We start from the raw sequence: 48,199 nt of genomic DNA on the forward strand, positions 1-48,199 counted from the left end.
AAGGCATTTTCGCTCCAGAAAATAAAATTTTAGGCTGAAGCATCACCTCTGCAACCCAATACTTCTTATGCTCATTCGGTTTCATCATGCCGACCGCTTGATCGTGATAAGCATCTACTACAAACCCATGCTTCGCAGCGATGGATAAGAACCACAGCATATGGCAACTAGAAATGGCGGAAACAAAAGCCTCTTCAGGATCAAGGGCTTGTGGCTCTGAAAATGGCAGCGAAACCACTAACGGCGAGGATGAACCCACGATTTCAATGCCCCCATCGAATTTCAAGAGGAATTTCCTGCTATAACGATTATCGAGAAAGTTCTGATTGCCACGCTCCCAAATAATCTCGGCAGTGTATTGATGCGCCATTTAATTTATCCCTGACTTAAAAAATGTACCTGTTATAGGACTTTAAACTTCTTCCCAAACCTTATCCAAGCGCTTAGCGGATACAGGCTTGGCGGTTCCCAATTCCTGCGCAAACAGCGAAATCCGAAACTCTTCCACCATCCAGCGATATTCGTGCAAGGCAGCTGCTTGTTTCGCATCCATTTGACTGCGATTTTTATTTAAGCGCTCTTTGTAGCGATCCCAATACGGCTGAATTTGTACGCGCAAAGCACGGTCTTTAGTGGGCGCTTCGAGCATTTTTTCTAAGCGGCGCTGAATACCTTTTAAATAGCGCGGCAAATGACGCAATTCATCTGGCTGCATTTCGTCTAAGAAATTCGGATAAATGAGATGGAAAAGTTGGTCATTCACATCATTGAGCGTTTCGAGCCAAGCCGGATTCAATTTACCTTTCAACAGCTTACGAATATCGTGATAAGCCGCTAAAGCAGGTGCGAGCATCCGCGCTAGATCTTGGGCTTGTACTAAAATTTGTTTCCGGCCCACTTGTAGCGCTGCACTAAAACTAGCTTGCGTGCGCATATCCAAAAATTCGGCAAACGCTTGGCGGAAGGCATAGCGGGTGATGCTTTCTTTTAGCTCATCGCATTTACCGCTGGCAGCATAATGCAAACAGAGCTGCTGCATTTGCGACAAATGCCTTGGCACATCGCGTGCATCAGCAGGCAATGCCAACATAAATAAGCGCAAAACGGCTAAACGATGTTGTCGCTGCGCCTCAGCCTCATTATCAAATAGCTTAATATCCACCGTACTCGCTTGTGGACTTGCCAGATATAAGGCAGGCCAAGTGTGTAGTTTCATTCCGCCCATCTCTAGCAAATGTGTCGTGGGAAGATCACCAAAACTCCACTCGGTTAAACCTTGGCGCTCAATATGCTGCGTCGGTTGGCGAATCAGCTCTGCTTTAGCTTGCTGGCCGACCTTATTGCGCAAGGCATATAAATCACGCCCTGCGTTCACCACGACACCACTATCATCTACAACTTCAAAGCGCATCAGCAAATGCTCAGGCAACTCGATCTGTTCCCAGGCCTCAGTTTCAATCCGCGAACCACTCATACGCAATAGTTGCTGACCTAAAGCCTCTTTTAAGGCAAGGGTTTCACTGGGCTCAATCGCCTCCAAGCAAGCCCGTGCATAATCAGGGGCAGGTACAAACTGCTTGCGGATTTGTTTAGGCAAAGCACGGATCATCGCCGTGAGCTTTTCCTCCAACATCCCCGGCACGAGATAGTCAAAACGAATCGGGGATAACTGATTGAGCGCTAATAAAGGCAAACGCACAGTCACGCCATCATCCTCCGCATTCGGCTCAAAATGATAGCGCAAGGGTAAAATCATACTCTGCACTGCCATGCTGTCGGGGAATTGACCACTACGCTCGTGACCTGCATCGCGCTGCATTAAATAATCGCGAGTCAAATATAAAAGCTTAGGATTTTTGGATTCAGCCTGCTTCCGCCATTTTTCAAAGGACGCGCCATTCACTATATTCGCTGGAATCAGTGGGTCGAAGAAGTCATACAGCAATTTCTCATCGGCTAAAATATCGCGCCGCCGTCCTTTGGCTTCTAACTCCTCAATTTGTGCAATCAATTCGCCATTGTGACGGAAAAAAGCCGCCTGAGTTTTATATTCCCCATAAACCAAAGCATGACGAATAAAGATCTCGCGGCTCATCACTGGGTCAATCCGCCCATAACTCACGCGCCGCTTAGGAGTCACGGTAATGCCATACAAGGAAGTACGCTCAAAAGCAGCAACATTTGCCGAATTTTGTTCCCAATGCGGTTCGGTATAATGACGCTTGAGTAAATGGCTGCCGAACTCCTCAATCCACTCCGATTCGATTTTCGCTACGGTACGTGCATAGAGTTTGCTGGTTTCAACGAGTTCAGCCGCCATCAGCCATTGCGGGGCTTTCTTGCGCAGATTCGAGCCGGGAAAGATAAAAAACTTGCGCCCATTCGCCCCTTGATATTCCAAATCCTCATCTTTGAGGCCAATATTGCCGAGCAAACCTGATAACAGACTGCGATGAATGCCACTGTATTCAGCGGGCTTTTCATTCTCTTTAATACCCACTTCTAGGAGGGTGCTACGAATCTGTTGGTGAATATCATGCCATTCTTGTAAGCGTGTCCATGATAAGAATTCTTTCAGGCACAGTTTGCGGAACTGGCTTTTTGATAAGGCTTTACGCTGCTGATGGGAGTAGTCCCAAAGCGCTAATAAGCTTAAAAAGTCGGAGTTTTCCGCTTTAAAGCGTGCATGCTTTTCATCCGCTGCTTGCTGCTTGTCCATTGGGCGCTCGCGAGGGTCTTGAATAGCTAACGCCGCAGCAATCACTAATACTTCTTTTAAAGCGCCTTCTTTTTCAGCGGTAAGCAGCATTTTACCTAAGCGCGGATCAACGGGCAGCTTGGCCAAGGTATGCCCGCTCTGTGTTAAATTGAAATCCGCATCCACTGCGCCAATTTCAAATAACAGCTTATAGCCATCGCGAATCAAGCGCAGGTCGGGCGCTTCTACAAAAGGAAATTGTTCAATCTCGCCGAGCTGCATGGTTTCCATTTGCAGAATAACCGAAGCGAGATTGGTGCGCAGAATTTCCGGCTCAGTAAACAGCGGACGACTATTGTAATCGTCTTCGCTGTATAAACGAATCGCTACCCCTGCAGCCACCCGCCCGCAACGACCCGAGCGCTGATTGGCTGAGGCTTGCGAAACTTTTTCAATCGGCAAGCGCTGCACCCCAGCGCGCCATGAATAACGGGACATTCGTGCCAAACCAGCATCCACCACATAGCGAATCCCAGGGACAGTCAACGAAGTTTCCGCGACATTCGTTGCCAGCACCACCCGTCGTCGCCCATGTGCCTCAAACACGCGATGCTGTTCCTCAGCAGACAGGCGTGCATATAAGGGCAAAATTTCTGTGGAAGGGGGATGATGCTTACGCAAGGCTTCGGCTGTTTCCCGAATCTCGCGCTCACCGGGTAAGAACACTAGAATATCCCCGCTACCGATAGCGCCTAACTCATCCACGGCATCTAAAATCGCCTCAGTTAAATCCCGCTCATCTTCGCCCTCCAGATCCACTAGAGGACGATAACGCAGCTCTACCGGATAAGTACGCCCCGATACTTCGATGATCGGTGCTCCATTGAAATGCTCCGCAAAGCGCTGCGGATCAATGGTGGCGGAGGTGATAATAATTTTTAAATCACGGCGTTTAGGTAGCAGCCATTTTAAATAGCCCAACAAAAAATCAATATTGAGGCTACGTTCGTGGGCTTCATCAATAATCAAGGTGTCATAATCATTCAGATAGCGATCTTGCTGAATTTCCGCGAGCAAGATGCCGTCCGTCATCAACTTAATATAACTATCCTGATGAGTTCTATCCGTAAAGCGTACCTTATAGCCCACTTGCTGCCCGAGCTGAGTCTTTAACTCCTCAGCGATCCGATCCGCAACACTGCGCGCAGCAATCCGCCGAGGTTGAGTATGCCCAATCAAGCCATCAATCCCGCGCCCTGCATCCAAACACATCTTTGGCAGCTGGGTCGTTTTCCCTGACCCCGTTTCCCCACAAATCACCACCACCTGATGTTCTTGAATGGCTTTAATAATCTCCTCGCGGCGCTGTGCTACGGGTAAATCGTCAGGGTAGTCTGGCTGCGGTTTATTTTGCATACGCAAACTGCGCCGTTGATGGCTGGCTTCAATTTTTTCCAGCAACCGTTGTGCACGGGCTTCATCAGGCTTACGCTCTAATTGTTGGAGTTCACGCCGCAAGCGAAAACGGTCACTGCCCATGACCGTGTTGAGCTGTTTGCGTAATTGAGAGTGATTAAGGGGAGTCGGCGTGTCCACAGTCATTTGATATCGAAGCATTAAAGGGAGGCTAGTTTAGCTTGAAGTATAGCGACTAAGGTAGTTACCAGTTACAGCCTGGTCTAGTTCGCTAGAACCAGCACTCGGTTAGTCTAGCTATAACTGAGTTTAGCTTGCTTAGTCGTCTGAACCTTCAAATAAATCTAACCCTAGGATCAGTAGCGGTAAAAACAGCGCCCAAATAAAAAACAAGCCGAGACTGGTATTAAACACCGGGTAAATAAAACTAATAGCTCCTAATTTGAAACCAGCAAGATAACTCAAAGCCCCACCAATGCCGCCTATTAAGCTTTGTATAAAAATAGGTAGCTTCGCTAACCAAGCTAGACTGTAAAATAAGCTTAAGATAAACCCCGCCCAAATCATTAATAACCAAAACGGCAAAGCAGTTTGCAAACTCCAAAATCCCCAAGCCTGCAAACTTAAGTCCAGCATCCAACCTAAAGGAGCTAATACCAACAGCGCCAGCAAATCACGCTGCAAATGCTGATTGATTAAGACTAAATGCAAGCACAACAACAAGACCAAACTTAAGAGTGCTGCTTGCCCGACTAAGACTCCCAACCACCAAATCGCCTGAAAGATCGTCAGATCAATCAGTGTAATCAACAGAGGTTGTTTGATCATGATAGCCCGGCTTATCCGCAGTTAAATGTATCGCACTAATCAAGCGCTCCTTAAACCCGCCCATGCAATAGTGCAAATAAAATTGCCATAGGCGATAAAACTGATGATCTAAACCTAAGCCTGTCAATTGATCTTGCTTAGCTTGTAAACGTAGTGACCAGTGTTCTAAGGTCAGGGCATAATCCAAACCAAAATCACTTAAGCCACTGATTTTCATATCCGTATAGCGAGTAAAATGCTCATTCAATACCGTCATCGAGGGTAAAAAGCCACCAGGGAAGATATAAGATTGAATAAAATCAGCTTGCTTGCGATAGCGTGCATAGCGTTGGTCGCTCATCGTAATCGCTTGCAAAAATAAGCGCCCCTCAGGTTTGAGTAGCTGATTGCATTGTTTAAAAAATTGCGGCAAATGCTCATATCCGACGGCTTCAATCATTTCAATCGACACCAATTTATCGTATTGCCCAGTCAATTCACGATAGTCTTGTTTTAATAGCGTGATTTGTTGCTCTAAACCTTGGTCTCGAATCAGTTGCTGCACATAGCGATATTGTGCTTCCGAAATAGTCGTGGTCGTCACTTGAACTTGATAATGCTCAGCAGCATAGACCGCCAAAGCTCCCCAACCGGTACCAATTTCTAATAGATGATCACCCGCTTTTAGCTGTAGACCCTCACAAATCAATTGCAGCTTGTGCAATTGGGCTAGATACAAAGAGCTCGTAGGACTTGGAAAGACTGCACTGGAATACAGCATAGTCTCATCTAAAAACAACTGATAAAACTCATTGCTTAGATCGTAATGGGCACGGATATTTTTTTTCGAGCCTGCTTTAGAATTAGAGCGTAAAGCATGAGCAAGCCGATAACCTATTTGACTTAACCAAGAGAAGCCATGGTCTAATTGATCCAATAACGACTGATTACGCACGAATACCTGAATCACTTTAGTTAAATCGGGGGTATCCCACAGCCCTTCGACATAACATTCACCCGCCGCAATCGTCCCCCCACCCCACAAAACACGGGCATAACCACGCTGATCATGCACAGTCAAGTGGGCTTGTAAGGTATCTTGCGGGTCGCCAAAGGCATAAAACGCATCTGAATCTTGAATTGTTAAATAACCCCGATCCAGCTTAGCCAATAACCTCAAGAATAAGGCTTTCGCGAAGGCAACTGAGCCAAATGAGCGAGTTTTAGGGAGTTTAACGGTGCTTAATGTAGTCATACCTTAGTCTCCTTCGGCGTAGCGTGTGGCACATAGGGCAGCTTTTTCCAATATAACTTCAGTGCCTGCCAATAAATGGTGGCAACAGTTTTAAGCGTCATCGCTGGAATACGTAGCCATTGGGTTCTTAATTCCGCTTTCGTTAAGGGTTTTTTATGCAAATAGATCGCTGCATCAAATAAGCGCTGTTCGGCTTGATTGGTGATTTGTAGGCTTAAAGTCTCGTGCAATGAGCTAAAGCGCCAGTGATAACTCATGTTCAAATCCATAAAAGGCGACACATGAAAGGCTTTAGGAATGGGAGCTTGACTGTGTGCATCGACTAAATAGCAATGACGCTCATTCCAAGGCGTATTGCTGACCTCGGCGAGTAAATAACGCAGAACACCATTCGCTGCATGGCAGTAATAAAAATTTACTGGGCTAAAATAAAACCCCAGACAACGCACTTGCCCAACAAAAATCACTTGCCCGTCAAGCTGTTCGCCACCCAAACTTGCCACTTTCTGCCAGACCAGCTCACGAGTCAGTTCGGGAGCATGATCTAGATAATCGCTAGGGCGAAAGCTCATCATTGCGGGGCGCTTCACTTTAAACCACCAACCTAACTCAGGTAGGCTAGGCAATTCATCCAAATCTAGGGCAAATAAGAAAATAGCGTAACGAAACTGATGCTGGATCGGTTGATAACGACTATGCCCAACGATTCCACTGTATAAACAACTACTCAGTGCTTTCAAAGGGCTACTCCTAAACGCTGGCAAACCTCCACAGCGGCTTGCACACCATCCTCATGAAAACCGTTGTGCCAATAAGCCCCACAAAAATGCGTATGCCTTTGCCCACAAATTTCAGCCCGACGGGCTTGTGCCTTGACCATCGTTTGACTAAACACCGGATGGCTGTAACGGTATTCACCGAGGATTTTGCGCGGGTCAATGGTCTGACTAGGGTTTAAACTCACACAAAATGGGGGAGCAGAAGCCGGTAAGCACTGCAAAATATTCATGCTGTAGGTCACACTAGCCGGTCGAGTTACCGAATTATTCAAATGATAATTCCAACTCGCCCGCGCTTTAGGCAAGCTCGGTAATAAGCGCTCATCATGGTGCAAGATCACTTGATTCTCACGGTAGGGAATCGCCCCCAAAATACTGATTTCTTGCCGACTCGCATCGCCTAAGAGCTTGAGAGCTTGATCGCTGTGGCAGGCTAAAATCACTTCGTCAAAATGTTGTGTAGCCTGCTCGGTGCTCAACTGTATTCCTTGCTCTGTGCGTCGAATGGCTTTGACCGGCGTATTTAGATGAATATTGGCAACAAACGGGCGCGTGAAATAGGGAATATATTGCTTAGACCCTCCGGTGATGGTGTACCACTGCGGACGATCTCGAATATTTAACAAACCATGATGATGAAAAAACTGAATAAAAAACTGCAGCGGAAAATCGGCGATCTCCCCCAAACTTGCTGACCAAATCGCAGCACCCATTGGCAAAATATAATGCCGAGCAAAAAACTCACTAAAACCTTGCTGCCTTAGAAACTGCCCCAAGGTCGATTCAACAGGAACGCCGTGTAAGGCCAAATACTTACAGCGTCGATTAAAGCGCATAATCTCAGCAAGTAAGCCATAAAAACGCGGACTCCACAGATTACTCCGTTGGGCAAACAGGCTAGGCAGTGAATGGCCATTATAGACCAACCCAGTTTGTGCATTGGTCACGCTAAAGCTCATTTCAGTCGGCTGATAAGGCACACCCAGCTCATCCAATAGGCGTTGAAAATACGGATAGGTGCGGTCATTAAACACAATAAACCCCGTATCAACCGCCCAAATCTTACCGTTTAAACTCACATCAATCGTTGCAGTATGCCCGCCAATATAATGATTGGCTTCAAAGACTTGCACTGCATGTTTACGACTTAGCAAATGGCCACATACCAAACCTGAAATACCTGAACCTACAATTGCAATCCTCATGAGCGCACCAAACTCTGTGCCAGCCACAACTGCACACGATACGGTAACCGATTTAAAAGGCGTAAAAAGAAAACAAAAGAGGCCGGTGTACTGATTAAGGCTTTGCGTTTAGCTAAACCGCGCCGAATATCGGCAGCGGCTTGGCTAACCGAAATACGCATTGGCATCGGAAAATCGTTTTGATCGGTCAGTGGTGTTGCCACAAAGCCCGGAGTAATTAAACTCACGGTTATTTGATGTGGCTTTAAATCTAAGCTAAGACTTTGTGCAAGGTAAGCAATCGCTGCCTTACTCGCTCCATAGGCTTCGGCACGTGTAAACGGAAAAAGATAAGCACTTGAACCCACCAAAGCCAATTGCCCACCGGGTGGAATATGGCGCGTGAAAGCTTCTAGGCAATAACCCATGCCGAGCAAATTGATGGTTATCAGGCGGGTAAATCTTTCACTGTCAAAATGCTTAGCATCCTCAATATACAAACTCGTTCCCGCATTCAAGATCACTAAATCAAGTCTTTGCGTCAGTTGTTGGCCGACAGCTAACACGGTTGCTCGCTCAGTCACATCAAAGCTTAAGGTTTGGCAATGATCGGGTTCCGCCGCTTGTTGTTTTAAGGCAGCAAGCTTGTCGAGATTGCGCCCACAAGCAATCACTTGCCAGCCAGCGTTGAGATAATCTAAGGCTAGTTGCTGCCCTATACCGGAGCTTGCTCCTGTGATGAGGACGGTTTTCATACTACAGCTCGCTTTTTCAGGGTACGGATCACCGCTCCTAGCACAGGAATCTGCTCATACAACATTTGCCCCAAATCGGTGTAGTCACGATGTTTTTCAATATAATCGTCATTAAATTGAAGGTGGCTCGCTCCCTCGACCCGCACAGGTTGACCGCTGTTTAGGCGTGGGTGCACAAAGGTCATGATCCAAATTACACAGGCTTGCTGATCTTGATAGAACAAGTTCTTAATTTCAAAACGACAAGACGTTAAATGCGTGTAAAGCCTTGCGAAATAGGCCTCAAACTCAGCATAGCCTTGCACCTGATGCAAAGGATCTTGGAAGCTAATATCGGGGCTATACACCGTTTGTAGGGTTGATAAATTATCTTTGGCTAAGCTTTGATAAACCTCAGTAAATCGTTGCAATACAGTGGGCAGCATGCCAATCCTCCAAACACGCGACTAGGCTTAAGAGTAGCTAAGTTAGCAGAGTCAATGTCAAACTAACGTGAAGGCCTCAAGAGATCATCACCGATGCACCAACCCAATGGGATCTATCAAAAGCTAATTCGGGTGTTTGTGTTACAAATGCTGTTTATTAGCGTCATTACCGTACTCGGCGTGTATACAGCAGCGCTAATCGTAGAAAAAGTCATGATTAAAACTGCCCTCGAAGGCGAGGCGCGGCATTATTGGACTTGGTTGGACCAAGACCCGCAACACCCCACACCCAATACAGATAACTTACGTGGCTACCGAGCCAAGCAAGGGGAGCTTAGTGCAGTGCCTATAGAATTGCGTGCAATGCAACCGGGTTATAAGCGCGTGAAAATTGCACAGGCTGAGCCGTTAGTCTATGTAGAAGATCGAGGCGATACCCGTTTATTCTTAGTGTTTGATGAGGATAGCGTTGGGAAATTATCTTTTTATTTTGGTGTTGTACCACTAAGTTTAGCGCTTATGGTGATTTACTTATCCGCTTGGGTGGCCTATCGCTTATCCCGCCGAACTTTATCGCCGTTGGTATCCTTGGCACAAACTATGCGGCGCTTTGAGGGTAACAACCATAACTTTGCAGCCCTTAATTTGGCTGAATACACCGCAGTCGGTGTCAATGATGAAGTCCGTATCCTCGCACAGTCTTTACAAGAGTTTACCACCCGTCTGCAACAACAATTGATTCGTGAGCGTGAATTTACCCGCGATGTTAGCCATGAATTACGCACCCCATTGGCAGTGATCAGTGGTTCTTTAGAGTTATTACAAAAGCAAGCGTCTTCGCCTGTGCAACAACGTGCCGTAGAACGCATGCAAGTCACCACCCGCGATATGCAAGCGTTGATTGCAACCTTGCTGTTATTAGCACGTGAAGAAAGCCAACACATTCCACTAGCAGCCGTTTCGGTCAATGAGTTAGTCGAACAATTGATGACTCAAGTTGAGCAAACCCATAATAGCGCTCAACGTCTTAAGTTATTACGGATTGAGCGCCAGCACTTAACGATTAACGCGCCCAGTCAGGCCTTAGCGATTGTACTTGGCAATCTAATGCGCAATGCCTGTAATTACACGCACCAAGGTTCAGTCACGGTATTGATTGAAGGTAATGCGGTGGAGATACGGGATACCGGCTTGGGGATGAGTGCTGAACAATTAGAACTCGCACAACAAGTTTTTCAGCGAGTGCATACCACGAGTGATGGCTATGGTTTAGGTTTAGATATTGTACGTCGTCTCTGTGAACGCTATGGCTGGCAGCTCACCATCCGTAGTTTATTGAGCCAAGGGACGACAGTACGGGTGCAATTGGTTAGCTAGTGAGTTTAATCCCCACACCTTTAATTGTGTGAATCAACTCAGGTTGATCGGGCTGATTTAAAGCTTTGCGCAGATTATATAAATGACTGCGTAGTGCATCGGTATCAGGAATATCCTTACCCCAAACCTCATTTTGTAAGGCTTCGCGTGACACGATAGCGGGTGCTTCACGCATTAAAATACGTAGAATTTTAAACGCGGTGGGTGAAACAATTACTTCTTGCCCAGCCCGCCAAACCTGCTGTGTTTTGGTATCTAGGCTTAAATCACCCAAGCTAATCCGCTTATGCACCACTTGCCCACGATTACGCTTCACCAAAGCTTGTAAGCGCGCTACCAATTCTTGATTGGCAAAGGGCTTCACCAAATAATCATCGGCACCTTGTGCAAAACCTTGCAACCGATCCGTTAACTCATCACGGGCGGTAAGCATTAAGACGGGCAAATCCAAACCATACTGTTGACGCAAGCGCTGACAAACACTAAACCCATCTAAGTCTGGTAAATTAATATCCAAAATTAAGGCATCATAGGTATTGTGTGTCGCCAAGCCTAAACCCTGTAAGCCAGTTGCGGCATAATCGACTTCAATCCCATCACTGTTTAAATAGTCGATGAGCGTTTCAGCAAGGAGGCGATGGTCTTCGATCAGCAGAACCAACATATAGCAGCACTCTCAAAAAAAATAGCTTATCAGATAAACAAACAACCGTCTTAGCTCTCATCGCAGCTTGAGCCGTAAGAAACATCCAGTGGTGACGCAGCTAGCCTTAAACTTTAGCTTAAAATTTAATTAAACTCATCCAAAGCGCTTTGAATTGGCATTCTCTCTTGATTTAGCGAGTGCTATAGTTAGTTTTCCACCACCACGAGGTTAGCTATTATGACAACTCACTATCCCAACCTAGCCCAAATGGGCGTGCAAAATCCGCAAGATATTATTGGTTATACCCTCTCGCATATCGCACCTGCCACCGATGTGCTGAAAATCAAATACCAACGCCCCAAAGGTTCTTTATTACCCGTCACACGCAGCTATAATATTGGGCGCGCCGTGCAGACTCGGATGCTCGATAGTGGCACAGCTAAAACGGGGGAAATTCATGAAATTTCCCCCGTACTGGCTAAAGCGATCATGGAACTGGATACGATTGTCGATGCAAAATCGAATCGGGATGAATTGAAAAAACATCTTCTCACCGAGCTAGAGCGGGTTGAAATCGAGTTTGTGGCAGAAATGAAAGCTTTGCGAGCCTTGGTTGCCCAATTAGACACCAGCTCACATTAACTACTCTCGTCGACAGCCTAAGCTAGCTCACTCGCTCCTAGCTTAGGCTACAAAAACTAAGCGCTAGATTCTTCAGACTTGGCTTGCTTTTGTTTAGTATATTGGTGCTAAGCTTATTTCTAAGCTTTTTTAAGTTTTAATTGACCACCAAAGGCAGCTGGACTTATGTCAATTGTTTATTTTATTGCAGGGCTAGTTTTACTCGTCATCGGTGCCGAGCTACTGGTACGAGGGGCTTCACGTTTAGCAGCGGCCTTGGGCATTTCACCCCTAGTAATTGGCTTAACGGTCGTGGCTTTTGGCACGAGCGCCCCCGAGCTTGCAGTGAGTATCAAAGCCGCCTTAGCGGGGCAGGCAGGGATTGCGGTCGGTAATGTCGTCGGTAGTAATATTTTTAATGTGTTATTTATTTTGGGCATTTCTGCTTTGATCGTGCCGTTAATAGTGTCTAAGCAATTGATTCGCTTGGATGTTCCGATCATGATGGCATTATCGCTGAGTGTCTTTTTGTTTGCTTTAGATGGTAGCTTCAGCCGTTTTGAAGGCCTGCTCTGGTTCAGTGGCTTAATTGTTTATATTGTGTTTTTGTTTTACAAAAGCCGCAAAGAGCAGCTAAATGCACCTGAAGAGGCTGATCCTGAAGTGGCAGCTTTGCTGGGTGATACTAAGGCATTGAAACAGGCATGGCCTAAAAATTTGGCACTCATCATCGGTGGTTTAATTTTATTGGTATTAGGTTCGCGTTGGTTGGTTGACAGTGCAGTGATTTTTGCCAAGCATCTCGGGGTCAGTGAAGTGGTGATTGGTTTAACTATTGTTGCTGCAGGTACGTCCTTACCAGAAGTTGTGACCTCGATTATTGCTGCTATTCGTGGCGAGCGAGATATTGCCGTCGGCAATGTAGTTGGGAGTAATATTTTCAATATTATGGCCGTATTGGGTCTGACCAGTATCATTGCCCCTACCGGCATTCCCGTTGAAGCCAGCACCCTCCACTTTGATATTCCCGTGATGATTGCAGTTGCTTTTGCCTGTTTACCGATCTTTTTTACCGGTCAAACCATTAGTCGCCCAGAAGGGGGGTTATTCTTCTTTTACTATGTGGCGTATACGACTTACTTAATCTTTACTGCCACGAGTCATCCAGCTTTAGATCTATTGAGCAAAGTCATGCTTTATGGTGTGTTACCACTGACCGCACTGGGTTTAATTGCCTTTAGTATACGTCAACTACGTCATGCTAAAGTCTGATTGTACTGACAGCCAGAGTTGATTTTGGCAATTAGGAACGCATTAACGGCCTTATTTAGGAGCAGCTCATGAGTTATGTAGATGGTTATATTTTGCCTTTACCCGCTGAGAATGTAGAAGAGTATCGAGCAATGGCTCAATGTGCTGGGCAAATTTGGATCGAGCACGGTGCACTGGCTTATAGAGAATGTATTGGTGATGATCTTAACTCGGAGTGGGCGGGCGATTCTTTCCCGAAAGCAGTCAATGCAGCAGCCAATGAAAAGGTAATCTTTGCCTTTATCACGTTTACGTCACGTGAGCACCGTGATGAAGTGAATGCCAAAGTCTATGCTGATCCGCGCTTAGAAGATTGTGGTGATATGGACGACCCACCCTTTGATTTTAAGCGGATGGCTTATGGTGGTTTTCAAGTACTCGTAGACCTATAACAAGATCTGCCCCTACCCAGCACAGGCTTAGATTAGCTCTAAGCCTGTTGTATTAGTATCCTTAAGAGCCAGCCATGATGAAAAGCCTTATCGCGATTATATTCCTGCTCTGTGTATGCACTGCCACTTATGCAGATGCTTCAGCGTTTAAATGCAACCCAGCTGGCAATCAAGCTGAACTTAACCAATGTGCTCTCGATGAGTACCAAGCAGCGGATAGAAAGCTGAATGATACTTGGAAAAAGCTCATGGCTAAATTCAAGAACGATAAGACCGCTACGGCTAAATTAAAGGCTGCACAAAAAGCTTGGTTAGCGTTTCGTGATGCCGAAATCGAAGCGACTTTTGCTTGTGATACGGGTGATCGTCGTTGTTGGGGGAGCATGGAACCCATGCTACGTCATGGTGAATTGACCTCCCTCACTCAAGCACGTACCGCCCGTTTACAAAAATATCTTCAGAACGGTTTGGGTGTTTCCATGAATTAATGGTTTAATAGACGTAGGGAACGCATGCTCCAAGGACGGAGCGCTTCCTCTCCTTAGGCCTTATCGTTTACTAAGCATGCTCACGCCCATCAGTACCAACAACATACCCGCTAAATGCGCCCAACCAAAGGGTTCACCGAGCAACACCACGGCAAGCAGAATAGTTATCATCGGTCCAGTCGTACCCATCATGCTGGTACGCGCTGCACCAATCCGGGTTAAGGCCTCCGTAAGCATAAAGCTCGGTAAGACCGTACTAAAAACGCCAAGCAATCCCGCATAAAACCACGCGGTAGAATTGACCCATAAAGCACTCAGTGGATGGGTTAATGCAAAATGGATCAATACACAGACCGTAGCCGCCAGCATGGCCAAGCTGGTGAATAATAGACTGCCCACTCGATTGAGCACCCGCTTGCTATACACCAAGTACACCGCAAACATCAGTGCCGATAGCGTGACAAGTAACACCCCTAAGCTGATATTCTTACCACCTAAATTAGCTTCATACGCATAGAGCAAGAGCACTCCGCTATAGGTCAGAACTAAAGCCAAGCTAAGGCGCCGCGTGATCGCCTCATGAAACAGTAACCATCCCAGTAAAGCTGTCATAATCGGATAGCTATACAGCATCAAACGTTCAAGCTGAGCCGAGATATAATTCAACCCCTGCATATCAAAATAAGAAGAGACGTAATAGCCCAATGCACCTAGGACAAGAATGGCTAGCAAATCCTGCTTACTAGGTGAAGTCACTTGGGTTTTATAAATCAACCATAAGAGCACGACCAGATAAAAAGGGGCAGCCACCAACATGCGCAATGTCAGTAGAGTGACGGTATCGACACCTTGAGCGTAGGCCAGCTTAATAAAAATAGACTTCAGTGCAAATAAGGCGGTGCCGCCCAAGGCATATAATAAACCCAGCCGAAAATTATGTTGCTCTGAATAATCACTGATTGATTCCCGCATTGTGTGCTCCGTGTAAGGCTGCGGGATAAAGACTGATTAACTGAGGGTGATCCCGCAGCTAATAAAAAAGATAAAAACCTAGCTGCTCTGTGTATAAACGCAGAGTAGTGGCCAACACTTGGCAAAATTTGCAAGAGAGCGTAAAGAATTCATGCACGCTACTATACAAGCAATTGCGGAGGAAAAACAACTAGACTCGGCCTAGTGCAAGAATCGGAGCAACCTAGGGAGTATTTTAAATTCAAAACAAGAGCTTATCTAGCTGTTCCAGCTTCTTGACGAAACAAACCCTAAAGGAGCATATTCAACCTAGGCGTGAGGATAAAATTTGCTTGTAACAAGCTCAATATTTAACGAGGAGTAGGCCATGAAGAAGCGTTTAATTGCTTTATCTGTATTAAGTGCTGTTTGTTTTTTCTCCCAAGTACAGGCAGCCCCCAAAACCTTTGTTTATTGCTCGGAAGGTTCTCCCTCTGGCTTCAACCCCCAATTTTACACCGATGGCTCGACCTTCGATGCCGCAGGTCAAGCCCTGTATAATCGCTTAGTTGAATTCAAACCCGGTGAAACTAATGTATCACCTGCATTGGCTGAATCTTGGGAGGTGAGTGCAGATGGCTTAACCTACACCTTCAAATTGCGCAAAGGCGTGAAATTCCATACCAGTAAAGACTTCACACCTAGCCGTGACTTTAATGCGGATGATGTGTTGTTCTCTTTCAATCGCCAATGGAAAGCCGACGACCCTTATCACAAAGTCTCGAATGGCAATTACGAATACTTCACAGGTATGTCGATGCCGGATGTGTTGAAAGCCATTGAAAAAGTCGATGATTACACCGTTAAATTTACCTTAAATCGCCCCGAAGCACCGATGCTAGCCAACTTAGCGATGGATTTTGCCTCGATTTTATCCGCTGAATATGCTGATGTTATGATGAAGGCGAAAACACCAGAAAAGGTCGATACCGATCCCGTGGGTACGGGACCTTTCCAATTAGTCGCCTATCAAAAAGACGCAATGATTCGCTATAAGGCCAATGAAAACTACTGGGAAGGCAAGCCAAAGATTGACAATTTAGTATTTGCCATCACCACCGATAATGCGGTGCGTTGGCAAAAATTGCAGGCGGGTGAATGCCATTTAATGCCCTTCCCCAATCCTGCTGACTTAAAAGCGATGCAAGAAAACAAAGATGTGACAGTACTCAGCCAAGAAGGTCTGAACGTTGGTTATTTTGCTTATAACACCACGAAAAAACCCTTCGATGATGCACGGGTGCGTAAAGCGCTAAATATGGCAATTAACAAGCAAGCTATTTTGGAAGCCGTGTATCAAGGAGCGGGCAAAGTCGCCAAAAACCCGATTCCACCGACCATGTGGAGTTACAACGACAAGGTGGAAGACGATAAATATGATGTCGAAGCCGCGAAAAAATTGCTGGAAGAAGCCGGTGTCAAAGACCTAAAAACGAATATCTGGGCGATGCCAGTCCAGCGCCCCTATAACCCGAATGCCAAGCGTATGGCAGAAATGATCCAAGCGGATTGGAAAGCAGTCGGGGTGACTGCCGAGATTGTTTCCTTTGAGTGGGCAGAATATTTAGAGCGCTCCAAAAAAGGTGAACATGACACGCTGTTAATGGGTTGGACGGGTGATAATGGTGACCCTGATAATTTCTTGGCAGTGTTATTAGGTTGTGATGCGGTCAAAGACGGCTCAAATCGGGCTTTTTGGTGTAATCAAGCATTCAATGATTTAGTGCAGAAGGCCAAAACCTTAAGTGATCAAGCGGAGCGGGCTAAATTGTATGAACAAGCTCAGGAGGTGTTTAAGAAAGAAGCACCTTGGGCAACCATTGCGCACTCTGTAGTGTATGAAGTCGCACGTAAAAATGTCTCGGGTTATAAACAATCGCCCTTTGGTTTACATCAATTCAAATCGGTCGATTTAACTGAATAATCACTTGAACGAGAGCTACCTGTGAGTAGCTCTCCTTTTGCACAGGAGTGCCGCGCTTGTTCAAGTTTATTCTCAACAAAATCGTTTTAATCATTCCGACCTTTTTCGGCATTACGCTGGCTGCTTTCTTATTTGTGCGTTTATTGCCCGGTGACCCCATCACTATTCTCACGGGTGAGCGAGGTGTCTCACCCGAGCGGCGAGCGGAGATGGTGGCACAATTGGGTTTGGATCAACCTTTACTGGTTCAATACTTCAATTATCTGCTCAATATTCTGCAGGGTGACTTTGGTCAGTCACTGTCAACACATCGCCCTGTCGTTGAAGAATTTTTTGAACGCTTACCTGCCACCTTAGAACTCTCTTTTTTTGCTATTCTGATTGCCATTATTTTGGGTGTACCGGCGGGGATTATCGCAGCGGTTAAACGTGGGCGTTGGCCGGATCATTTACTAATGGGGGTGGCCTTAACAGGCTATTCCATGCCGATTTTCTGGTGGGGGTTGTTGCTGATTATGCTGTTCTCAACTCAGCTAGGTTGGACACCTGTCTCTGGGCGGCTGGATATTATTAATTATTACTTTGATCCGATCACAGGCTTCATGGTGATTGATGCTTGGCTTTCTGGGCAAGAAGGTGCGGTGAAATCAGCCTTGCGTCATTTGATTTTGCCCAGTGTAGTTTTATCAACCATTCCGATGGCCGTGATTGCGCGTCAGACCCGCTCTGCAATGCTAGAGGTTTTAGGCGAGGATTATATTCGTACTGCTTATGCCAAAGGCTTACCGACATGGCGAGTCATCGGTATTCATGCCTTACGCAATGCGCTGATTACGGTTGTGACCGTGATTGGTTTGCAGATCGGTACTTTAGTCGCAGGTGCCGTGTTAACGGAGACGATTTTTGCATGGCCAGGGGTAGGGAAATGGATGATTGATGCCATTTCACATCGGGATTATCCCGCCGTGCAAGGTGGCTTATTGTTTATTGCTATGCTGGTCATGCTGGTGAATCTAATGGTGGATTTAATGTATGGCTGGATTAATCCGCGTGTGAGGGACGGCAAATGAAACTGTTCGCGGATGAGGCTTGGCGTACCACTTGGCTTTATTTCAAAGAAAGTAAAGGTGGTCTATGGGGCTTAAGCTTTTTAGGCATTGTACTTTTTTGCGTCGTGTTTGCTGATCTGATTGCGCCCTTTGATCCGAGTCTACAAAACCGGAGTGCGTTATTGTTGCCCCCCATTTGGACGGAGGCAGGTCATTGGCCGTATATTTTAGGCACTGATGCGGTAGGGCGCGATCTGTTATCGCGGCTAATTTATGGTGCACGTTATTCGATGTTTATTGGTTTTGTGGTGGTGTCTTTAGCTGTGATTATTGGCACTTTGCTTGGCTTATTAGCAGGCTACTATTCAGGCTGGCTAGACACCTTGATTATGCGTTTGATGGACGTGATTTTAGCCTTCCCAAGTTTATTATTGGCCTTAGGTTTGGTGGCGGTTTTAGGGCCGGGTTTATTGAATGCGATGTATGCCATTGCTTTGGTGATGTTGCCGCATTTTGTCCGCCTGACCCGTGCTAATGTCTTGAGTGAGAAAAATCGTGATTATGTGATAGCCAGTCGGATTGTCGGTGCGAGTAATAGACGTTTGATGTTCAACACCATTCTGCCAAATTGCATGGCACCCTTAATTGTGCAAGCAACTTTATCCTTTTCAAATGCAATTTTGGATGCGGCCGCGTTAGGCTTTTTAGGGATGGGCGCACAGCCACCCTTGCCAGAATGGGGAGCGATGCTCGCTGAAGCCCGTGAATTTATCAGTCGTGCTTGGTGGGTAGTGACTTTTCCGGGTTTAGCGATTTTACTCACCGTGCTTTCGATTAATTTAGTCGGTGATGCTTTACGTGATGCACTCGACCCAAGGATGCGCCGCTCATGAGTCTATTAACCGTGCGCAATTTATCCGTTGCTTTCCCCACACAGAATGGCTGGTTTCAAGCAGTAGAGGGGATTTATTTAGAGGTGAAAGCAGGCGAAGTAGTAGCGATTGTCGGTGAATCAGGTTCGGGTAAATCGGTCGCGATGCTCGCAGTCATGAACTTGCTCCCACCGACTGCCCGCATTAGCTGTGATGAATTAAAGCTTGATGGGCAAGATGTATTAACGATGCCACCCAAACAGCGCCGTCAGCTTAATGGTGGCACAGTGGCTATGATCTTCCAAGAACCCATGAGTAGCCTAAATCCCTGCTTTACCATCGGCTATCAAATTGATGAAACCCTCCGTATTCATTTGGGTGGCTCGAAAAAAGAACGTATTGAACGCAGCTTACATCTACTGGACCTAGTGGGTATTCCTGATCCAAAACGCCGTTATCAAGCCTATCCGCATCAAATGTCAGGTGGGATGAGCCAACGTGCGATGATTGCAATGGCCCTGGCCGCGAATCCTAAATTGCTGATTGCCGACGAGCCGACCACGGCACTCGATGTGACTGTACAGGCACAAATCTTGGAGTTGTTGTTAAAGTTGCAACAAACCCAAGGGATGGGCTTGATTTTGATTACCCACGACATGGGGGTGGTCGCAGAAACGGCTCAACAAGTGGTTGTGCAATACGCAGGGCAGCAAGTGGAAAAGCAGCAAGTGGCAGGATTATTTAAAACCCCACATCATCCTTATACGGCAGCCCTGTTGGATGCCTTGCCAGAGCGTGCACCCGCAGGTGACTTCCTGCCCACGATCCCGGGCATCGTGCCGGGGCAAAAAGATCGCCCAATCGGTTGCTTATTCTCGCCACGCTGCCAGCACGCTCAAGCGCTCTGTCATGAACAACAACCTTTATTGCAAGCCCTACCAAGCAGGCAGGCCGCTTGGTTGCGTTGCCATTATCCGTTAAATCTAACAACGGAGGCCGTCGATGGCTGAAGTCTTACGCGCGGTTAATTTGCAGCAAGTGTATGCAGCACGCCAAGGCCTATTTCAAAAGTCGCTGAGCGTACACGCCCTCAATGGGGTGAGTTTTAGCTTAAATGCGGGTGAAACCTTAGCCGTTGTCGGTGAATCAGGTTGTGGCAAATCAACCTTAGCCCGCGCACTGACCTTGATTGAAACACCCTCGGCGGGTGAGTTGTGGTTAGCGGGTGAACTAGTTGATACTCAGAAAAAGCCTGAGGCTGCCTTGCGCCAACGCATTCAAATGGTTTTTCAGAATCCTTATGGCTCACTCAATCCACGCAAAACCATTCAACAGATGCTGGAAGAACCCTTGCTGCTCAATACCCAACTTTCCCGTGAGCAACGGCGTCAAGCGGTCAGCACAATGATGGAACGAGTGGGTTTGCGCCCTGAATTTGCTGAGCGCTATCCACACATGTTTTCTGGCGGTCAGCGTCAACGAATTGCGATTGCACGAGCGTTAATGCTCAAACCCCAAGTCGTGGTACTGGATGAACCCGTATCGGCGCTCGATTTATCAGTACGCGCCCAAATTCTGAATTTGCTCACCGAATTGCAGCAGGATTTAGGTTTAGCTTATGTGTTTATTTCACACGATTTATCCGTCGTGCAGCGGATTGCCGATGCAGTGATGGTGATGTATTTTGGGCGAGCAGTGGAGTATGCCGATGCGAAAACCATTTTTAGCCACCCGCAACACCCTTATACTCAAGCTTTGTTTTCTGCGACCCCAGTGGCTGAGGTAGGCGAAAAACGCGAACGGATTCATCTACAAGGCGAACCCCCTTCACCCTTGCACCCACCACCGGGCTGCCCATTTGGGCCACGTTGTGCCTATGTGCAGGCGATCTGCCGCCAACAGCTACCCCATTTGCGAACTTTAAATCAAGCGTGGGTCGCTTGTGTACGCGCTGAAGCGATTAATGCCTCTAGCCTCCCAAATACTTCAGCCAAATCGCTGTTACATAGTCACGCTCCTCCATAAATGCCTCCGCACTGACTGTGGCTGCTTGTTCCTGTAAGGCTAATTGATGCGTGTGATTACGCAGGCTGCGATAAATATCCTGTAACTGACCTACCTCCGCCGCTGTCAAAATGCAAGCCTGTCGCAGCGAGTCTAATTGACGAATATTATCACTCCATTCGACTAAAGCAGGCTGCTGATGAGCATGTGCTAGAATCAAATATTGCACAATAAACTCAATATCGGTAATCCCACCCGGATCTTTTTTCAGATTAAACACTTGGGGATCTTTACTACCGAGGGACTCCCACATTTTTTGACGCATATTCACCACTTCTTGCCGCAACTGCTCAGGATCACGCGGTTGGCAGAGAATTTCATGGCGAATGGCCTCAAATTGCGCCCGCAATTCAGGGCTACCCGTAATCATGCGTGCTCGTAATAAGGCTTGATGCTCCCAAATCCATGCTTTATCTAATTGATATTGGCGAAAAGCCTCAGCACTTGAAACTAATAAGCCGGAAGCGCCACTCGGACGCAGACGAGTATCTGTTTCATATAAGCGGCCATCATGCGTGAAGGTCGACAGTGCATTGATAATCTTCTGGGCTAACCGTGCAAAAAATACTGGGTTTTCCAAGGGCTTATTGCCATCTGTCATTTGCTGCTCACCACAGCTATCATGCAAAAAAACAATATCTAAATCTGAACCATAGCCCAACTCAATCCCACCTAATTTGCCATACCCGACAATAGCAATACTGGCAGCCTTTTTCTCACCATTCAGGACATAGTGCGGCAGACCCGATTTAGTCGTTATACTCTGCCAGACATGAGCCGTGGTTTCTTCCAAGATCGCCTCTGCAATCCAAGTCAACTGATCAGAGACCACCATTAACGGCAAAATGCCGGTAATATCTGCTGCTGCCACCCGCAAAACTTGGGCTTGCTTAAACTGCCGCAAGCGCTCCATCACTAAGCCTGTATCGTCTGGATCGACACTACCTAAAGCTTGCTTGAGTGCTGCGCCTAACTCTTGGCGATTTAAGGGGCGATATAATTGGCGAGTGTCCAAGAGCGCATCGAGCAAAATAGGATGTTGCGTAAGCTGAACAGTAATCCAGACACTGGCATGGACGAGTTTGACGAATTGCTCCAAAGCCCCCGGATGATCCACGAGCATCACGATATAACCCGAGCGCCGTGCAATCGCTTGGATCACTTGCAAACTACGGGTTAAGGCTTGAGCAGGATGGGTTTGAGTCGCACACACTGCTAATAGCTCAGGCATTAACCGATCTAAACGGGTACGCCCTAACTCAGTTAAGGATTTGTACAAACGGCTTTCACGCAACGCTTTAATTTGCTGCCAGCATTCCATTTCTGGCTTTAAGCCCCAAGAAAGCAAAGTGTTCGTGGCGTGATCATCATCCATTTGACCTTGCCACACTTGAATCAGCTCTTGATTGGGATCAAGCTCAGTGGCTTCGTCCTCACCCTCAACGGCAAAAATACGTTTAAAAATCAAGCTAACTTGCTCACGATGGGCATCGAGGGTTTGCATAAAGCTAGCCCAATCCGCCAAGCCTAAGGAAGCCGCCATCAGTTGCTGCTGCTCCGAGTCAGTAGGTAAAGCATGCGCCTGCTCATCTTTCCACATTTGTACGCGGTTTTCCGCACGACGTAAAAAGTGATAGGCCACTCGTAAGTGATTAGCATCTTGCGGGCTTAATAGTTGAGTTTGCTCTAAAATAGTCAGCGTTTTTAAGAGATTGCGCTCTTGCAAACGAGGTTCACGCCCACCGCGCATTAGCTGGAAGACTTGTGCAGTAAACTCAATTTCACGAATCCCGCCTTTGCCTAACTTTACATCTTGCTGTTTACCTTTGCGCAAAGCTTCACGGTTGATCATGGCCTTCATTTCGCGTAACTGCTCAACCGCCCCATAATCTAAATAACGGCGATACACAAACGGGCGTAACCGCTCCATCAGCTCTTGTCCGTCTTGTACCTCACCTGCCATCACCCGTGCTTTGACCATCGCATAGCGCTCCCACTCGCGCCCATGCGTTTGGTAATAATGCTCCATCGCATCAAAGGACAAGGCTAAAGCGCCGACCTCACCAAAAGGGCGCAGACGCATATCGACTCGATATGCAAAGCCGTCAGCAGTGGCTTGACCTAAGGTATTAATCAGCTTTTGCCCGACACGGGTGAAGAAAGTTTGATTGTCTAAACTACGCCGACCATCCGTTTCGCCTGCCTCAGGGAAAGCAAAAATCAAATCAATATCTGAAGAAAAGTTTAACTCACGCCCACCCAGTTTGCCCATGCCTAAGACCAACATGCTTTGAGGTTTACCTGTACGGCTGAGCGGCTGACCCTGTTTAGCCACTAATTGTTTTTGCCACCACGCCAACACACTGCCGACTAAAGCATCTGCTAAATCTGAAGTGGTTTGCAAGGTTTCCACTAACTCCGCAGCCCCAGTTAAATCCCGCCACGCGATCCTCACTGTTTCTCGATGTCGAATTTGTCTTACCGCCCGCATTAAACTAGGTTCATCACTAATAGCGGCTATTTCCAGCGCTATCTTCTGCACCAACTCACCGTCTTGATAAGCCGCATTGGCTAGCAAAGCCTCAACCCATTGCGGATAGCGCATGAGTTGCTCTTGTAAATAAGGGCTGGCGTTTAAAGCTAATTCAGCGCTTGAGCTTAAATCAGCAGGGAAACTAGCTAACAGTGCAGGCGCAATCGGCATGAGCTTATTCTCCTTGTTTTGAATAGCGGTTAGGGTTAATTGTATTCTCATTAACCGCCCACAGAGAGTATCTTTGAAGTTCTAAATGGTAAACCCTATGTGCTTGCCTGTAGGTAATTCAATATCAAGACGTAGCTTCCCCCCCATTGTTTCAACATAACGCTTGATGGTGGACAATTTCAAGTCATTACCACGGTGCTCGAGAGCTGATAATGAAGGCTGTGTAATCCCCAACTGCTGAGCTAATTGTTTTTGTGAAATTTCTAGCTCTTCACGGATTTTATACAAATGCTGTTCAAGCAATAGCTCTGCTGTCAGTTCTTGAATCCGTGCTTGGCTTTCAGTAGAACGCCGATCTAGGAGTTGTTGTAGTGTTTTAGGCATGGTTTGAATCTCCTAATGATTGAATATAACGCTCATACTGCTCATCAGCGATGGGGATCATCGTTTTATAAAACTGCTTTTCTTTCCCACCTTTATTACCAATACAAAGCACAATGGCTTGACGAAGTGGGTCAAAAGCAAAGAACGCCCGAATTGGCTTACCTTTGTGCTGGATACGCAGTTCCTTCATATGGGAAAACTTAGAAGCATTAATCGTATCAACGAGTGGTCTACCTAAATTCGGTCCTATTTTTTGGAGTACAAGGAGCGCTGCTAAGACTTTTTCCTGTGTAGCATTATCCTGTTGATCTAACCACTCGTTGAATAGTTCAGTAGTGATAACTGTCCAGCTCACAAAGCCCTCCACAAATATAGATTATAGTCTATATTACAAAAGCATTGACTAGTCTACAAGTTATTCGGGGTAATCGTTTTTACAAATCCTTTACTTTTTCCGCAGACATTGGCGAGACTGCTTGCAATTGGCACAATGGCATGATGCAAATTCAAATCCTTTCAAATTTAGATCAAGTTGCCTGCAGCGCGTGGAATGCCCTCGTGCAGGATAATAACCCTTTTGTGCGCCATGAGTTTTTAGCCGCACTGGAGCATCATGGCTGTGTCGGGAAAAACTTTGGCTGGTTGCCTCGCCATATTACTGTTTATGATGGAACTGAATTGATTGGCGCGATGCCTTTTTATGAAAAATACAATTCCTACGGCGAATTTGTATTTGATCATGCTTGGGCAGAAGCTTATAAGCGCCATCACCTAGATTATTATCCTAAACTCGTCTCTGCCATTCCTTATACGCCTGCGAGTGGGCAGCGCTTGTTAGCCAAACTAGGGCGTGAAACTGAGGTTTATGCCCTTCTTTTAGCCAGTGCTTTGCAGCTTGCCGAAACCTTGCAAGCCAGTAGTGTGCATTGGCTATTTCCTTTAAGTACCGAACAGGAGTGGCTGAACCAACAGCAGTTAATCACTCGTCACGACTGTCAATTTCATTGGCGAAATTTTGGCTATAGCCAGTTTGATGATTTTCTGGAAACTTTGAGTTCAAAAAAGCGTAAAAACATCAAACAAGAGCGGCGCAAAGTTCAAGAGGCAGGCGTGAAATTACGGGTTCTGGATGGGTATAGCGCGACGGCTGCTGATTGGGAGCGCTTTGCCTTCTTCTATCAACACACCTTTGAGAGTAAATGGGGTGTCCCCACTTTAAATGCAGGCTTTTTTAAAGAGGTTGCCGCTCATTTGCCGGAACAAGTTTTGTTAATCATGGCAGACCGAGATCAAGAGTGTATGGCCGGTTCGCTGATGTTTCGAAGTGACACGCGCTTATATGGGCGTCACTGGGGTTGTACCGAGTACTTTGACAGCTTGCATTTTGAGGCCTGCTATTATCAAGGTATCGACTATTGTATTCGCCATCGGTTACAAGTGTTTGAACCCGGTGCACAAGGCGAACATAAAGTAGCACGCGGTTTTATCCCCACGCTGACTCGTTCTAGTCATTGGTTAGCGCATGCTGGCTTCCAACAAGCCGTGCGTCAGCACACGATGTATGAACAGCGTTCAGTCGCCGAATATATGCAAACGATTGCTGAACACCTACCGTATCGAGATACATTTCTGGCAGAACAACTGAAAGAATGACTGAAGGAATAAAAAAAGCCAGAACCTAGTCTGGCTAAAAATAGATCCTATGTGTTCAGATATCAGGCACTGAACCAGGATCCTCAACACACTATTCAAAGGTTTGGTTTAACCGACTTAACTAAACCGTTATGGCTAACGGCCTTAACCTAAAGGCTCATCCACTTGCGCATAATCTTCAGTGTCGGCATCAGCAGCATAACTACTCCGCCGACTGCTAGGGTGATAGGCTTTTTGATAGCTACGCACACCTTTATAAATCGCATCGGCTAATTGCTGCTGATAACTAGGATTGCGTAACCGCTGTTCCTCTGCTGCATTACTAATAAAAGCTGTTTCCACTAACATCGACGGAATATCCGGTGCTTTTAACACCACGAAGCTCGCACTTTCGACCTGTGTCCGTAAGGGATTACTCACAGAAGCAAGCTCGCGCAAGGTATTCTTTGCTAAAGATAAGCTGCGATCCATCGTTGCATTTTGGCTTAGATCTAAGAGGATAGAAGCAATTTTATTGCTATTTCCAGCTAAGCGTACATTACCTAACCGTAGCTCATAAGAATTTTCGCTATCCGCTAATAAGCGCGCTGCTTCACTTGAAGCACCATTTTCCGAAAGGATATAGACGGATGAACCATGTAAATTAGCGCGGTTATTCGCATCGGCATGGATAGAAATAAATAAATCGGCATTATTTCGGCGGGCAATTTCAATGCGCTCACGCAGGTCAACATAGCGATCATCATTTCGAGTCATGACAGCACGCATGCCCGGGGCGGCATTAATTTTAGCTTTTAGCTTTTTAGCCACCGCCAATACAACCTCTTTTTCTTGAGTACCTTGTCTGCCGATAGCACCCGGATCATGTCCTCCATGCCCTGGATCAATCGCTACGACAAAGCTCGCCCGCTTAGAGGGTGCAGGTCCTTCATCCTCGACGGCTGGCTCTTGGCTGCTAGCCTTATCAGCCTGACGCCGCCTTGAGCTAGTCCCACGCGCTTTACTAGACACCGTTAAATTTAGTACGTTATCACTGCCGGATTTTGTCATTTTCGCATCAAGCTCGACAGCGCTGGTCATGTCTAATACAACCCGCAATTTTCCATCATCACGGACCGCATAACGAATCGCTTCTAGCGGCGGACGGTCATGCCGACCTTGTTTTAAACTGCCGTCTAAATCGGTTTGATAGAGATCAATAACGACCCGATGCGGATCACTGAGGGTAAAGACTTTGTATTTAACCGGAGAGGTCAGCAGCAAGGAAACCGTCAGAGCATTAGCGTTGCCTGATAATTTTGCACCCACTAATTTACCTTGAGGCGCGGCCCATAATTGACCGGTCAAGACGCCGCTACTGAGCACACTCGAGGCGACTGCAAGCTTTAAAAGGAAATTTCGACGTGTCACATCTTGGTTTTGCATAAATTTATAGACCCAGCCAGCTTTCGAATTATCACTGAGGAATAGGCAATCCGCTGCAGAATAGGCATTACGGTAGCTTACATACTAACCTACAGCAGACATTTTTCAAGTATTTTTTTATGAATACTTTATAAGTATATGAAAATATTAAATTAATTTTATTCTAGATAAGCAATTCGCCCTGCTAAATGCAAATTAATTGTTAGCGTTAAATTAGCCTTGGGGATATAAGCCCCGCCCTTATCCGGCCATTCTAAGAGGCAGAGAGCCTCTTGATCTAAATAATCCCGAATGCCTATGTATTCTAACTCTTCTGGATCAGCTAGCCTATATAAATCAAAATGATAGATGACTCGCTCAGCCAGCTGATACGGCTCTACTAAGGTGTAAGTAGGACTTTTGACTATCCCTTGATAACCAAGTTCCCTGAGTATGCCGCGAACCACTGTAGTTTTTCCAGCGCCCAAATCGCCATATAATTTAATGATACCGCCTGCGGGGAATTGTTGAGCTATTTGTGCACCTAAAGCCAAGCTAGCTGCTTCATCGGCTAAATAGATTGTTGATCGCCTACTCATGGATTCACCCATCCCCGTAACTGCTCAATCACATCACTGGCGAGCAAACCTCGCTCGCCTTGCTCTGCTGCCTGATCCGCAGCCAACGCATGAATTAATACGCCTGTACTCGCCGCCGCCATTAAACTTAAACCTTGCCCAACTAAACTCGTCACAATCCCAGTCAAAACATCACCCATACCGGCGGTGGCCATCCCCGGATTACCTACAAGACAGACAGCAATGGCTGTTTCATCCGCTACTAAGCTACCTGCCCCTTTCAAAACAATGACACCACCGTATTGTTGTTGTAAGGCACGCACCGCTGCAAACCGATCCTGCTCCAACGTCTCAGTCGTGCACGCTAATAAACGGGCAGCTTCAGCAGGATGCGGTGTCAGTATCCAGTTAGTACGCCGCTGCGGTGATTGTGCTAACAGATTTAAAGCATCCGCATCTAAAACTAAGGGCAACGAAGTATTCAGAGTTTCAGCCCAAATAGCTTGAGCTAAAGTACTGGTCCCCAAACCAGGTCCTAGGCCGACGACAGTTTTATTGCTTAAGTGAGTCGCCACTTCACTCGCTTGAATAGCGTGTACCATGAGTTCAGGACGATTGAGATTTAACCACGCTGCATGTTGAGGATCAGTCCCTAAAGACACCAGCCCACTACCAGTACGCAAAGCGGCCTCACCCGCCAAACGAATCGCCCCCGCCATACCCGCTTGACCACCGATTAATAAGACATGCCCAAACTTACCCTTATGCGCACAACGTGCTCGCTTGGGCAGATAGCTTTTTAAGAGTCCAGTGGACAGAGTGTAGTTCTGAGTTGGTATTTGCTGCAAAACCTGCATCGGCAAATCTAGATCAGCCAAAGCTAACTCCCCAACATAAGCCCGCGCTTGCCCAGTGAGTAAACCTTGTTTTAAACCAATAAAGGTCACGGTTAAACTCGCCTTGACCGCACTCCCTAAAGCTTGACCTGTATTACCATTTAAGCCAGAGGGAAGATCAACCGCGACGACGGGCTGAGAGCTTGCATTGATCGCTTTAACGGCAGCCAACCAGCGCTCTTGCAATGGCCTCGTTAACCCTGTCCCCAATAAAGCATCGACTAATACATCCGTTAAAGGGAGTGACCCCGCAAAACTAGCGACCTCACCCCCTGTTTTTACATAATCTTGATACGCTGTTTGTGCATCATTTTCTAGGGTTGCAGGTGAACTCACCGCCACTACCTGCACTTGCCACGCAGCTTGCTGAGCCAGCCGAGCAAGCACATAACCATCACCCGCATTATTACCAGCTCCACAGACAATGCACAGCGAGCGAGCTTGAGGATAACGTTCAAGAATAACGGCAAATAACGCAGCAGCCGCTCGTTGCATTAAGTCATAGCCCGGAATACCATATTCTCGAATAGCCAGACGATCTAGCTCACGCACTTGCTCAATAGTGTAGACTGGGAGTTTATCAGATGAACTGCTAAGCAACATGCTATTGAATGATCCTAAAAAAATGGCCTTAATGGCTGATATTAGCGCCAAACTACCCGAATGGGGAGCAGAACTCGGCTTTGATGCCCTCGGTATTAGCTCAATTGATTTATCCAGTGCTGAACAATCCTTATGGGCTTGGTTAGCCCAAGGCTATCAGGGTGATATGGAATGGATGCAACGACACGGCACGAAACGCAGTCGCCCTGCCGAATTAGTTGAAGGCACGCTCTCGATTATTAGCGTGCGCATGAATTATTGGCCTGAACCGAGTACTCCAGCTGAAATGGTATTGAATCACCCTGAATTAGCCTATATTTCGCGTTATGCCTTAGGCCGTGATTATCATAAAGTTCTGCGGCAACGCTTAGAAAAACTGGCCGAACGCTTACAAACTGAAATTGGTTTCCTGCGTTATCGAGTGTTCGTGGATAGCGCTCCAGTTTTAGAAAAACCGATTGCTGTTAAAGCTGGTTTAGGTTGGCTGGGCAAACATACCAATCTTATTCATCGCAGTGCTGGCTCTTATTTCTTTCTTGGTGAACTGTATACCGATTTACCTCTGCCTGAAACAGGCGCGAGTACGGAGCATTGTGGTTCTTGCACGGCTTGCCTCGATATTTGCCCCACCCAAGCGATTATTCAACCTTATTTATTAGATGCTAACCGCTGTATTTCTTATTTAAGTATTGAATATGCAGGCTCGATTCCACTGGAGTTTAGACCCTTAATGGGCAATAGAATTTATGGCTGCGATGATTGCCAATTAATTTGCCCGTGGAATCGTTTTGCGCAAGTCAGCACTGAATACGACTTTCAGATACGTCATCAATTAGACAGAGCCAGTTTATTAGAATTATTTGCCTGGGATGAAACCACCTTTTTAGCCAAACTAGCAGGGACGGCTATCCGGCGCATTGGGCATGAGCGTTGGCTACGCAATCTGGCTATCGCTCTAGGCAACGCCCCGCCTAGCCATCACATTCGTGATGCGTTGCTAGCCAAACTGGATACAGCGCTTAGCCCATTAGTGCGTGAGCATGTTGAATGGGCTTTGCAGAGACAGACTTAAACAGAGTTGCTAATTTAAACCGCCCTTAATCTTTTAATTAAGGCCAATTATCAAAAGAGTCATCCATTCATCCAAATAATGGATGCATAAGAAAAAATTCTCTGCCACTATACGCTCATACCCAAACAAACAAACCCAAAACATCATGAAAGCAATAAGAATAAGACCGTTGAAGCGGCTCGTGTTGCTAGTGTTAGCTGCTAATGTATTAGCAGGCTGCTCCAGTATACAAACTAGCTCAGTGTATCAAACTTGGGAAAAACAAGCCTATGCTGCTTATCGTGTGCGTTTACCTGCACCAGCAGATGGAATCTTGCCCAATATATTTAGAACAGTCGCAGTTCCGGGCATGCAAGTTGCACCGCAAAGAACTGTGCTTAACTCCTATAACCTAGGATATGCAGCAGTGCCTCAGCAGCCAAGGCCAGTCGCTTTGCCTGTACAGGAACAACAATATATTGCCGATTTTTATGGTTTATAAGCTTTACTCGTTTTGTTAGCCCCTAGAGTCCAGACTGGACTCCTTATTGGCGCAAAGGTTCTAGCCCTTCCTTTGCGCTTTTTTAGCCAGATCTTATATCTGGCTTTTTTATTTGCGCTCACTAAACGCTATAATCCCAGCTTCAACTTAAGCGCAGGGAGCTAGCATGGATATCGGAGCCTTACGGCGCGAATACACTCAAGCCGGATTAAGTAAAGCCAATTTGGCTGCCACTCCTTTTTTGCAATTTGAGCAGTGGTTCACCCAAGCTACCCAAGCCAAGCTTGCCGAAGTGAATGCAATGCAACTAGCGACGACCTCTGCCCAAAACAAACCCAGTTTACGCACAGTACTACTGAAGGCCTTTGATGAGCGAGGCTTCGTATTTTATACGAATTATCACAGCCAAAAAGCTCAACAAATGGCAGAAAATCCTCAAGTCGCTGCGCTGTTTTTTTGGAAAGAACTCGAACGCCAAGTCGAAATTACGGGTCGGGTTGAAAAAGTGTCTACGCTTGAATCACTCAAATACTTCACCAGCCGTCCTCGTGGTAGCCAGTTAGGTGCTTGGGTATCAGCACAAAGCTCTATTATTAGTTCACGCCGACTCCTTGAAGCCAAACTAGAAGAAATGAAACAAAAATTTAGTAGTGGTGAAATTCCCTTACCAGATTTTTGGGGCGGTTTTCGGATCATTCCTGAAAGTGTAGAATTTTGGCAAGGCCGCCCCAATCGGCTGCATGATCGGTTTGAGTATCGCCGCCAAGCAGGGCTGGAGACTTGGCAAATCGAACGTCTATCCCCTTAGCTTAAGGTCTTAGTTCTTGATGCTTTTTAGCTTCGCAAGCCAAGGCAACTTTGATACCCTAGACTGTCTGTTGGTGTTAACGATGATGGCAACACCATTCTAAGCGAGAATATCTATGCGATTGCCTTTTTTGCCAATGATTTTATTGGCATCTGTTCTGTCTGCTTGTGATAACAGCAATAAATTTGCTGATGAAACTGTTTCATCCTTGGGTATTAGCTATCAAATGCGCGAATTTAAGCGGCAAGGAGGCAGTAAGTGTCCAAGCGAAACAGCGACTGTAAAAGCAGAAGATGCACTCTGTGCTTCTGTTAAATTTAGCTATCCAGAAATTAGCTCAGTCACCCAGCCTGAGCTAGCCACCAAAATGAATGAGCTAATTAAGCAACAGCTTTTAGATCAGATTGAGGGTACACCGAGTGAACTAGTGGCAACACAGTCTTTAGAAGCGTTTGCAGATAGTTTTATTCAAGACTACACCCAAGACTCCAATAACTTCACGAGTTGGGAACTTGAACGCAGTGTGCGGATTATTCACAACACGAACACGCTGCTGACCTTATTATTTGAAGAATTTGGCTTTACTGGTGGTGCGCATCCGTTTAATGGTAGCCGTTTTATCGTCTTAAACTTAGCTAATGCTCAACCTGTTAGCCTAGATGACCTTATGAATCCGGGTTATGAAGCGGCCTTGAATGTGGCAGGCGAGAAGGCCTTCCGCGAAGCTCGTCAACTGACTGATCACTCCAGCCTTGAAGAAGATGGTTTTAACTTTGCCAATAATGCTTTTGTCCTGAATGACAACTATGGCGTGAATAAAGACGGCCTCAGTTTTATCTTCAATAGCTACGAAGTCGCACCTTATGTGATGGGACCCACCGAGTTCACTATTCCCTATGAAGATATTCGCTCTTTAATCCGTCCAAATGGTTTATTGGGTAGTAAGGCGCAGTGACCCAAACTCAGCTACCCACAGGTTTTGTACGCTTATCGACCTATGCACCGCTGATTGTGCGGGATATGCGTTATTATGGGAGTAATAATTTTCTGGGAGAACCCGTCGATGGTTATCAGCAAAATGAGGCGATTCTGACCACTGCCGCTGCCAAAGCGCTAGTCCAAGTACAGACTGCTTTAGCCGAATTTGGTTTAGGCTTAAAAATTTTTGATGCTTATCGCCCCCAGCAAGCGGTTAACCATTTTTTACGCTGGGAACATCTGCCAGAAGATCATCAAATAGCTGAGCGCTTTCATCCAGACTTGAGTAAATCTGAATTATTTGCTCAAGGTTATATTGCCAAACGCTCTAGCCATACGCGAGGCAGCACTGTTGATCTCAGTTTAGTCAATTTACAACATCCAAGCCATCCTGAGTTGGACATGGGTACGGAATTCGATTTTTTTGGCCCAGCTTCTGCGCCCAACTATCCGAAACTCACCCCCAACCAACGTGCTAACCGTTTACTTTTAAAGCTCGTCATGGAAGGCTATGGTTTTCAGGGCTTTAACTTAGAGTGGTGGCATTTTACGCTAGGCCATGAACCTTATCCGCATCAATATTTCGACTTTGTCGTCCAATAAAGCGAACTAGGTAATCAGTAAACATGCAATATGTACGCGACCCCGACAAGATCGAGGGACAAATTTGGGATTGTATTCGTGAACTCAGCGAGCTAGAAAGCTTTACAGCCGATCAGCAACAAATTTTACTGTATCTGATTCGTGCTTGTGGCGAGCCTTCATTAGCCCAGCGCGTCAAATTCAGCCCCCATGCCATCGAAGCGGGCAAACGATCTATCAAAAAATATGCCTACATGCTGTACGACCACGATACCCTCAGTGGCAATATCGACAGTAAATTACTTAACCAAGAACCGTTGTGTTTTATCAATAAATCCTCCGTCATTTCTATGGCTAAAAGTACTAAGCAAACACGAGCGATGACTGCCGTGGATTTATGGAAACCTTATTTGAAAAATAGCATTGTCGTGTTTGGCTATTCCAGTACTGCGCTATGTCGCTTATTGGAGCTACTGAAAGCGGAAGAGGCTGAAAAACCGGCGCTGATTATTGCTATGCCCTCTGGCTTTGTGAACACTGAATATGGCAAAGAAGTCTTACAAGAAAGTTATGATGAATTAGGGGTTGAATATATTCTAATTGAAGGCCGCTGGGGTGGGATTATGTTTGCAGCAGCAACCGTCAATGCCTTATTGAGTATTCAGCAAGGCATTTACCGTTAAGCTCTAGACTAAAATAACGCTCGACTCAACAAAACTAAGCGCTCAAACCGATGTTAAAGCTTTTCTAAATTGGCATACCCCAAAACCAACCATTTACGTCCGACAGCGCTGAAATTAACTTCAACCCGTGCATGCTGACCTGCACCTTCGGCATTAGTAATAATACCTTCGCCAAACTTGGCGTGGCTGACACGTTGCCCAATGCTATAACCAGCCTCAGTTTTACTACCACGTGGCAAACTATGGGCAGCCGGTGCAGCCACCTGATAACTGGTTTGATAAGATCTTACCTTAGGGCGCACTGGATTTAAGAGCGCCTCAGGTAATTCGCGCAAGAACCGAGACGGTGGATTAGCGCGAGTTTGCCCATGCAATTGACGCTGTTCGGCATAACTCAAAACTAACTGTTGCTCAGCCCGTGTAATCCCCACATAGCAAAGCCTACGCTCTTCCTCTAAGCGTGCCGGATCATCAGCGGACATTTGATGAGGAAATAAGCCCTCTTCTAAACCCGCTAAAAATACTAACGGAAACTCTAAGCCTTTAGCTGAATGCAAAGTCATCATCTGCACACAGTCTTCACCTGCCTCACCTTGCCCTTCACCCGCCTCCAACGCAGCATGCGCAAGGAAAGAGGACAGATCATCCATTGCTGGCAATTCATCAGTTTGCACTTGAATAAAACCAGCGGCAGCCGTGATTAATTCATTTAAGTTATCGACCCGTGCCTGACCTGCTTCACCTTTTTCTTTACTCAGGAAATGCTCTTTTAATTGAGCTAAAGCAATCACGGCATCGACTTGTTCCGCCAGTGGTAGGCGCTGAATCTCCTCACCCATTTGCTTAATCAACTGAATGAATTGCAATAAAGCATGACTAGCACGAGTAGTAAACTCGCCAGAGCGTGCAGCCTCTTCGGTCACTTCCCACAGAGAACGGCTTTCTGCCCGTGCGATTTGCCGCAAACTATCTACCGTGCGCTCACCAATTCCACGTGGAGGATGATTCACAATACGCTCAAAAGAAGGGTCATCGGCATGGTTTAAGGTCAACCGTAAATAAGCCAGAGCATCTTTGATCTCTGCCCGCTCGAAAAAGCGCAAACCGCCATACACACGATAGGGAAGACGCTGCTCATTGAAAACACTTTCGAATACCCGAGATTGGGCATTAGAGCGGTATAACACCGCGACTTCATCCCGCCGCGCCCCTTGATCAACCCATTGTTTAATGCGTCCGGCAATATAACGTGCTTCATCTAATTCATTGAAAGCAGCGTATAAATCGAGCAACGTACCATGACTACCCTCTGTCCAAAGGTTTTTTCCTAAACGTCCACGATTATTATCAATTAAAGCATTGGCTGCTTTGAGGATATTGCCCGTGGAGCGATAGTTTTGTTCTAAGCGAATGGTTGCACAGTCAGGATAATCGCGGGTGAAATTGCGAATATTTTCAATCTTTGCACCGCGCCAGCCATAAATCGACTGATCATCGTCGCCAACTGCAAAAATCGGATTTTTCTGTCCAGCAATTAAGCGTAACCAAGCATATTGCAGGGCATTGGTATCTTGAAACTCATCGACCAAAACATGCCGGAAGCGATTGCGATAATGAGCTTGCAACTCCGGCGTATCCCGTAGCACTTCCAGTGAACGCAGGAGTAATTCAGCAAAGTCGACAACACCATTACGCTGACATTGTTCCTCATACAAGCTATATACACGAATCAGCTGAGCTTGAATGGGATCACCACGATCATCGAGATGTTTAGCACGCGAGCCTTCATCTTTGCGGCTATTGATGAAATTAGCCACTTGGCGCGGTGGCCAACGAGCTTCATCCAAATCCAAAGCCTTCAGGATGCGCTTGATCATACGCAACTGATCTTCGGAATCCAAAATATGAAAGGTTTGTGGCAAACCCGCTTCACGCCAGTGCAAACGTAATAAACGATGCGCCAAACCGTGAAAAGTACCGACCCACAAGCCACCCACTTGCACATTCAATAAGTCATGAATTCGCCCGCGCATTTCATTGGCGGCTTTATTGGTGAAAGTGACCGCTAGAATACTTAAGGTTGAGACTCCCTCCACCTCCAGTAACCAAGCAATACGATGCACTAAAACCTTAGTTTTACCGCTACCCGCACCGGCTAAGACTAAAATGGGTTTAGGGGGGGCGCCGACCGCTTCGCGTTGGGGCGCATTCAAGGGATTGAGAATTGGTGATATGTCCATGACTGAATTGTACTTTATGCAGCTAAGCTGTCTAGCCGTGCATGGTAACTTAGGGGATTTCAGCGTTATTATCTACCGATAAGTCGCTCATTAAGGAAAACTAGCATGCAAATTTGGGTCGATGCCGATGCTTGTCCAAATGTGATTAAAGAAATTTTATTTCGTGCCGCTGAACGCCAACAGATTGAGGTGATTTTGGTTGCCAATCAGCCTTTGCGAGTTCCACGCTCACTGTTTATTAAAACCAAACAAGTCGGTGCAGGTTTCGATGTCGCAGATAACTATATTGCGCAACAGGTGCAACTAGGTGACTTAGTGATTACCGCCGATATTCCACTCGCCGCACAAGTGATTGCACGCCAAGGGCATGCCTTGAATCCAAGAGGTGAATTTTATACGCCCGAAAATATGCAACAGCGTTTGGGCATGCGCAATTTTATGGAAGAACTCAGAAGCACTGGCGCAATTACGGGTGGCCCACCTGCTTTGAACCAACAAGATCGCCAAGCATTTGCTAATCAATTGGATCGGTTTTTAGCACGTTATGCGCAAACTACTCGTGCTAAAAAAACGACATAACTAACCAATAAATAACGGTTAGCAGGCCTCTTCTTCCGCTTCCTCCGCTTTTGGCTCTAAAGACAAACCATCGAGAGCCGAGAAATGATCAGCTCGGCTTGTGCTAGTCCCATCAGCGGCGGAGTGATCAGTCGGTGATAAATTAATTCGCAGTTTCAGATTGCTGGCTGAGTCAGCGTTGCGTAAGGCTTCTTCTAGGGAGATTTTCTTCTCTCGATACAGGCGGTATAAATGCCCGTCGAAGGTCTGCATACCTTGCTGCTCGGATTTTTCCATAATTTCTTTAATCGCACCGACATCCCCCTTCATAATCAAGTCACGCACGATGGGGGTGCCTAAAAGAATTTCAATCGCCGCTGTCCGTTTACCTTCGATAGTCGGAATCAGGCGCTGAGAGATAAAAGCTTTTAAGTTGAGGGATAAATCTTGCAACAGCTGGTGATGACGTTCTTCAGGAAAAAAGTTAATGATTCGATCTAAAGCTTGGTTGGCACTATTGGCGTGCAAGGTGGATAAACATAGATGCCCCGTTTCTGCAAAAGCTAAGGCATGTTCCATCGTTTCGCGGGTGCGAATTTCACCGATGAGAATCACATCCGGTGCTTGGCGCAGAGTATTTTTCAAGGCATCTTCATAACTATCGGTATCGACCCCGACTTCACGCTGGCTAATAATGGACTTACGATGGGGGTGCACATACTCAATGGGGTCTTCGATAGTAATAATATGCCCGTCAGAATGACGATTACGATAATCAATCAAAGCAGCGAGCGAGGTTGATTTACCTGAGCCGGTGCCACCCACAAATAAAATCAAACCGCGCTTTTCCATAATGACGTTTTTTAACACATCGGGTAGGCCAATTTTATTTGCATCCGGGATTTCTGTTTTAATATTCCGAATCACCATCGCCACTTTATGGCGTTGCTTAAAAATATTTACCCGAAAGCGCCCAATGCCCTCTTCACTGAGCGCGAGATTCATTTCCGGCTTATGTTCAAATTGCTTCCGCTGTTCAGCATCCATCAGTTCATAGGCCATTGCCTGCACTTCTTCTGGGGTTAAGCGTTCACGAGCTAAGGGTTTGAGTGAGCCTTGGAATTTAGCGGCGGGTGGTGCCTCAGCTGTGAGATACAAATCAGAACCGTCACGAGTTGCGAGGATGCGTAAATAATCTTTGAGTGCCATTGGAAGAATCTCTTATTGTTATAATTACTCAGATTATTGTAACAGTAATTCCCACAAAGTTGAGTTCAGCTCGTCTGGACACCTATACTTTATGCAGTTACTAAGGAATGTAAATGATGCGCTTTACCCAATTTCTTGTTTTTATCCTCAGCCTGAGCTTAGGACTAGTTGGTTTATCGCCTGCTCAAGCCGCTAATCAAGCCCCGCAAAAAAGACCACGCATTGGTTTAGTGCTTGGTGGGGGTGGGGCAGCGGGTATTGCGCATGTCGGGGTTTTAAAAGTTCTCGAAGAGCAAGGCGTACCGATTGATGTGATTGCTGGTACGAGTATGGGGGCGATTGTTGGGAGTTTATATGCGGCAGGTTATAAGGCCGATGAGCTAGAAAAAGTTGTCAGTTCGCTCGATTGGCCGAGTCTATTTGAAGATCAACAACCACGTGATATGCAAAGCTTTCAGCTGAAGCGGGATAATGCAGGTTTTTTTAATACCGCTGAAGTGGGTATTAAAGACCACGCCTTAAAACTGCCGGATGGTTTAGTTAGCGGGCAAAAATTGATGTTTGAATTACGCCGCTTGCTGGAGCGAGTCGCGCAAATTGATGATTTTGATCGCCTCCCCATTCCCTTTCGGGCGGTCGCTACTGATATTGAAACCGGCGAGCAAGTAGTGCTGCGCAAAGGCAATTTAGCCACAGCAGTCCGGGCGAGTATGTCGATCCCTGGGTTTTTTTCACCGATCGTGATTGATGACCGTCTCTTGGTCGATGGCTTTGTTTCAAATAATGTACCGGTTGATGTAGCTCGACAAATGGGGGCAGATATTTTAATTGTGGTGAGTCTACCCTATTACTTTGAGAAACGTGATCAATTGAATTCAGCGGTGGCAGTGACTGTGCAAGCGATGCAGTTTCTAACCGCTAAAAATAGCTTACCGCAGTTGAAAGGCTTAAATCCGCCGAATATTGTCATCGAGCCGGATTTACAAGATATAGGCTCGCTCTCCTTTGGGCGGGTTCAGGAAACGATTCCGATTGGGGAAAAAGCCGCCCGTGCGCAGTTAGGGGCGATTAAACGCTTAGCCGCTTATGCACCACCGTCCTCGCCTACCCAAGCGCAGCAACAGGTTGATGTCAAGCCCGGTGCGCAAGGCATGCAAGAGGGTCGAGTGGCTAAGGTCATACTGGAAAATAATTCACGCTTGCAAGATTCGGTGGTATTGCAACGGCTGGGAATTCAAGCGGGTGATGCTTTGGATGTGGCTAAGCTCCAACGGGGCTTAGATAATGTGCATAGCTTAGGCTATTTTGACATTGTGGATTATAACCTGGTCCCCTCAGGTAAAAATGCTTATGATTTACATATCATTGCTCGGCAGCGTTCGACCGGAGATCAGCGTTTACGCTTTGGTTTTACCTTGGATGATAATTTCGAAGGGGATGCCAGCTATCAAGTGGGTGTACGTCATGTTTTGAAGGGAGCGACCCGATTAGGAACAGAATGGCGCAATAGCTTGGTCGTAGGAGATCGTTTTCATGCAGAAACCCAAGTCTTGCACCCTTTGAATGATCGCCAAGGTGCATTTTTAGATGCGCGTGCTTGGCATGATCGCCAAGATTTTTATACGTATCTCGGTAAGGATCGTTCAGCTGAAGTCCGTTTGGGTGAAACTGGCGTGGAGGCGAATTGGCGCTTAGATGTCGGCACGGCCAGCGAGCTGAGTATCGGTGGAATTTATCGCAATCTCACGCCGGATACTAAAACGGGTAAACTGAGTTTCCCCGGTGAGTCCTTACAAATCGCGGGTCTTGAATTTGCGTATAGTACGGATACTTTGAATGATGCTGATTTTCCGAATCATGGCCAATGGCTACAAGCCGAATATACACGCGGTGTAAAAGTCCTAGGGGCGGATGTTGAGTTTAATCGGGTGAAAATAGCCGGTGGCAAAGTCTGGACTGAGGGTAAACATCGCTTGGCAGTCAGAGGTCAAGTGGGAAGTACTTTGCGTGATGATGCCTTCATTACCGAACAATTGAGTTTAGGAGGCTATAATAGTTTATCTGGATTATCCCCCAATCAATTACGGGGTAATCATGCGGCGTTAGGGCGTGGTTCTTATATGTATGAATTAGTGAATTATCCGGGGGTAGCCAAAATTTATGCGGGTGGTTCATTGGAATTAGGCAATACTTGGGAAAAATCCGAGGATGTCGGTTGGGGGAACTTATTACTGTCAGGTAGTTTATTTGTAGGCATGGATAGCCCGATTGGCCCAGCTTTTATGGGGATAGGGCAAACTGAGGGCTATGAGCCTAGCTTATTTATGCATGTTGGGCGAAGTTTCTAACGGATATAACGGATGCGTCTTGATCAATTTGTTAGCCAAGCCCTGACTCTTTCGCGTAAACAAGCACAACAATTCATTCGTGCTAAATGCATCACAGTCAATGGGCAAATTGTAACGCAAGCCTCGACTCCCGTGCCTGACCAAGCGCAAGTCTGTTGTGAGGATGAAATTATTCGGTTGCCGGGTGCACTGTATTTGATGCTGCATAAACCTAGCGGGGTGATTAGTGCCACAGAGGACCCAAGCCAGCGCACGGTCTTGGATTTAATTCAGCATCCGCATGTGCAGACCCTTCATCCGGTGGGGCGCTTGGATAAAGATACCACGGGTCTGCTGCTCCTCACCAATGAAGGGCAGTGGTCACATCGCATCAGCGCTCCCCGTCAACAAGTACCGAAAGTGTATTTAGCCAAGCTCGCTGAGCCGTTAAATCGGGTGGCTGCTAAGCAGCTTGAGTTAGGCGTGCGTTTGCATGGCGAAACACAGCTAGTGGCTGCCTCTAGCATTGAAATGCTTCCTGAGCACTATGCGCGCCTAACCATTCATGAGGGTAAATATCATCAAGTGAAGCGCATGTTTGCTGCGGTTGGTAATCGAGTGGAGCAGCTGCATCGTGAACGGATTGGTGGTTTAAGTTTAGACCCGACTCTGATGGCAGGTGAGTGGCGGTTATTAACTGAGCTAGAAACTCAGTTAGTGTTTGCAGATCCATCGGCGTAGCCTCACTCATGTCACTTCCTTGTGCATTTGCCCGCTGGGAAGTCCCGCGCATTTCTTAAGGTTAGTTGAGCGAATTTTCGATCTTCATCTATACTTTGAGTATTCTTGACTAAAAACCTCAAGCATTCTGTGAGGGCAGAGTTTTGAGCTTTAACCCGTCAAGAGTTGCTTGTTTGGGCTTTGTTTAAGGAGAGTAAACATGGAACAATTCGTCAGTAAACCCGCCACTGCTTCACCTGCTCCAGAAGTCAGCGATTTATTCAAAACTTATCCTGTGCAAACCGTAGAACCTGCGGCTATTAAAGAATGGCTGAAAAAAGGCTGGGCTGATTTACAGGCTAATCCGTTGGCTAGCCTCTTTTATGGGGTGATTTTTGCCATTGTCGGTATTATTTTAAGCGTATTTTCTGCAGCGAATCCGGCCTTTATGGTCGCATTTACGAGCGGTTTCTTTTTAGTTGGCCCGTTTTTGGCTTTAGGTCTGTATATGCTGAGCTGGCAACGTGATCAGGGTAAAAAAATAGATTTTGGCGCTTCTCTGATGGCGATTCGACACAATGCTTTGGGTCTAGGCTTATATGCCTTAACTTTAAGCTTTTTAATGCTGTTGTGGGTGCCAGCCTCAGCGATGATGATTGCTTTATTTTTTAATAATATCGGTTCTTTAAGCGGTATGAGCGGCTATGCAGCGCTATGGGAAGGTTTAACCCAGATGAATAATGGCTTTTTATTCACCCTGAGCTTTATTGGAGTGGGGTTGTTATTCGCCTTAGTCGCTTTTGCAACCGGAGTAGTGACGGTGCCCATTTTGATCGAACGAAAGGCTGATATTATGACCGCGATTGCGACCAGTCTAAAGGTGTGTATGACTAATCCTAAAACCATGTTGCTCTGGGCGATGACCATCACCGGGATCATTGGCTTGGGGTTGGTGACGTTTAATTTGGGATTGATTCTTGCCATGCCGTTAGTGGCTCATGCGAGCTGGCATGCTTATCGTGATCTGATTACTAAAAATGCGAGTATTCGTTAATTCAACCGAAATTGAAGCGGAGTTGAACCAATGTTGAACCGAAATCTAAGTGACTGCGACAGATTAGTAACACTCGTTACACTTGACATTTGCATTTAACATTTGATTCTCGTTTCGGTCCCGTTTCATTTCCTTACTTACTGTTATTGACTGGTAATCTGATAAAGGTTACCAGTGCTTTTTTGGGGCTGTGTTATAGTGCTGACCTCTTTCAAGCCACTATGTTAATGATGATGGACACTGCTTTTGTTCCTCCTTATCCTAAACGTCATAAATCTGATCTTGGCGGGATTGCTACCCTCTTAAGCGCTAAGCGTGACTTATTATCCTTTTGGAGTGAGGATTCGTTTCGCTATCAGTTTATGAGTCGACGTATTCTGAATCGGTCGATTTTTATTGCGAACACGCCTGAACTCGTCAAATATGTGTTTGTCACCCAAAAAGATAACTACGAAAGTAAAAGTCCGCAGATGCGCAAAGCTCTAGAGCCTTTACTGGGGGATGGCTTATTTATTAGCGATGGTGAGCTGTGGAAAAATCGTCGCTTACTGCAAAATGGCTTATTTGATACCCATCATATTCAAGCTTATAGCCAAATTATGACCGATACGGCTGCAGAAATGGCCGAGCATTGGGCTAGTTTACCAGCAGGCTCGAGTGTGGGGGTACTCTCTGCGATGGGGCAGCTGACTTCAGAAATCATTGCTCGTACTTTATTCGGTGCACGCTTAGGGCAGGATGCAGCAGCGGTGATCCATGCCTTTGCAGACTATCAAGCGGCGATTGAGCAGATTCATGTGACCAATTTTTTAGGTTTGCCCGAATGGATTCCGATTGGTAGCTTAAATATGGGTAAAGCCAAAGCTGCTGCCCAGCGGATTCATGCGATAGTTGATCATGTGATTGCTAAGGGCGAGCAAGGTGGCTATGAGCATACCCTACTCAATGAGCTATTAGCTGCGAATCAACGCAGTAAAGGGGTGGCGATTTCTCGGGAAGGTATTCGGAATGAACTCATTGTGCTGTTCATGGCCGGACATGAAACCACGGCGAATGCACTCTCTTGGGTTTGGTATTTGCTATCACAATCTCCCGATAGTGAAGCCAAGATGCACGCAGAAATTGATCGGGTGCTCGGGGGGCGTTTACCCGCTTATGAGGATGTATCGAATCTGCCTTATACGCGGGCGGTATTCGAAGAAACCATGCGCTTGTATCCGCCCGTGCCGATTTTATCACGCCAAGCGAAAGCCGAGGATACGATTCGCCGCCGTAAGATTCCGGCAGGCTCGATTATGTTGGTAGTTCCTTGGCTGTTGCATCGTCATCGGGATTATTGGGAGCAACCGGATGCTTTTATTCCCGAGCGTTTTATGGATGTGAATAAGCGGCCGGATAAATTTTTATATTTGCCTTTTAGCGTTGGCCCGCGTGTGTGCATTGGTAAAATGTTTGGCATGGTGGAGGCTGTCTTAGCGATTGCCACTTTAGCCCAGCACTTCCGCCTGAGTTTACCCCAAGGGACAGCTATCACGCATGAATGCCGTCTAACCTTGCGACCCCGTGGTGCGTTAGCGATGCGTCTGGAACGGCGCTGAGCAAATTAGTTAAAAATCAAGTCATTATAAACTACTTATTAATTCAATACTGATTATTGAGATTTCCAATTTTAGCCAGTGCTAAATTTAAGCTATAACCGGATGTCGACAATCTTATCTAAGTTTTTGAGGAATTGACCAAAATGACGCATAGAATCCCGCTTGGTGGCTTGCAGGTGTCAACACTTCTGCACAATTTCGTCAATCAGCACGCCTTGCCCGGTACAGGGATTGAGCCTGCTAAGTTCTGGGCGGGTTTAGACAAGATTGTGCAGGATTTAGCGCCCCGCAATCGGGAGTTATTGGCTAAGCGCGATGCCTTGCAAGCCAAGCTTGATGCTTGGCATCTGGCGAATCAAGGCTCATTTGAGTTCGCATCGTACAAAGCTTTTTTACAAGAGATTGGCTATTTGCAACCCGAAGGTCCCGCTTTTCAGATTACGACTGAAAATGTTGATGCGGAAATTGCGACTACCGCAGGCCCGCAATTAGTCGTCCCCGTCATGAATGCGCGGTTTGCCTTGAATGCAGCGAATGCGCGTTGGGGTAGTTTGTATGATGCGCTGTATGGTACGGATGTGCTTCCTACCACGGGGGGCGCGGAATTAGGTGCTGCGTATAATCCTGTGCGTGGGGCCAAGGTGATTGAATTTGCCCGCCATTTTTTAGATCAGGCGGCGCCCTTAGCGGCTGGCTCGCATCAAGCGACGACAGCTTATACGGTGGTGAAGGGTGCTTTGCAGGTGAGTTTAAACGATGGTTCGACCTCCGGTTTACAGCAGCCTGAGCAGTTTGTGGGGTATCGGGGTGATCCGAGACAACCTACCGCCATTTTGTTAAAAAACCACGGTTTACATTTTGAGCTGCAAATCAATCGTGCGGGCCAGATTGGTAGCAGTGATGCAGCGGGTGTGAACGATATTTTAATGGAAGCGGCACTCACCACCATTATGGACTGTGAAGATTCGGTGGCTGCGGTCGATGATGTGGATAAGGTATTGGTATATAGCAATTGGCTAGGGTTGATGAAGGGCGATTTGCAGGAAGAGGTGAGTAAAGGCGGCAAAACCTTTATCCGTGCCATGAATCCTGATCGTGAATATACGGCGGCCGATGGCTCGCCGCTGAGCTTACACGGGCGGAGTTTATTATTCGTGCGGAATGTTGGGCATTTGATGACGAATCCGGCCATTTTAACCCAAGATGGGCAAGAAATTCCTGAAGGGATCATGGATGGTTATATGACCGCGATGATTGCCATTCATAATCTACGGGGCAATACCCGTGCGAAAAATACTCGCACGGGTTCGGTGTATATCGTTAAGCCGAAAATGCATGGCCCAGAAGAAGTCGCCTTCACCAATGAATTATTCGGGCGTATTGAAGCGGCTTTAGGCTTGCCGCAGAACACGCTGAAAGTTGGCATTATGGATGAAGAGCGCCGCACCACCGTCAATTTAAAAGAGTGTATTCGTGCTGCTAAAGAGCGAGTGGTGTTTATTAATACTGGCTTCTTAGACCGTACTGGTGATGAGATTCATACCTCGATGGAGGCCGGTGCGATGCTGCGTAAAGGTGATATGAAATCTGCTGCTTGGATTAAAGCCTACGAAGATTGGAATGTGGATATTGGCTTGGAGTGTGGTTTATCAGGACATGCGCAAATCGGTAAAGGCATGTGGGCGATTCCTGATCAAATGGCGAATATGCTGGCGACTAAAATTGCTCATCCTCTGGCAGGCGCGAATACGGCGTGGGTACCTTCACCCACAGCGGCGACTTTGCATGCACTGCATTATCATCAGGTCGATGTGTTTGCGCGTCAGGCTGAGTTAAAGCAGCGGGAGCGAGCGCAATTAGATGCTATTTTAACGATTCCAGTGGCTCAAAATCCTAGCTGGAGTGCGAGCGAAGTCCAGCAAGAATTGGAAAATAACGCGCAAGGGATTTTAGGTTATGTCGTGCGTTGGGTGAATCAGGGAGTGGGCTGCTCGAAAGTGCCGGATATTAATGATGTCGGTTTGATGGAAGACCGTGCCACTTTACGGATTTCTAGTCAGCACATGGCGAACTGGCTGCATCATGGGATTTGTACGGAGCAACAAGTGCTGGAGGCTTTCAAGCAAATGGCGGCCAAAGTTGATGCCCAAAACGCAGGCGACCCCAGCTATACCCCGATGTCAGGGCAGTTTGAGAAGAGCGTAGCCTTCAAAGCGGCTTGTGATTTGGTGTTTAAAGGTCGGGAGCAGCCGAATGGTTATACCGAACCTTTATTGCATCAGTATCGGGCGGAAGCCAAGGTCGCTTTGTTTTTTTAAAGAAGGTAATGCCTTAGTTAGTGATTCTTATCCTCACTTCTGCGCTGGCAAGGGGTGGAAGTGGTTAAAAGCTGCTGTTTTCAGCAGCTTTTTTATTCTACTTCAAAAAAATCCTCTAGCATCGGGTAGTGCTTCTTATTATTAGTCCATAAGTAGGCGTTTGCTTTTTTTGTGGAGGCGGCGATTAAGAAATCTTCCAAGGAAATTTTGTGATGCGATTTTCGATATTGGTTGGCATATTCTCCTGCTAATTGTGCAGTGGCTATATCCAAGGTTAAAGGAGTGAAAAAACCAAACAGTTGTTCAATGGTCGGGTATTCATGTTTAAACGCACCTGCATAAATTTCAGCGCTCACAATAGGGCTTAGCAAAAATATGCTACCTTGTCTTTGTGCATCAATAAAAGTATTGATATAGCTGGTTTGTTTGCGTAATAGCCAAATGACAATATCAGTATCTAAGAGAATTTTATGCATTATGATAAGATCCGGCTGGTTGAGCGCAAATCTCTCACCCATTCCTCAGGTTCTAACGCACTAAAGCTTGCTAAGGGTTGTAGTTGCTGAAAAAAGGTTTCAACGGCGGCTATTCGATCTTCTTTTTGTGTTAATTGTTTAGTGAGTAAGCGTCGGATGAGTTCTGACATACTAACACCTTGCTGTCTTGCATGTGTAAACAAAGTCTGGTGGAGTTGGTCATCTAAATAAATTTGGGTGCGATGCATCAATTTATGCTCCAAGGTATTATAATGTATAATGCATACATTATAGAGTATTCTTCGGCCGTTGTCTGCTTAATCAACAAGCTTGTGATCTATTGACCTAGTTAGTCTAGAACCCTGAAGATGGTGTGCCTGCTGTAAGCGGGTGCGGTGTTTTTTAGGCTAGAGGTGTGACGGTGATGACAGTAGCTTTAGATTTGCCCATTGCTCGGTATCAGTTTGAGTTGGCGGCTCGAACCCCCTTGAGCTTTCCTGCTTATGCCGGTTCGACTTGGCGTGGGGCGTTTGGGAAGGCTTTGCGACGAGCCGTGTGTGTGACCCGCCAACCTGAGTGCGGGGGCTGTTTGTTGCAGCGTAATTGTGTGTATAGCCTCGTATTTGAAACGCCTGCCGGAGCAGAGCCTTTATTGAGTAAGGGGAATGCTGCACCGCGCCCTTATTTACTCCATCCCTTGTCTACTTCGGGGCAAACTTATCAGGCAGGAGAGACCTTGCGGATTCAGTTAACTTTGTTTGGGCGGGCTTTGGAGCATTTGCCTTATCTGATTCATAGTATTCAGCAGATGGGGCAGCAAGGTGTGGGGGCTAAGCAGGGGCGTTTTGATTTAGTGGCCATTTGGTTTGAAAAAAAGTTAGGGGCAGACGATTGGGTCCCCGCGTATCTGAAGGTAGAGGGTCGCTTGCAGCCGCCGTTGGGTGCTCAGGTTGTGCTGCCTGCTGCTCCAGAAGCCGTGCGTTTACGGTTTAAAACAGCTTTTCGGGCGCAGCATGACGGGCGTTTTATGCATGAGTCGGTGTTTGATTTGACGAGTTTTATGATGGGCTTGGTGCGACGGTTATCTTTGTTGAGTGCTTATCATGGGCAGGAACGGTTAACGGTGGATTTTAAGGCTTTACGCACGCAAGCACAGGCTTTAGTGGCTGAGGCGGCTGAGTTTAAGCGGTTTGAGTGGACGCGGTATTCAAGTCGGCAGCAGTGTTTGATTGGGATGGATGGTTTGCTGGGGCAATTTAGTTTGACGGGGGCTGAGTGGCAAGTGTTTTGGCCTTGGTTGTGGTGGGGGCAATGGGTGCATGTGGGGAAAGGTGTAGTGATGGGGCAGGGTCAATATCAGTTGGAAGATCTCGCTTGACCGATTTTTTTGCACGCACTACACTGCGAGATGTGTGGTGAGTTCTTTAACAATTTAGGGATGATTTTTGTAGAATTTTTATGCATTGCTTAAATTTTTCTCATGCAAACTTTTTATACAGTGCATTTCCTGCTAAGGGCCTCTGTAAGTTGTTGATTTTAAAGGCTCGCCAGACACGAGCGGTTTGAATGTTTCCCTGTTTGAGAAGGGATTAAGACGATGGACTCAGCAGAGAGCGATATAAACCGCTGTTTGAATGTTTCCCTGTTTGAGAAGGGATTAAGACAACGCAGGATGTTGTTATAGACAAAACGCACGTTTGAATGTTTCCCTGTTTGAGAAGGGATTAAGACATGATGTCCTCGAACGTGGTTTCAAAATCGTCGTTTGAATGTTTCCCTGTTTGAGAAGGGATTAAGAC

Annotated in this window: 44 protein-coding genes (1 of these 44 running past the window's edge); 24 read left to right on the forward strand and 20 right to left on the reverse strand. The window is 46.5% G+C overall.

Annotated elements, in window-relative coordinates:
- From B5D50_RS13840 to B5D50_RS13875, 8 genes are all read right to left on the reverse strand, one after another.
- Window positions 1-370: the 5' portion of an OsmC family protein gene (locus B5D50_RS13840; RefSeq protein WP_078923234.1), read on the reverse strand. Its footprint begins 95 nt before the window's first position; 370 of the gene's 465 nt are visible here — the first part of the coding sequence; its start codon is at window positions 368-370; the stop codon falls past the left edge of the window.
- Window positions 371-412: 42 nt separating this feature from the next.
- Window positions 413-4,300: an ATP-dependent RNA helicase HrpA gene (gene hrpA, locus B5D50_RS13845; protein ID WP_078923235.1), complete on the reverse strand. Its 3,888-nt coding sequence runs from the start codon at window positions 4,298-4,300 to the stop codon at window positions 413-415.
- 132 nt (window positions 4,301-4,432) lie between these two features.
- Window positions 4,433-4,942 carry a DUF2878 domain-containing protein gene (locus B5D50_RS13850; RefSeq protein WP_078923236.1) on the reverse strand — a complete coding sequence of 170 codons (510 nt, stop codon included), beginning with the start codon at window positions 4,940-4,942 and terminating at the stop codon, window positions 4,433-4,435.
- Window positions 4,908-6,176, reverse strand: a complete 1,269-nt coding sequence (locus B5D50_RS13855; RefSeq protein WP_078923237.1) for an SAM-dependent methyltransferase — start codon at window positions 6,174-6,176, stop codon at window positions 4,908-4,910. The genes B5D50_RS13850 and B5D50_RS13855 overlap by 35 nt, the downstream gene beginning before the upstream one ends.
- A complete protein-coding gene (locus B5D50_RS13860; RefSeq protein ID WP_078923238.1) occupies window positions 6,173-6,916 on the reverse strand; it encodes a DUF1365 domain-containing protein in 744 nt (247 codons plus the stop codon). The genes B5D50_RS13855 and B5D50_RS13860 overlap by 4 nt, the downstream gene beginning before the upstream one ends.
- Window positions 6,913-8,160 (reverse strand): NAD(P)/FAD-dependent oxidoreductase, encoded by a 1,248-nt coding sequence (locus B5D50_RS13865; protein WP_078923239.1) that lies wholly within the window; start codon window positions 8,158-8,160, stop codon window positions 6,913-6,915. Before B5D50_RS13865 ends, B5D50_RS13860 begins: the two co-directional genes overlap by 4 nt.
- A complete protein-coding gene (locus tag B5D50_RS13870) occupies window positions 8,157-8,894 on the reverse strand; it encodes an SDR family NAD(P)-dependent oxidoreductase (RefSeq protein WP_078923240.1) in 738 nt (245 codons plus the stop codon). The genes B5D50_RS13865 and B5D50_RS13870 overlap by 4 nt, the downstream gene beginning before the upstream one ends.
- Window positions 8,891-9,319 (reverse strand): nuclear transport factor 2 family protein, encoded by a 429-nt coding sequence (locus tag B5D50_RS13875; protein ID WP_078923241.1) that lies wholly within the window; start codon window positions 9,317-9,319, stop codon window positions 8,891-8,893. Before B5D50_RS13875 ends, B5D50_RS13870 begins: the two co-directional genes overlap by 4 nt.
- A 93-nt stretch (window positions 9,320-9,412) precedes the next feature.
- On the opposite strand from B5D50_RS13875, the gene B5D50_RS13880 reads away from it, so the two are divergent.
- Window positions 9,413-10,696 (forward strand): sensor histidine kinase, encoded by a 1,284-nt coding sequence (locus B5D50_RS13880; protein WP_078923242.1) that lies wholly within the window; start codon window positions 9,413-9,415, stop codon window positions 10,694-10,696.
- Here B5D50_RS13880 and B5D50_RS13885 read toward each other — a convergent pair.
- Window positions 10,689-11,360, reverse strand: coding sequence for a response regulator transcription factor (locus B5D50_RS13885; protein ID WP_078923243.1), 672 nt, complete (start codon window positions 11,358-11,360; stop codon window positions 10,689-10,691). The genes B5D50_RS13880 and B5D50_RS13885 overlap by 8 nt on opposite strands.
- Window positions 11,361-11,579: 219 nt before the next feature.
- Here B5D50_RS13885 and B5D50_RS13890 point away from each other — a divergent pair, with 219 nt between their 5' ends.
- The 4 genes from B5D50_RS13890 to B5D50_RS13905 all read left to right on the forward strand — a co-directional run bounded on the left by B5D50_RS13890 (window position 11,580) and on the right by B5D50_RS13905 (window position 14,154).
- Window positions 11,580-11,984: a DUF3461 family protein gene (locus tag B5D50_RS13890; protein WP_078923244.1), complete on the forward strand. Its 405-nt coding sequence runs from the start codon at window positions 11,580-11,582 to the stop codon at window positions 11,982-11,984.
- Between the two features lie 165 nt (window positions 11,985-12,149).
- Window positions 12,150-13,235 carry a calcium/sodium antiporter gene (locus tag B5D50_RS13895; protein ID WP_078923245.1) on the forward strand — a complete coding sequence of 362 codons (1,086 nt, stop codon included), beginning with the start codon at window positions 12,150-12,152 and terminating at the stop codon, window positions 13,233-13,235.
- A 68-nt stretch (window positions 13,236-13,303) separates the two neighbouring features.
- Complete coding sequence (locus tag B5D50_RS13900) at window positions 13,304-13,666, forward strand: DUF1428 domain-containing protein (protein ID WP_078923246.1); 363 nt, start codon at window positions 13,304-13,306, stop codon at window positions 13,664-13,666.
- Between the two features lie 74 nt (window positions 13,667-13,740).
- Complete coding sequence (locus tag B5D50_RS13905; RefSeq protein ID WP_078923247.1) at window positions 13,741-14,154, forward strand: lysozyme inhibitor LprI family protein; 414 nt, start codon at window positions 13,741-13,743, stop codon at window positions 14,152-14,154.
- A gap of 60 nt (window positions 14,155-14,214) precedes the next feature.
- Here the strand turns inward: B5D50_RS13905 and B5D50_RS13910 are convergent, their stop codons facing one another.
- Window positions 14,215-15,126, reverse strand: a complete 912-nt coding sequence (locus tag B5D50_RS13910) for a DMT family transporter (RefSeq protein ID WP_078923248.1) — start codon at window positions 15,124-15,126, stop codon at window positions 14,215-14,217.
- A gap of 367 nt (window positions 15,127-15,493) precedes the next feature.
- On the opposite strand from B5D50_RS13910, the gene B5D50_RS13915 reads away from it, so the two are divergent.
- The 5 genes from B5D50_RS13915 to B5D50_RS13935 are packed head-to-tail and all read left to right on the forward strand — an operon-like array spanning window position 15,494 to window position 21,035.
- On the forward strand, window positions 15,494-17,089 hold the full coding sequence (locus tag B5D50_RS13915) for an ABC transporter substrate-binding protein (protein WP_078923249.1): 1,596 nt from the start codon (window positions 15,494-15,496) through the stop codon (window positions 17,087-17,089).
- A gap of 47 nt (window positions 17,090-17,136) precedes the next feature.
- On the forward strand, window positions 17,137-18,159 hold the full coding sequence (locus B5D50_RS13920; RefSeq protein WP_234975883.1) for an ABC transporter permease: 1,023 nt from the start codon (window positions 17,137-17,139) through the stop codon (window positions 18,157-18,159).
- On the forward strand, window positions 18,156-19,031 hold the full coding sequence (locus tag B5D50_RS13925; protein WP_078923251.1) for an ABC transporter permease subunit: 876 nt from the start codon (window positions 18,156-18,158) through the stop codon (window positions 19,029-19,031). Before B5D50_RS13920 ends, B5D50_RS13925 begins: the two co-directional genes overlap by 4 nt.
- The gene (locus B5D50_RS13930; RefSeq protein WP_078923252.1) at window positions 19,028-20,020 is read left to right on the forward strand and encodes an ABC transporter ATP-binding protein; all 993 of its coding nucleotides are present in this window, start codon (window positions 19,028-19,030) and stop codon (window positions 20,018-20,020) included. Before B5D50_RS13925 ends, B5D50_RS13930 begins: the two co-directional genes overlap by 4 nt.
- Window positions 20,013-21,035 carry a dipeptide ABC transporter ATP-binding protein gene (locus tag B5D50_RS13935; protein ID WP_078923253.1) on the forward strand — a complete coding sequence of 341 codons (1,023 nt, stop codon included), beginning with the start codon at window positions 20,013-20,015 and terminating at the stop codon, window positions 21,033-21,035. The genes B5D50_RS13930 and B5D50_RS13935 overlap by 8 nt, the downstream gene beginning before the upstream one ends.
- Here the strand turns inward: B5D50_RS13935 and glnE are convergent.
- The 3 genes from glnE to B5D50_RS13950 are packed head-to-tail and all read right to left on the reverse strand — an operon-like array spanning window position 20,980 to window position 24,517.
- Window positions 20,980-23,829 (reverse strand): bifunctional [glutamate--ammonia ligase]-adenylyl-L-tyrosine phosphorylase/[glutamate--ammonia-ligase] adenylyltransferase, encoded by a 2,850-nt coding sequence (glnE, locus tag B5D50_RS13940; protein ID WP_234975884.1) that lies wholly within the window; start codon window positions 23,827-23,829, stop codon window positions 20,980-20,982. The two genes, B5D50_RS13935 and glnE, sit on opposite strands and share 56 nt — an antisense overlap.
- Before the next feature lie 30 nt (window positions 23,830-23,859).
- The gene (locus tag B5D50_RS13945) at window positions 23,860-24,162 is read right to left on the reverse strand and encodes a helix-turn-helix domain-containing protein (RefSeq protein ID WP_078923255.1); all 303 of its coding nucleotides are present in this window, start codon (window positions 24,160-24,162) and stop codon (window positions 23,860-23,862) included.
- Window positions 24,155-24,517, reverse strand: a complete 363-nt coding sequence (locus B5D50_RS13950) for a type II toxin-antitoxin system RelE/ParE family toxin (RefSeq protein ID WP_078923256.1) — start codon at window positions 24,515-24,517, stop codon at window positions 24,155-24,157. The genes B5D50_RS13945 and B5D50_RS13950 overlap by 8 nt, the downstream gene beginning before the upstream one ends.
- A gap of 140 nt (window positions 24,518-24,657) precedes the next feature.
- Between B5D50_RS13950 and B5D50_RS13955 the strand changes: the two genes are divergently transcribed.
- Complete coding sequence (locus B5D50_RS13955; RefSeq protein WP_234975885.1) at window positions 24,658-25,815, forward strand: GNAT family N-acetyltransferase; 1,158 nt, start codon at window positions 24,658-24,660, stop codon at window positions 25,813-25,815.
- Window positions 25,816-25,959: 144 nt separating this feature from the next.
- On the opposite strand, the gene B5D50_RS13960 is transcribed toward B5D50_RS13955, so the two are convergent.
- From B5D50_RS13960 to B5D50_RS13970, 3 genes are all read right to left on the reverse strand, one after another.
- Window positions 25,960-27,240 (reverse strand): N-acetylmuramoyl-L-alanine amidase, encoded by a 1,281-nt coding sequence (locus B5D50_RS13960; RefSeq protein WP_078923257.1) that lies wholly within the window; start codon window positions 27,238-27,240, stop codon window positions 25,960-25,962.
- Between the two features lie 158 nt (window positions 27,241-27,398).
- A complete protein-coding gene (gene tsaE / locus B5D50_RS13965; RefSeq protein ID WP_078923278.1) occupies window positions 27,399-27,818 on the reverse strand; it encodes a tRNA (adenosine(37)-N6)-threonylcarbamoyltransferase complex ATPase subunit type 1 TsaE in 420 nt (139 codons plus the stop codon).
- Window positions 27,815-29,296: an NAD(P)H-hydrate dehydratase gene (locus B5D50_RS13970; protein WP_078923258.1), complete on the reverse strand. Its 1,482-nt coding sequence runs from the start codon at window positions 29,294-29,296 to the stop codon at window positions 27,815-27,817. The genes tsaE and B5D50_RS13970 overlap by 4 nt, the downstream gene beginning before the upstream one ends.
- Before the next feature lie 22 nt (window positions 29,297-29,318).
- On the opposite strand from B5D50_RS13970, the gene queG reads away from it, so the two are divergent.
- The 6 genes from queG to B5D50_RS14000 all read left to right on the forward strand — a co-directional run bounded on the left by queG (window position 29,319) and on the right by B5D50_RS14000 (window position 33,900).
- On the forward strand, window positions 29,319-30,368 hold the full coding sequence (gene queG / locus B5D50_RS13975; RefSeq protein WP_078923279.1) for a tRNA epoxyqueuosine(34) reductase QueG: 1,050 nt from the start codon (window positions 29,319-29,321) through the stop codon (window positions 30,366-30,368).
- Window positions 30,369-30,537: 169 nt separating this feature from the next.
- Window positions 30,538-30,849, forward strand: a complete 312-nt coding sequence (locus B5D50_RS13980) for a hypothetical protein (protein WP_143594370.1) — start codon at window positions 30,538-30,540, stop codon at window positions 30,847-30,849.
- 166 nt (window positions 30,850-31,015) lie between these two features.
- Window positions 31,016-31,657 carry a pyridoxamine 5'-phosphate oxidase gene (gene pdxH / locus B5D50_RS13985; RefSeq protein ID WP_078923260.1) on the forward strand — a complete coding sequence of 214 codons (642 nt, stop codon included), beginning with the start codon at window positions 31,016-31,018 and terminating at the stop codon, window positions 31,655-31,657.
- Between the two features lie 115 nt (window positions 31,658-31,772).
- Window positions 31,773-32,612 (forward strand): DUF3298 and DUF4163 domain-containing protein, encoded by an 840-nt coding sequence (locus B5D50_RS13990; protein ID WP_078923261.1) that lies wholly within the window; start codon window positions 31,773-31,775, stop codon window positions 32,610-32,612.
- Window positions 32,609-33,238, forward strand: a complete 630-nt coding sequence (locus tag B5D50_RS13995; protein WP_078923262.1) for a M15 family metallopeptidase — start codon at window positions 32,609-32,611, stop codon at window positions 33,236-33,238. The genes B5D50_RS13990 and B5D50_RS13995 overlap by 4 nt, the downstream gene beginning before the upstream one ends.
- Window positions 33,239-33,261: 23 nt before the next feature.
- The gene (locus tag B5D50_RS14000; protein ID WP_078923263.1) at window positions 33,262-33,900 is read left to right on the forward strand and encodes a precorrin-8X methylmutase; all 639 of its coding nucleotides are present in this window, start codon (window positions 33,262-33,264) and stop codon (window positions 33,898-33,900) included.
- A 53-nt stretch (window positions 33,901-33,953) separates the two neighbouring features.
- On the opposite strand, the gene uvrD is transcribed toward B5D50_RS14000, so the two are convergent.
- The gene (uvrD, locus tag B5D50_RS14005; RefSeq protein ID WP_078923264.1) at window positions 33,954-36,140 is read right to left on the reverse strand and encodes a DNA helicase II; all 2,187 of its coding nucleotides are present in this window, start codon (window positions 36,138-36,140) and stop codon (window positions 33,954-33,956) included.
- A 105-nt stretch (window positions 36,141-36,245) separates the two neighbouring features.
- Between uvrD and B5D50_RS14010 the strand changes: the two genes are divergently transcribed.
- Window positions 36,246-36,719, forward strand: a complete 474-nt coding sequence (locus B5D50_RS14010; RefSeq protein ID WP_078923265.1) for a YaiI/YqxD family protein — start codon at window positions 36,246-36,248, stop codon at window positions 36,717-36,719.
- Between the two features lie 18 nt (window positions 36,720-36,737).
- Here the strand turns inward: B5D50_RS14010 and B5D50_RS14015 are convergent, their stop codons facing one another.
- On the reverse strand, window positions 36,738-37,907 hold the full coding sequence (locus B5D50_RS14015; protein WP_078923266.1) for a PilT/PilU family type 4a pilus ATPase: 1,170 nt from the start codon (window positions 37,905-37,907) through the stop codon (window positions 36,738-36,740).
- Window positions 37,908-38,020: 113 nt separating this feature from the next.
- Between B5D50_RS14015 and B5D50_RS14020 the strand changes: the two genes are divergently transcribed.
- From B5D50_RS14020 to B5D50_RS14040, 5 genes are all read left to right on the forward strand, one after another.
- Window positions 38,021-40,255, forward strand: a complete 2,235-nt coding sequence (locus B5D50_RS14020) for a patatin-like phospholipase family protein (RefSeq protein WP_078923267.1) — start codon at window positions 38,021-38,023, stop codon at window positions 40,253-40,255.
- A 12-nt stretch (window positions 40,256-40,267) separates the two neighbouring features.
- Window positions 40,268-40,975 (forward strand): pseudouridine synthase, encoded by a 708-nt coding sequence (locus B5D50_RS14025; protein ID WP_078923268.1) that lies wholly within the window; start codon window positions 40,268-40,270, stop codon window positions 40,973-40,975.
- A 199-nt stretch (window positions 40,976-41,174) separates the two neighbouring features.
- On the forward strand, window positions 41,175-42,008 hold the full coding sequence (locus tag B5D50_RS14030; protein WP_078923269.1) for a DUF2189 domain-containing protein: 834 nt from the start codon (window positions 41,175-41,177) through the stop codon (window positions 42,006-42,008).
- A gap of 227 nt (window positions 42,009-42,235) precedes the next feature.
- A complete protein-coding gene (locus B5D50_RS14035; protein ID WP_234975887.1) occupies window positions 42,236-43,606 on the forward strand; it encodes a cytochrome P450 in 1,371 nt (456 codons plus the stop codon).
- 143 nt (window positions 43,607-43,749) lie between these two features.
- Window positions 43,750-45,924 (forward strand): malate synthase G, encoded by a 2,175-nt coding sequence (locus tag B5D50_RS14040; protein ID WP_078923270.1) that lies wholly within the window; start codon window positions 43,750-43,752, stop codon window positions 45,922-45,924.
- A gap of 92 nt (window positions 45,925-46,016) precedes the next feature.
- On the opposite strand, the gene B5D50_RS14045 is transcribed toward B5D50_RS14040, so the two are convergent.
- A complete protein-coding gene (locus B5D50_RS14045; RefSeq protein ID WP_159448643.1) occupies window positions 46,017-46,400 on the reverse strand; it encodes a type II toxin-antitoxin system VapC family toxin in 384 nt (127 codons plus the stop codon).
- Entirely contained in the window at window positions 46,400-46,648 is a 249-nt protein-coding gene (locus B5D50_RS14050; RefSeq protein ID WP_078923272.1) for a ribbon-helix-helix domain-containing protein, read from the reverse strand. The genes B5D50_RS14045 and B5D50_RS14050 overlap by 1 nt, the downstream gene beginning before the upstream one ends.
- 176 nt (window positions 46,649-46,824) lie before the next feature.
- Here B5D50_RS14050 and cas6 point away from each other — a divergent pair, with 176 nt between their 5' ends.
- Entirely contained in the window at window positions 46,825-47,778 is a 954-nt protein-coding gene (gene cas6 / locus B5D50_RS14055; RefSeq protein ID WP_078923273.1) for a CRISPR system precrRNA processing endoribonuclease RAMP protein Cas6, read from the forward strand.
- The last annotated feature ends 421 nt before the right edge of the window (window positions 47,779-48,199 follow it).

The sequence above is a fragment of the Thiothrix eikelboomii genome (genome assembly GCF_900167255.1).
Classification (GTDB): Bacteria; Pseudomonadota; Gammaproteobacteria; order Thiotrichales; family Thiotrichaceae; genus Thiolinea; species Thiolinea eikelboomii.

Bases quoted from the DNA above. Each gene is read 5' to 3' on its own strand.
- B5D50_RS13935 (WP_078923253.1), top strand. From the start codon at position 20,013: ATGGCTGAAGTCTTACGCGCGGTTAATTTGCAGCAAGTGTATGCAGCA.
- B5D50_RS14000 (WP_078923263.1), top strand. From the start codon at position 33,262: ATGCAATATGTACGCGACCCCGACAAGATCGAGGGACAAATTTGGGAT.
- B5D50_RS13990 (WP_078923261.1), top strand. From the start codon at position 31,773: ATGCGATTGCCTTTTTTGCCAATGATTTTATTGGCATCTGTTCTGTCT.
- B5D50_RS13885 (WP_078923243.1), bottom strand. From the start codon at position 11,360: ATGTTGGTTCTGCTGATCGAAGACCATCGCCTCCTTGCTGAAACGCTC.
- B5D50_RS13970 (WP_078923258.1), bottom strand. From the start codon at position 29,296: ATGTTGCTTAGCAGTTCATCTGATAAACTCCCAGTCTACACTATTGAG.
- cas6 (WP_078923273.1), top strand. From the start codon at position 46,825: ATGACAGTAGCTTTAGATTTGCCCATTGCTCGGTATCAGTTTGAGTTG.
- queG (WP_078923279.1), top strand. From the start codon at position 29,319: ATGGCCTTAATGGCTGATATTAGCGCCAAACTACCCGAATGGGGAGCA.
- B5D50_RS13910 (WP_078923248.1), bottom strand. From the start codon at position 15,126: ATGCGGGAATCAATCAGTGATTATTCAGAGCAACATAATTTTCGGCTG.
- B5D50_RS13955 (WP_234975885.1), top strand. From the start codon at position 24,658: ATGATGCAAATTCAAATCCTTTCAAATTTAGATCAAGTTGCCTGCAGC.
- B5D50_RS13905 (WP_078923247.1), top strand. From the start codon at position 13,741: ATGATGAAAAGCCTTATCGCGATTATATTCCTGCTCTGTGTATGCACT.
- B5D50_RS13900 (WP_078923246.1), top strand. From the start codon at position 13,304: ATGAGTTATGTAGATGGTTATATTTTGCCTTTACCCGCTGAGAATGTA.
- B5D50_RS13855 (WP_078923237.1), bottom strand. From the start codon at position 6,176: ATGACTACATTAAGCACCGTTAAACTCCCTAAAACTCGCTCATTTGGC.
- B5D50_RS13915 (WP_078923249.1), top strand. From the start codon at position 15,494: ATGAAGAAGCGTTTAATTGCTTTATCTGTATTAAGTGCTGTTTGTTTT.
- B5D50_RS14040 (WP_078923270.1), top strand. From the start codon at position 43,750: ATGACGCATAGAATCCCGCTTGGTGGCTTGCAGGTGTCAACACTTCTG.
- tsaE (WP_078923278.1), bottom strand. From the start codon at position 27,818: ATGAGTAGGCGATCAACAATCTATTTAGCCGATGAAGCAGCTAGCTTG.
- B5D50_RS14050 (WP_078923272.1), bottom strand. From the start codon at position 46,648: ATGCATCGCACCCAAATTTATTTAGATGACCAACTCCACCAGACTTTG.
- B5D50_RS14020 (WP_078923267.1), top strand. From the start codon at position 38,021: ATGATGCGCTTTACCCAATTTCTTGTTTTTATCCTCAGCCTGAGCTTA.
- B5D50_RS13895 (WP_078923245.1), top strand. From the start codon at position 12,150: ATGTCAATTGTTTATTTTATTGCAGGGCTAGTTTTACTCGTCATCGGT.
- pdxH (WP_078923260.1), top strand. From the start codon at position 31,016: ATGGATATCGGAGCCTTACGGCGCGAATACACTCAAGCCGGATTAAGT.
- B5D50_RS13890 (WP_078923244.1), top strand. From the start codon at position 11,580: ATGACAACTCACTATCCCAACCTAGCCCAAATGGGCGTGCAAAATCCG.
- B5D50_RS13960 (WP_078923257.1), bottom strand. From the start codon at position 27,240: ATGCAAAACCAAGATGTGACACGTCGAAATTTCCTTTTAAAGCTTGCA.
- uvrD (WP_078923264.1), bottom strand. From the start codon at position 36,140: ATGGACATATCACCAATTCTCAATCCCTTGAATGCGCCCCAACGCGAA.
- glnE (WP_234975884.1), bottom strand. From the start codon at position 23,829: ATGAGAATACAATTAACCCTAACCGCTATTCAAAACAAGGAGAATAAG.
- B5D50_RS14015 (WP_078923266.1), bottom strand. From the start codon at position 37,907: ATGGCACTCAAAGATTATTTACGCATCCTCGCAACTCGTGACGGTTCT.
- B5D50_RS13880 (WP_078923242.1), top strand. From the start codon at position 9,413: ATGCACCAACCCAATGGGATCTATCAAAAGCTAATTCGGGTGTTTGTG.
- B5D50_RS14045 (WP_159448643.1), bottom strand. From the start codon at position 46,400: ATGCATAAAATTCTCTTAGATACTGATATTGTCATTTGGCTATTACGC.
- hrpA (WP_078923235.1), bottom strand. From the start codon at position 4,300: ATGACTGTGGACACGCCGACTCCCCTTAATCACTCTCAATTACGCAAA.
- B5D50_RS13870 (WP_078923240.1), bottom strand. From the start codon at position 8,894: ATGAAAACCGTCCTCATCACAGGAGCAAGCTCCGGTATAGGGCAGCAA.
- B5D50_RS14030 (WP_078923269.1), top strand. From the start codon at position 41,175: ATGGAACAATTCGTCAGTAAACCCGCCACTGCTTCACCTGCTCCAGAA.
- B5D50_RS13875 (WP_078923241.1), bottom strand. From the start codon at position 9,319: ATGCTGCCCACTGTATTGCAACGATTTACTGAGGTTTATCAAAGCTTA.
- B5D50_RS14025 (WP_078923268.1), top strand. From the start codon at position 40,268: ATGCGTCTTGATCAATTTGTTAGCCAAGCCCTGACTCTTTCGCGTAAA.
- B5D50_RS14035 (WP_234975887.1), top strand. From the start codon at position 42,236: ATGATGATGGACACTGCTTTTGTTCCTCCTTATCCTAAACGTCATAAA.
- B5D50_RS14010 (WP_078923265.1), top strand. From the start codon at position 36,246: ATGCAAATTTGGGTCGATGCCGATGCTTGTCCAAATGTGATTAAAGAA.
- B5D50_RS13945 (WP_078923255.1), bottom strand. From the start codon at position 24,162: ATGCCTAAAACACTACAACAACTCCTAGATCGGCGTTCTACTGAAAGC.
- B5D50_RS13925 (WP_078923251.1), top strand. From the start codon at position 18,156: ATGAAACTGTTCGCGGATGAGGCTTGGCGTACCACTTGGCTTTATTTC.
- B5D50_RS13865 (WP_078923239.1), bottom strand. From the start codon at position 8,160: ATGAGGATTGCAATTGTAGGTTCAGGTATTTCAGGTTTGGTATGTGGC.
- B5D50_RS13850 (WP_078923236.1), bottom strand. From the start codon at position 4,942: ATGATCAAACAACCTCTGTTGATTACACTGATTGATCTGACGATCTTT.
- B5D50_RS13930 (WP_078923252.1), top strand. From the start codon at position 19,028: ATGAGTCTATTAACCGTGCGCAATTTATCCGTTGCTTTCCCCACACAG.